The 57671-nt window shown below is 45.2% G+C and carries 55 protein-coding genes, 3 tRNA genes, 1 other RNA gene and 2 other annotated features (2 of these 61 running past the window's edge); of the genes, 29 read left to right on the forward strand and 30 right to left on the reverse strand.

Annotated elements, in window-relative coordinates; translation table 11 throughout:
- Together serA and BLQ53_RS05820 are read right to left on the reverse strand one after the other, a co-directional pair.
- Window positions 1–1235, reverse strand: the 5' portion of a protein-coding gene (gene serA, locus BLQ53_RS05815; protein WP_093726325.1) for a phosphoglycerate dehydrogenase. It extends 349 nt beyond the left edge of the window; only the first 1235 of its 1584 coding nucleotides appear in the window; the start codon lies at window positions 1233–1235; its stop codon lies beyond the left edge, outside the window.
- 1 nt (window position 1236) lies between these two features.
- A complete protein-coding gene (locus tag BLQ53_RS05820) occupies window positions 1237–2394 on the reverse strand; it encodes a pyridoxal-phosphate-dependent aminotransferase family protein (protein WP_093726326.1) in 1158 nt (385 codons plus the stop codon).
- Window positions 2395–2481: 87 nt separating this feature from the next.
- Window positions 2482–2716 (reverse strand) — a binding site (T-box leader).
- Between the two features lie 164 nt (window positions 2717–2880).
- Between BLQ53_RS05820 and BLQ53_RS05825 the strand changes: the two genes are divergently transcribed.
- A complete protein-coding gene (locus BLQ53_RS05825) occupies window positions 2881–3600 on the forward strand; it encodes an NAD-dependent protein deacylase (protein ID WP_093726327.1) in 720 nt (239 codons plus the stop codon).
- 27 nt (window positions 3601–3627) lie between these two features.
- Here BLQ53_RS05825 and BLQ53_RS05830 read toward each other — a convergent pair whose 3' ends face one another.
- From BLQ53_RS05830 to BLQ53_RS05865, 8 genes are all read right to left on the reverse strand, one after another.
- A complete protein-coding gene (locus BLQ53_RS05830; protein WP_093726328.1) occupies window positions 3628–5058 on the reverse strand; it encodes an MDR family MFS transporter in 1431 nt (476 codons plus the stop codon).
- A gap of 229 nt (window positions 5059–5287) precedes the next feature.
- Window positions 5288–5518 (reverse strand): 30S ribosomal protein S18, encoded by a 231-nt coding sequence (gene rpsR / locus BLQ53_RS05835; protein ID WP_038562624.1) that lies wholly within the window; start codon window positions 5516–5518, stop codon window positions 5288–5290.
- 20 nt (window positions 5519–5538) lie between these two features.
- Window positions 5539–6039, reverse strand: coding sequence for a single-stranded DNA-binding protein (gene ssb, locus BLQ53_RS05840; RefSeq protein WP_093726329.1), 501 nt, complete (start codon window positions 6037–6039; stop codon window positions 5539–5541).
- 12 nt (window positions 6040–6051) lie between these two features.
- Window positions 6052–6342 (reverse strand): 30S ribosomal protein S6, encoded by a 291-nt coding sequence (gene rpsF / locus BLQ53_RS05845; protein ID WP_093726330.1) that lies wholly within the window; start codon window positions 6340–6342, stop codon window positions 6052–6054.
- Between the two features lie 154 nt (window positions 6343–6496).
- Window positions 6497–7597 carry a redox-regulated ATPase YchF gene (gene ychF / locus BLQ53_RS05850; RefSeq protein ID WP_093726331.1) on the reverse strand — a complete coding sequence of 367 codons (1101 nt, stop codon included), beginning with the start codon at window positions 7595–7597 and terminating at the stop codon, window positions 6497–6499.
- A gap of 327 nt (window positions 7598–7924) precedes the next feature.
- Complete coding sequence (locus BLQ53_RS05855) at window positions 7925–8131, reverse strand: DUF951 domain-containing protein (RefSeq protein ID WP_093726332.1); 207 nt, start codon at window positions 8129–8131, stop codon at window positions 7925–7927.
- Window positions 8124–9044 carry a mechanosensitive ion channel family protein gene (locus BLQ53_RS05860; protein ID WP_093726333.1) on the reverse strand — a complete coding sequence of 307 codons (921 nt, stop codon included), beginning with the start codon at window positions 9042–9044 and terminating at the stop codon, window positions 8124–8126. Before BLQ53_RS05860 ends, BLQ53_RS05855 begins: the two co-directional genes overlap by 8 nt.
- 50 nt (window positions 9045–9094) lie before the next feature.
- The gene (locus BLQ53_RS05865) at window positions 9095–10114 is read right to left on the reverse strand and encodes a YkvI family membrane protein (protein ID WP_093726334.1); all 1020 of its coding nucleotides are present in this window, start codon (window positions 10112–10114) and stop codon (window positions 9095–9097) included.
- An 86-nt stretch (window positions 10115–10200) separates the two neighbouring features.
- Here BLQ53_RS05865 and yyaC point away from each other — a divergent pair, with 86 nt between their 5' ends.
- Window positions 10201–10794 (forward strand): spore protease YyaC, encoded by a 594-nt coding sequence (gene yyaC, locus BLQ53_RS05870; protein ID WP_093726335.1) that lies wholly within the window; start codon window positions 10201–10203, stop codon window positions 10792–10794.
- A gap of 57 nt (window positions 10795–10851) precedes the next feature.
- On the opposite strand, the gene BLQ53_RS05875 is transcribed toward yyaC, so the two are convergent.
- From BLQ53_RS05875 to rpmH, 10 genes are all read right to left on the reverse strand, one after another.
- Window positions 10852–11691, reverse strand: coding sequence for a ParB/RepB/Spo0J family partition protein (locus BLQ53_RS05875; RefSeq protein ID WP_093726336.1), 840 nt, complete (start codon window positions 11689–11691; stop codon window positions 10852–10854).
- Window positions 11663–12445: a ParA family protein gene (locus BLQ53_RS05880; RefSeq protein ID WP_038562607.1), complete on the reverse strand. Its 783-nt coding sequence runs from the start codon at window positions 12443–12445 to the stop codon at window positions 11663–11665. The genes BLQ53_RS05875 and BLQ53_RS05880 overlap by 29 nt, the downstream gene beginning before the upstream one ends.
- Before the next feature lie 147 nt (window positions 12446–12592).
- Window positions 12593–13444: a nucleoid occlusion protein gene (gene noc / locus BLQ53_RS05885; RefSeq protein WP_093726337.1), complete on the reverse strand. Its 852-nt coding sequence runs from the start codon at window positions 13442–13444 to the stop codon at window positions 12593–12595.
- 219 nt (window positions 13445–13663) lie between these two features.
- A complete protein-coding gene (rsmG, locus tag BLQ53_RS05890) occupies window positions 13664–14380 on the reverse strand; it encodes a 16S rRNA (guanine(527)-N(7))-methyltransferase RsmG (RefSeq protein WP_093726338.1) in 717 nt (238 codons plus the stop codon).
- 21 nt (window positions 14381–14401) lie between these two features.
- Window positions 14402–16288, reverse strand: a complete 1887-nt coding sequence (gene mnmG, locus BLQ53_RS05895; RefSeq protein WP_093726339.1) for a tRNA uridine-5-carboxymethylaminomethyl(34) synthesis enzyme MnmG — start codon at window positions 16286–16288, stop codon at window positions 14402–14404.
- A 16-nt stretch (window positions 16289–16304) separates the two neighbouring features.
- Window positions 16305–17681: a tRNA uridine-5-carboxymethylaminomethyl(34) synthesis GTPase MnmE gene (mnmE, locus tag BLQ53_RS05900; protein ID WP_093726340.1), complete on the reverse strand. Its 1377-nt coding sequence runs from the start codon at window positions 17679–17681 to the stop codon at window positions 16305–16307.
- A 193-nt stretch (window positions 17682–17874) separates the two neighbouring features.
- A complete protein-coding gene (gene jag / locus BLQ53_RS05905) occupies window positions 17875–18516 on the reverse strand; it encodes an RNA-binding cell elongation regulator Jag/EloR (protein WP_093726341.1) in 642 nt (213 codons plus the stop codon).
- Window positions 18516–19292, reverse strand: coding sequence for a YidC family membrane integrase SpoIIIJ (gene spoIIIJ / locus BLQ53_RS05910; protein ID WP_093726417.1), 777 nt, complete (start codon window positions 19290–19292; stop codon window positions 18516–18518). Before spoIIIJ ends, jag begins: the two co-directional genes overlap by 1 nt.
- Window positions 19293–19329: 37 nt before the next feature.
- The gene (rnpA, locus tag BLQ53_RS05915; protein ID WP_093726342.1) at window positions 19330–19701 is read right to left on the reverse strand and encodes a ribonuclease P protein component; all 372 of its coding nucleotides are present in this window, start codon (window positions 19699–19701) and stop codon (window positions 19330–19332) included.
- A 188-nt stretch (window positions 19702–19889) separates the two neighbouring features.
- Window positions 19890–20024 (reverse strand): 50S ribosomal protein L34, encoded by a 135-nt coding sequence (gene rpmH, locus BLQ53_RS05920; RefSeq protein ID WP_093726343.1) that lies wholly within the window; start codon window positions 20022–20024, stop codon window positions 19890–19892.
- Window positions 20025–20628: 604 nt separating this feature from the next.
- Here rpmH and dnaA point away from each other — a divergent pair.
- From dnaA to BLQ53_RS05960, 8 genes are all read left to right on the forward strand, one after another.
- A complete protein-coding gene (gene dnaA / locus BLQ53_RS05925; RefSeq protein ID WP_093726344.1) occupies window positions 20629–21978 on the forward strand; it encodes a chromosomal replication initiator protein DnaA in 1350 nt (449 codons plus the stop codon).
- A 187-nt stretch (window positions 21979–22165) separates the two neighbouring features.
- Window positions 22166–23308: a DNA polymerase III subunit beta gene (gene dnaN, locus BLQ53_RS05930; protein ID WP_093726345.1), complete on the forward strand. Its 1143-nt coding sequence runs from the start codon at window positions 22166–22168 to the stop codon at window positions 23306–23308.
- Between the two features lie 157 nt (window positions 23309–23465).
- A complete protein-coding gene (gene yaaA / locus BLQ53_RS05935; protein ID WP_093726346.1) occupies window positions 23466–23687 on the forward strand; it encodes a S4 domain-containing protein YaaA in 222 nt (73 codons plus the stop codon).
- A 31-nt stretch (window positions 23688–23718) separates the two neighbouring features.
- Window positions 23719–24843, forward strand: coding sequence for a DNA replication/repair protein RecF (gene recF, locus BLQ53_RS05940; RefSeq protein ID WP_093726347.1), 1125 nt, complete (start codon window positions 23719–23721; stop codon window positions 24841–24843).
- Window positions 24843–25088, forward strand: a complete 246-nt coding sequence (remB, locus tag BLQ53_RS05945) for an extracellular matrix regulator RemB (RefSeq protein WP_093726348.1) — start codon at window positions 24843–24845, stop codon at window positions 25086–25088. Before recF ends, remB begins: the two co-directional genes overlap by 1 nt.
- A gap of 19 nt (window positions 25089–25107) precedes the next feature.
- Window positions 25108–27036, forward strand: coding sequence for a DNA topoisomerase (ATP-hydrolyzing) subunit B (gene gyrB / locus BLQ53_RS05950; protein WP_093726349.1), 1929 nt, complete (start codon window positions 25108–25110; stop codon window positions 27034–27036).
- Between the two features lie 40 nt (window positions 27037–27076).
- Window positions 27077–29593 carry a DNA gyrase subunit A gene (gene gyrA, locus BLQ53_RS05955; RefSeq protein WP_093726350.1) on the forward strand — a complete coding sequence of 839 codons (2517 nt, stop codon included), beginning with the start codon at window positions 27077–27079 and terminating at the stop codon, window positions 29591–29593.
- 74 nt (window positions 29594–29667) lie between these two features.
- On the forward strand, window positions 29668–30744 hold the full coding sequence (locus tag BLQ53_RS05960) for an HD-GYP domain-containing protein (protein WP_170829591.1): 1077 nt from the start codon (window positions 29668–29670) through the stop codon (window positions 30742–30744).
- A 10-nt stretch (window positions 30745–30754) separates the two neighbouring features.
- Here the strand turns inward: BLQ53_RS05960 and BLQ53_RS05965 are convergent, their stop codons facing one another.
- The gene (locus BLQ53_RS05965) at window positions 30755–31711 is read right to left on the reverse strand and encodes a YaaC family protein (protein ID WP_170829592.1); all 957 of its coding nucleotides are present in this window, start codon (window positions 31709–31711) and stop codon (window positions 30755–30757) included.
- A 135-nt stretch (window positions 31712–31846) separates the two neighbouring features.
- Between BLQ53_RS05965 and guaB the strand changes: the two genes are divergently transcribed.
- The 10 genes from guaB (at window position 31847) to proC (ending at window position 42656) form a co-directional block, all read left to right on the forward strand.
- On the forward strand, window positions 31847–33322 hold the full coding sequence (gene guaB / locus BLQ53_RS05970) for an IMP dehydrogenase (protein ID WP_093726353.1): 1476 nt from the start codon (window positions 31847–31849) through the stop codon (window positions 33320–33322).
- Window positions 33323–33483: 161 nt separating this feature from the next.
- On the forward strand, window positions 33484–34476 hold the full coding sequence (locus BLQ53_RS05975) for a TAXI family TRAP transporter solute-binding subunit (protein WP_093726354.1): 993 nt from the start codon (window positions 33484–33486) through the stop codon (window positions 34474–34476).
- A gap of 72 nt (window positions 34477–34548) precedes the next feature.
- The gene (locus BLQ53_RS05980; protein ID WP_093726355.1) at window positions 34549–35076 is read left to right on the forward strand and encodes a DUF1850 domain-containing protein; all 528 of its coding nucleotides are present in this window, start codon (window positions 34549–34551) and stop codon (window positions 35074–35076) included.
- On the forward strand, window positions 35069–37177 hold the full coding sequence (locus BLQ53_RS05985) for a TRAP transporter permease (RefSeq protein WP_093726356.1): 2109 nt from the start codon (window positions 35069–35071) through the stop codon (window positions 37175–37177). Before BLQ53_RS05980 ends, BLQ53_RS05985 begins: the two co-directional genes overlap by 8 nt.
- A 69-nt stretch (window positions 37178–37246) precedes the next feature.
- Window positions 37247–37927, forward strand: coding sequence for a uracil-DNA glycosylase (locus BLQ53_RS05990; protein WP_093726357.1), 681 nt, complete (start codon window positions 37247–37249; stop codon window positions 37925–37927).
- A 107-nt stretch (window positions 37928–38034) separates the two neighbouring features.
- The gene (locus tag BLQ53_RS05995; RefSeq protein ID WP_244499267.1) at window positions 38035–39363 is read left to right on the forward strand and encodes a serine hydrolase; all 1329 of its coding nucleotides are present in this window, start codon (window positions 38035–38037) and stop codon (window positions 39361–39363) included.
- A gap of 505 nt (window positions 39364–39868) precedes the next feature.
- Window positions 39869–40070 (forward strand) — a binding site (T-box leader).
- A 49-nt stretch (window positions 40071–40119) separates the two neighbouring features.
- Window positions 40120–41394, forward strand: a complete 1275-nt coding sequence (serS, locus tag BLQ53_RS06005) for a serine--tRNA ligase (protein ID WP_093726359.1) — start codon at window positions 40120–40122, stop codon at window positions 41392–41394.
- Window positions 41395–41454: 60 nt separating this feature from the next.
- A tRNA-Ser gene (locus BLQ53_RS06010) sits at window positions 41455–41550 on the forward strand.
- Between the two features lie 58 nt (window positions 41551–41608).
- Window positions 41609–41701: transfer RNA gene (locus BLQ53_RS06015), tRNA-Ser, on the forward strand.
- Between the two features lie 133 nt (window positions 41702–41834).
- The gene (gene proC, locus BLQ53_RS06020; protein ID WP_093726360.1) at window positions 41835–42656 is read left to right on the forward strand and encodes a pyrroline-5-carboxylate reductase; all 822 of its coding nucleotides are present in this window, start codon (window positions 41835–41837) and stop codon (window positions 42654–42656) included.
- Between the two features lie 27 nt (window positions 42657–42683).
- Here proC and BLQ53_RS06025 read toward each other — a convergent pair whose 3' ends face one another.
- Both BLQ53_RS06025 and BLQ53_RS06030 read right to left on the reverse strand, forming a co-directional pair.
- On the reverse strand, window positions 42684–43367 hold the full coding sequence (locus BLQ53_RS06025; protein ID WP_093726361.1) for a deoxynucleoside kinase: 684 nt from the start codon (window positions 43365–43367) through the stop codon (window positions 42684–42686).
- Entirely contained in the window at window positions 43364–44005 is a 642-nt protein-coding gene (locus BLQ53_RS06030) for a deoxynucleoside kinase (protein WP_093726362.1), read from the reverse strand. The genes BLQ53_RS06025 and BLQ53_RS06030 overlap by 4 nt, the downstream gene beginning before the upstream one ends.
- A gap of 151 nt (window positions 44006–44156) precedes the next feature.
- On the opposite strand from BLQ53_RS06030, the gene BLQ53_RS06035 reads away from it, so the two are divergent.
- Window positions 44157–44229, forward strand: a tRNA-Arg gene (locus BLQ53_RS06035).
- Window positions 44230–44277: 48 nt separating this feature from the next.
- Here BLQ53_RS06035 and BLQ53_RS18895 read toward each other — a convergent pair.
- Genes BLQ53_RS18895 through BLQ53_RS06050 form a run of 4 tightly spaced genes read right to left on the reverse strand, consistent with a single transcriptional unit; the run spans window position 44278 to window position 48264 of the window.
- Window positions 44278–44439, reverse strand: a complete 162-nt coding sequence (locus BLQ53_RS18895; protein ID WP_170829593.1) for a hypothetical protein — start codon at window positions 44437–44439, stop codon at window positions 44278–44280.
- Window positions 44440–45684, reverse strand: coding sequence for a Ger(x)C family spore germination protein (locus BLQ53_RS06040; protein ID WP_093726363.1), 1245 nt, complete (start codon window positions 45682–45684; stop codon window positions 44440–44442).
- Window positions 45681–46772, reverse strand: coding sequence for a GerAB/ArcD/ProY family transporter (locus BLQ53_RS06045; protein ID WP_093726364.1), 1092 nt, complete (start codon window positions 46770–46772; stop codon window positions 45681–45683). Before BLQ53_RS06045 ends, BLQ53_RS06040 begins: the two co-directional genes overlap by 4 nt.
- 13 nt (window positions 46773–46785) lie before the next feature.
- Window positions 46786–48264 carry a spore germination protein gene (locus BLQ53_RS06050; protein WP_093726365.1) on the reverse strand — a complete coding sequence of 493 codons (1479 nt, stop codon included), beginning with the start codon at window positions 48262–48264 and terminating at the stop codon, window positions 46786–46788.
- 186 nt (window positions 48265–48450) lie between these two features.
- On the opposite strand from BLQ53_RS06050, the gene BLQ53_RS06055 reads away from it, so the two are divergent.
- Complete coding sequence (locus tag BLQ53_RS06055; RefSeq protein WP_093726366.1) at window positions 48451–49206, forward strand: N-acetylmuramoyl-L-alanine amidase; 756 nt, start codon at window positions 48451–48453, stop codon at window positions 49204–49206.
- A 163-nt stretch (window positions 49207–49369) separates the two neighbouring features.
- On the opposite strand, the gene BLQ53_RS06060 is transcribed toward BLQ53_RS06055, so the two are convergent.
- The gene (locus BLQ53_RS06060) at window positions 49370–49561 is read right to left on the reverse strand and encodes a CsbD family protein (RefSeq protein WP_093726367.1); all 192 of its coding nucleotides are present in this window, start codon (window positions 49559–49561) and stop codon (window positions 49370–49372) included.
- Between the two features lie 242 nt (window positions 49562–49803).
- Between BLQ53_RS06060 and aldA the strand changes: the two genes are divergently transcribed.
- The 4 genes from aldA to BLQ53_RS06080 all read left to right on the forward strand — a co-directional run bounded on the left by aldA (window position 49804) and on the right by BLQ53_RS06080 (window position 54473).
- Window positions 49804–51246 carry an aldehyde dehydrogenase gene (gene aldA, locus BLQ53_RS06065; protein WP_093726368.1) on the forward strand — a complete coding sequence of 481 codons (1443 nt, stop codon included), beginning with the start codon at window positions 49804–49806 and terminating at the stop codon, window positions 51244–51246.
- A 171-nt stretch (window positions 51247–51417) separates the two neighbouring features.
- Complete coding sequence (gene acsA, locus BLQ53_RS06070; protein WP_093726369.1) at window positions 51418–53121, forward strand: acetate--CoA ligase; 1704 nt, start codon at window positions 51418–51420, stop codon at window positions 53119–53121.
- Window positions 53122–53188: 67 nt separating this feature from the next.
- Window positions 53189–53701, forward strand: coding sequence for a type 1 glutamine amidotransferase domain-containing protein (locus tag BLQ53_RS06075; RefSeq protein ID WP_093726370.1), 513 nt, complete (start codon window positions 53189–53191; stop codon window positions 53699–53701).
- Window positions 53702–53756: 55 nt separating this feature from the next.
- Window positions 53757–54473 (forward strand): DUF3891 family protein, encoded by a 717-nt coding sequence (locus BLQ53_RS06080; protein WP_093726371.1) that lies wholly within the window; start codon window positions 53757–53759, stop codon window positions 54471–54473.
- Window positions 54474–54498: 25 nt separating this feature from the next.
- Here the strand turns inward: BLQ53_RS06080 and BLQ53_RS06085 are convergent, their stop codons facing one another.
- Both BLQ53_RS06085 and BLQ53_RS06090 read right to left on the reverse strand, forming a co-directional pair.
- Window positions 54499–55785 carry a glycoside hydrolase family 18 protein gene (locus BLQ53_RS06085; RefSeq protein WP_093726372.1) on the reverse strand — a complete coding sequence of 429 codons (1287 nt, stop codon included), beginning with the start codon at window positions 55783–55785 and terminating at the stop codon, window positions 54499–54501.
- Window positions 55786–55845: 60 nt separating this feature from the next.
- Window positions 55846–56370: a cysteine hydrolase family protein gene (locus BLQ53_RS06090; RefSeq protein WP_093726373.1), complete on the reverse strand. Its 525-nt coding sequence runs from the start codon at window positions 56368–56370 to the stop codon at window positions 55846–55848.
- A gap of 93 nt (window positions 56371–56463) precedes the next feature.
- On the opposite strand from BLQ53_RS06090, the gene tadA reads away from it, so the two are divergent.
- From tadA to dnaX, 3 genes are all read left to right on the forward strand, one after another.
- Window positions 56464–56949 carry a tRNA adenosine(34) deaminase TadA gene (gene tadA, locus BLQ53_RS06095; protein WP_425288286.1) on the forward strand — a complete coding sequence of 162 codons (486 nt, stop codon included), beginning with the start codon at window positions 56464–56466 and terminating at the stop codon, window positions 56947–56949.
- Window positions 56950–57017: 68 nt separating this feature from the next.
- Window positions 57018–57283: signal recognition particle sRNA large type (gene ffs / locus BLQ53_RS06100), an RNA gene on the forward strand.
- 119 nt (window positions 57284–57402) lie between these two features.
- A protein-coding gene (dnaX, locus tag BLQ53_RS06105) for a DNA polymerase III subunit gamma/tau (protein WP_093726375.1) crosses the window boundary here: on the forward strand, window positions 57403–57671 show its beginning. Its footprint extends 1408 nt past the window's final position; the window shows 269 of its 1677 coding nt (coding positions 1–269); the start codon lies at window positions 57403–57405; the stop codon falls past the right edge of the window.

Here is a 57671-nt window from a genome sequence, read left to right on the forward strand (position 1 = left end):
CTGGTGAAGCCTCTTGTCGTGGAAGTCTTTTGTTCATTGATCGTAATTCCTCGTTTTTTGGCAAGATGCGTCGCATTCACTTCATTCACGTTTCCTAAATAACGCTGCAGCAAGCCTTTTACTGTGTTCCGTGTCAGCGGGGCCACCTCTTGGTCTGCCAAGTTGCCCGCGTAATAAACAGTCACTTCTTCGATGGCATCCGGCATTGTCCTGGCCAAGAAGGCTCCAAGCTTTTCCGCAAGATCAAAATACGGCTGGATTTTCCGCATGACTTCCGGGGATATGGAGGAGAAGTTGACCGGATGGATAGCCTGACCGCCTTTGAGAATCTGCATCACGTCTTTACTGACATCGATTGCGACATTTTCCTGCGCTTCCACTGTGCTTGCACCCAAATGCGGTGTGGCAATCACTTGCGGCAGCTCCAGCAACTTATGGTGAACAGCCGGTTCTTCCTCGAAAACATCCAATGCCGCCCCAGCTACTTTCCCACTGACGATTGCATCATACAGCGCCTCCTCATCGATGATTCCGCCTCTGGCACAGTTCAGGATCTGAACGCCATCCTTCATCTGGGCAAACGCCTCGGTGGAAATCATATGCCTTGTCTCTTTCAGCAATGGGGTATGGACGGTCAGGAAGTCACTTGCAGCAAAAACCTCCTCCAATGTCCCATAGCCGATTCCCATCTTGTCTGCACGATCCTTGGTCAGGAACGGATCATACGCAATCACATCCATACGCTGTCCCTTCGCCCGATAAGCAACCTCCGCCCCGATCCGGCCCATGCCGACGATACCAAGTGTCTTGCCTTTCAGTTCGACACCGATATGCTGTTTGCGTTCCCAGCGTTTTTCCTTCAACGCAAGGAATGCCTGCGGAATGTTGCGAGCTAGCGACATCATCATTGCCACTGTATGTTCAGCGGCCGAGTTTGTATTACCATCCGGGGCGTTGACAACGACAATCCCAAGCTCTGTTGCTGCTTCCAAATCGATATTATCGACGCCGACACCAGCACGTCCGATCACCTTGAGATTCGATGCGGCTTCCATGACTGCCCGCGTGACTGTCGTCTGGCTGCGGACTAGCAATGCATGATAGTCCCCCATCTTCTGGATGAGTTGTCCTTCATTCATTCCAGTATCGACTGTAACGTCAAAGTCATCTGCTTGTGTTAATGGTGCCATGCCTTCTTCACTTAACGGATCACTGATCAATACGCGATATGTCATGTCATTTCACTCCTTGTTCCAAGTAAATTTGCTGTGCTGCTGCCGTTCCTGCACCTAATGATATTTGTTTGCCAATCTTCACAAGGCCGATTTCGACTGCTCCGATTACCTGCAATACATCTGCCGGAGAGCAATATCCCATATGACCGATCCGGAAAATTTCACCCTTCATATGCTGCTGACCACCTGCAAATGCCAAGTTGAAGTCCTGCTTCACTTGCTTGCGCAGCAGCTCAGCATCAAAATCTGACGGTTTGATTGCCGTAACTGTCGGTGATGCATAAGCATCCTCTACTAGCAGCGGTATATCTAATGCACGGAAAGCAGCTCGTGTCATATCCCGCATCAGCCGATGCCTAGCATATACCTGCTTCAAACCTTCCTCCTCCAGCAATGTCAGCACTTGTTCCAACCCGAACAAAATGGATAAAGCAGGCGTAAAAGGTGTGCTGTCTTTTTCCAGCCCATCACGATACTTCGTCAAATCCAAGTAAAATCGCGGCTGCGGATTTGCTTCGATGACTCGCCATGCCCGTTCACTTACTACTGCGAAGAACATTCCGCCTGGAAGCATGAATGCTTTCTGAGTACCTGTCACCAGAATATCGATACCCCATTCATCGAATTCCGTCTCGACACCCGCCACACAGGATACGCCATCCACAATGACCAAGGCCTCCGATACGTCATGCACTGCATCAGCAATTTCTTTTATTGGGTTCAGCACCCCTGTGGATGTTTCACAATACGTGACAAAGACTGAGCTGATTTCCGGATATTCTTTCAAGTATTCACTAATATCCTCCGGATTTGCTGCTTCTCCCCATGTCACTTCCAAACGATGGACTTGAAGCTGATATGCTTGAGCTATCTTAACGAACCGATCGCCAAAAGCACCTACGACGACGACCAGCACTTCATCTCCCGGCTTAGACGTATTGGCTACTGCTGCTTCCAGTCCAGCAGTTCCGCTGCCAGTCACTAGCAGTACATCCTGTTCTGTCCCGAATACCGGCTTCAATTTCGGCTTGATCCGCTGCAGCAAAGCAGTTGTTTCCGCACCGCGATGGCCGATCATCGGCTGGCTCATGGCACGCTGTACACTTGGCGGAATTGGTGATGGTCCTGGAATCCGTAGTAAAAGCTGATCTGGTAACATAAATTCTTTTCCTCCTTGGATTGTAAGATATATTAACAGGTAAAAAAGCCCATAAGAAAAGCCTTCCGCTCCCTTACCTGATATTAAGTAAGGGGCGAAAAGCTTGAATCTACTCACGCGGTGCCACCCTTTTTCACTGTCTGCTTTCACCCTGACAGCCTTCATTGAAGCTATGCGTAACGGGCATATGCCGGACAAGCCTACTGGATTCAGCCTGCCTATTCAGAAGTGCTGCCCTTTGACGGATTATACTAGTTTACACCAGCCACTAGCTCTCTTGGATAAGCACGAACAAAGGTATGATCTTCATCAACATAGTTATGGTTTGGTTCAATTTTTTATTTATCATAGCAGACATACAGCTATTGTCAATACGTTTTCTAATAATTTTAGCAAATTGGATTGTTCGGATTTTGCTGTAATCTGCTTTATTCTGGCTTTTTTGCTATACTGAAAAAAATAATAAATTAGCTGGAGGTATGAAGCATGCAATTGAAAACAGCAGCCAAAATGATCGCAGATGTTTCATCCGTAGCGGTCTTGACTGGAGCTGGCGTATCGACTGCCAGCGGTATTCCTGATTTCCGCTCCACCACAGGTCTTTGGACCGCTGATGAAGCCCGGGAATACTATATCTCCAATTACTATTTTCATAAAGACCCCGTAGATTTCTGGGGGAAATATAAAGACATTTTCCGAGTCAAGCTGCTTAAGGATTATGGTCCGAACCATGTACATCGCTATCTCAAAGATTTAGAAATGCATGGAAAACAAATCACTGTCATCACGCAGAATGTCGACGGCCTCCATACACTTGCAGGCAGTGAACATGTCATCGAATACCACGGGACATTGAATAGTGCAACTTGTCCGAACTGCGGCAGGTCCTTTGACTTACCTTATCTATTGGAAACAGAAACTCCTATTTGTGAAAAATGCGGGCACGTGCTGAAACCTGACGTCGTCTTGTTTGGCGATCCCATCACAGAACATGACAGTGCAGAAAAGGCAATACAACAAAGTGAGCTGGTGCTCGTCCTTGGAACTTCCCTGCTCGTCAGTCCATTCAACATACTCCCTGAGTATGCGAATTCACTCGGCAAGCCATCTATTTTGATCAACCGGGAACCAACGGTCATGGATGAGCTCTTTGATGTCGTCATTCATGATGATCTTTCCAAAGTCGTACAGCAGCTGCAAAAATAGCGAGCTCCCTCGGGAACTCGCTATTTCTTATTCATATTGATAATGGTGGGCAGGTTTGGTTTGTTTGACAAGCAAGACGAATACAACTGCAGCTATTGCGAATACACCCGCAATAGTGAAAGCAAACTGCACACCGGCTGTCATGGCCTGACTAGTTCCCTGGGAGGCTACAGCTTGGCTCCCGCTGCTCATCAAAGTGATAAAAAGCGCCGGACCGATTGCCCCGGATATTTGATTGAAAGCATTCAAAGATGCACTCCCATGAGAATAAAGCTCCTCTGTCAGCTGATTGAGACCTAATGTCGTCATTGGAGTCAGAATCAACCCAATCGCAAAGGTAAAGCCAACGTACAGCAAAGTAAACTGCAGCATGGACGTATCAGTCGAAATCGTCGTCATCAAAGCGATCATAACCACTAACAGGACTGTTCCCGTGATGGCAAACGGCTTCGGCCCGAACCGATCAGACAGCCTGCCTGTGAGCAATGCCATCACAGCAATCATGATACCGCCCGGGAACAGCACGATTCCGGAATCAAAGGCACTGATCCCCAACGCATCCTGCATGAATACAGGCAAAAGAATCATCGCAGCGAAAAAGCACATCATGACTGTGATTGTCACCAAAATCGCCATCAAGAAGTTCTTATTCTTATATGGTCGCAAATCAAGCATCGGTGTCTCCAAGTTGAATTGGCGGTAAGCAAAATACGCAATGGCAATCAGACCAATACATAATGCACCTAGCACCAGCAGGCTCCCCCATCCCTGTGCACCAGCACTGCTGAAGCCAATCACAATCGAACCAAAACCGATCACCGCCAAAACAACAGACAGTATATCAATTTTCGTACGCTTCGTCTCCAGTACATTGCGAACATAATATGCAGCAAATCCAAGCAGCGCAAGCGTCAGCGGCAGCACACTAAGAAATACATAACGCCAAGAAGCCTGTTCCACAACAAGACCCGAAAACACAGGACCGATCGCTGGTGCAAACAAAATCACTACCATCAGCAATCCAAGCATCGAACCACGTTTTGCCAGCGGCGTGATCGTGATGATCACTGTCGTCACCAGCGGAATGATGATCCCCGAACCGGAGGCTTGAATCACACGTCCGAGCAATAATATAGCAAAGTTAGGAGCAATACCGGCAATCAGCGTTCCAACAAAGAAAAACGATAACGCAGTAAGCAGCAACTGGCGAGTCGTGAAACGCTGCATCAAGTACGCACTGATCGGAATGAGAATACCAATTGTCAGCATATAACCTGTAGATAGCCAATGAGCAGTCGTCGTTTGGATGCCAAGCGTTTCCTCTATATTGGGCAAAGCGACATTCATAACTGTTTCGTTTATCAGCGCAATGAAATTCCCCACCATCAAGACAATAATCAATGGAATGCGGTTTTCCACTTGCACATGTTTATCGATTGTTTGTGTAGTAGCAGCCATGTAAATGCTCCTTTCCTTCTGGTAGATTCATAATCAACTTTTTCCATTATAGAAGTTTTGAAATGAGATTCAAGCATCTTGTTCATAGTCCGGGGATATTATCAAATTAATTAATTTCTGAAAAATTGCCAACAAAAAAAGCCCCTGTTTCAGGGACTTTCCGTGCAATTTACGACTGTTTGAGATATATCAAAAAAGCACCATCCTGATGGATGGTGCTTTCCTTGCATTACTCGCTCACGTATGGCAATAGAGCCATTTGACGAGAACGTTTGATAGCGATAGTCAATTTACGCTGGTATTTTGCAGAAGTGCCAGTCACACGGCGAGGAAGAATTTTTCCACGCTCGGAGATGAAACGTCTAAGCAAATCAACGTCTTTGTAATCGATGTAAGTGATGCCATTTGCTGTGAAATAACATACTTTTCTGCGCTTCGCGCGACCACGACGTGCTGCCATGTCAGATTACCTCCCTTAAATTAGAATGGTAGATCATCATCGGAAATATCGATCGGTTCACCTTTATCACGGAAAGGATCTTGGTCGTTATTTCGATTATAGTTATTGTTGTTGTTGCTATTGAAGTTATTATTATTGTTGTTGAAGTTCGAGTTCTGATTTTGGTATCCAGAAGAACCTTGTCCGCCTCCTTGAGAGCTGCCTTTGGTCTCGAGGAATTGCACGCTGTCCGCAACGATTTCCGTTACGTACACACGATTGCCCTCTTGATTATCAAAGCTTCTCGTTTGGACACGGCCATCGACGCCAACCAGACTTCCTTTGCTCATGAAGTTCGCCAGATTTTCAGCCGGACGTCTCCATACAACACAGTTAATGAAATCTGCCTCACGTTCGCCTGACTGATTAGAGAAAGGACGGTTTACTGCTAAGGTAAAGTTGGCAACTGCCACTCCATTTGGTGTGTAACGCAGGTCCGGATCCTTGGTTAATCTGCCGACAAGTACGACACGATTTAACATCAGAACCCCTCCTTATTTCTCGTCTAGACGAATAGCCATCTGACGAATGATATCATCAGAGAACTTCGCTTGACGGTCGAATTCATTAATAGCGGCTTGTTCGCCGTTTAGATTAATGACGTAATAGTAGCCATCACGGTAGTCGTTGATTTCGTAAGCAAGACGTTTCTTGCCTTTCTCGTCAACTTTCACGATTTCCGCACCGTTATCAGTTAGGATTCCGTTGAAACGCTCAACTAGAGCAGTTTTAGCTTCTTCCTCGATATCTGGGCGGACGATGTACATGATTTCGTATTCTCTCATCCGTTTGCACCTCCTTTTGGACTTAACGGCTCTTATCTTTCATAAGAGCAAGGAGTAATCTGTAGAAACGTAATTACTCACAATGATGAATTATAGCAAATTATCTGCCGTTAAGCAAGTTTATTATGCATATTTGCAAGATGAGGATCCGACCTTACACGTTAAAACGGAAATGCATGACATCTCCGTCTTGCACCAAATATTCTTTACCTTCCAAACGCACTTTCCCGCGTTCTTTTGCAACACCCATGGAACCAGCATCCACAAGGTCATCATAGGATACGGTCTCTGCCCGGATGAATCCTTTCTCAAAATCAGTATGAATGATACCAGCAGCTTGTGGCGCTTTGATTCCCTTTTTGAAAGTCCAAGCCCGCACTTCCTGCTCTCCAGCTGTGAAATAAGTAGCCAAACCAAGCAAACTGTAAGAAGCCTTGATCAGCTGATCCAAGCCGGACTCTGGAATGCCCAACTCTTCGAGGAACATTTCTTTTTCCTCTCCTTCAAGCTCAGCAATTTCTGACTCGATCTTCGCACAAACAACAATAACCTGCGCACCTTCGTTTGCTGCAAACTCCCGTACTTTTGCAAGATTTTCATTGGCAGACGTATCCGCCACTTCTTCTTCACTCACATTGGCAGCATACAATACTGGTTTGCTTGTCAAAAGATGCAAGCCTTTGACAATTTTCTGCTGTTCATCCGTGAATTCCAGCGCACGAGCAGGCTGTTCATTTTCTAGCGCATCCTTGACCTTGGATAGAACTTCTTGTTCTGCGACAGCTTCTTTGTCTTTTTGGCGTGCAAGCTTTTCTACACGCTGCAGACGTTTATTAACAGAATCAAGATCTGCAAAAATCAGTTCCAGATTGATTGTTTCGATATCATCGATGGGATCGACTTTACCGGAAACATGTGTGATATTTTCATCATCGAAGCAGCGAACAACGTGAACGATTGCGTCAACTTGACGGATGTGTGATAGGAACTGGTTGCCAAGCCCCTCTCCCTTACTCGCACCTTTCACAATACCTGCGATATCCGTGAATTCGAATGCTGTCGGGATGGTTTTCTTTGGTTTGACCAGTTCAGTCAATTTATTTAAACGTGAATCCGGGACTTCTACAATGCCGACATTCGGATCGATCGTACAGAACGGATAATTGGCAGATTCCGCCCCCGCCTGCGTGATCGCATTGAACAATGTGGATTTACCGACGTTCGGTAATCCGACAATACCTGCTGTTAAAGCCATGTAATCTTCCACTCCTTAAGTGTCCTGGCCGCTTTTCATCGAACAGCGAACCAAAATAGATCTGCTTACTGAACAATCCGCCCAGGGGCAGGGAAGATAGGGCAGCACCGGTAACTGACTTACGCTAAGCATGCCAGTTTGCCCTTAATTTGTCCAAGTAAGCATACGTACTTCTAGAGTACACTATTCTGTATGAAACAGCAAAATAATGTAAGGATTTCGGTCTTTTATATACATGTTGATAGTAGTAAAACGTTTTTTGTAAAAAAAAGCCCGCACGATGACAACATCAGCCAGGCTTCTCTGTTTCACGTGAAACAATTCCTATTAATTTGTCGGTTCTTCTGCGTGCTCTAACACTTTTTTCATTTTTGTCTCGAATTTTTTTCGAGGAATGAGCACGCTATGACCACAGCCTTCACATTTAATCCGGATATCCATTCCCAACCGGATGATTTTCCAGCGATTTTCACCACATGGATGGGCCTTTTTCATTTGCACCACATCATTGAGCTGATAGACTTTGTCACTCACGAGCACTCCCCCTTATGGCACTTTCCTGCATGAGTTCTTCTGCTTCTTGTTTATTATACATGACCAACCTAGGAGCTGGAATACTGATATTGCGTTCCAGCAGTTTTGTTTTAATGCGGTTCCTTGCTTCCCTCGCCACACCAAAATGTTCCATTGGCAATGTTTCGATGATAGCACGCAAAACAATATGCGAAGTGGATAACGTCTCCACTCCCAACAACTGAGGAGTTGATTGAATTTCAGGGTATTCAGCTGGCATCTCCAATAACACCTGCATGATGACTTCTTCAGCCACTTGCAAATCAGCCTCATAGGGAACGTTGATATCCAACACCCCTAAACTATTATGCACGGAGAAGTTGGTCACTTGTGTGATGTTTCCATTCGGGATGATATGCAATTCGCCTGTCCAGTTCCGAATCTTACATGTCCGCAAGCCAATTTCTTCTACATCTCCCCTGACGCCGGCAGTCTGGATATTATCACCTACAGAAAATTGGTTCTCGAAAATGATGAAGAAACCGCTGATAACATCCTTGACTAAGTTCTGGGCACCGAAACCGATTGCTAAACCGGCCACACCTGCACTTGCAATCAATGCTCCAATATTCAATCCAAGCTGAGATAAAACCATTACAACTGCTATGAAATATACTACATACGTAATTATATTTTGAATCAGTTTTTTCAATGTATTCTCTCGTCGCTCAGACACTATCGGGGATTTTATTTTTGCCTTTTCCCTAAAAGAATTATTGAAAGTTCTCTCCACAATGTTATTAGCTACACGCACAACAACCATGGACAATATAATGATCATGACAATTTTCAAGACTGCCACACCAATTGTGGTCCAAAGCTCCGCGCTCGTCAAATAATCGTAAATACCGGTCCACTGCTCCTCTACATTCATGATTTCCGAATCCCCTCGTCCGTTTGTTTTCTTTATATAGTATCAAATTTCTATTTCATTTTGTAACGATTTAGTAATGGATATACGAGGATTGCCGAAAGAATATAGAGATTAGCAAAGCCAAAAAGCGGGTACATCAAAGCTATCAAGTCTGTAAAGCCCAGCTGTGTCAGTGGCAGCATAAGCGTAATAAGAACAGCAGCTTGCAGCCAGAGCGGCCCCTTCCACTTTGTTTGGAATCTTGAAACGATGCCCAGCACACCGGAAACAGCCGACGTATAGATGGCGAGCCATAATACGATACTGATTCCAATTAAAACGATAGAGGGATAATTCTTCAGAATGTAGAATAGCGGGATATCATAGTTTGGGATTGCATGACTTATATGCATAAGGTCATTATTGTACAAATACGTCAGTGCACCAATGATGAGTCCGCTGCCGATACTGGCAATCCATAACTCCCCCTTCCCTTTCATTTGTTTGCCGATTGCTCCAATGACAGCAACGACGGGAAGGATATTCAATGCAGTGAATGGAAATGCAGCCTGCCAATTCGCTTGTTTCCGCCAATCTAGAAACAAATCAATCTGTTCATGTCTTGTATAGACTAAAAGTACGATGACAAGACCGCCTACTAAAATAGGAAGGATATAACTATTCATCGAAACGACGCCTTCAACATTCGAGATGAAGATCAGGACAATCATAAGCGAGATGAAGAGGATGCCGAGCCAATTGGGAATATGATACATCATGCCAGTGGCACCTCCAGCAGCAATCATGACAACTGTCACGGTAAACAAATAAAAAACGATCAGCACATCATAGAGAGCCGCCAATCTTTTGCCAACAAGCCTCTCCAACACTGGAAAGTAATGCGCACTCTTCTCGGTAAAACTGATATGCAGGATAACATAGCTGCATATTGAAAATAATACAGTGAAAATGACGATAGCCAGTCCACTTTCATAGCCAAAAAATTGCCAGATCTCTCTTCCTGACGCATATCCAGCTCCTATTAATGTCGCCAATATCAAAAACATCCATTTCATCCCAGCAGCCCACATCACAGTCCCTCCAATTTCATATGAACACGTATAGAAAAAGTAGAAAAGCTATATACTATTACCAATATGTGTATGGAGGATAAGCTATGAGCCTGAAGAGAATATTTACGAAAAAAAAGGAGTTCCGCTGTGACTACCAAGATCCCCTTCTTATGAGTAAAGCTTATGAAACAATCAGCTCATGGATTCCTGATGACCGGGAGATTGTTGTTCTTTGCATCGGTACGGATCGTTCGACTGGAGATGCATTGGGACCGATCATTGGTTCATTCCTGACAGAAAAGCCATTGAATAGGCTCCAAGTCTATGGAACACTAGAATCTCCCGTCCATGCCGTTAATCTGGTGGAACGTCTGCAAATGATTACGGAGAAGCATCCAAATGCTTATATAATAGCCATTGACGCTTGCTTGGGCAGAACAACTTCCATAGGTTCCATCATTGCGTCTCCTACACCTCTGCGACCAGGGGCTGCATTGAAAAAGAACCTTCCTGCCGTAGGTGATGCCCAAATAACCGGTATCGTTAATGCCAGTGGGGAAATGGAATATTTTGTACTGCAAAATACGCGTTTGCACCTTGTCATGCAGCTTGCATACAAGATCAGTGCACTTTTACTTGCTATAGATCGTAAACAAGTACCCCTTTTATCGCCCGACACAACTGCCGCCGAAAATTGATATGTTTCACGTGAAACAAACAAAAAAAGCCAAAAGAAGCACGAGCTCCTATTGGCTTTATTTATTTAACACATTTAAGATGCGTTCTAAATCCTCGTCGGAGAAGAACTGAATTTCAATCTTCCCTTTTCGTTTGCCGCGGTGAATGGTTACGTCCGTTCCAAATTGGTTCCGCAACTGTGACTCAGTCTGGACAAGAAAAATATCCTTTACAGGTTTCTTCTTTTCCGGTTCCGGCAGATTTTTGTTCATTTTGATGATGAGCTGCTCCACCTGACGGACATTCAGTGACTCATTCTGGATTTTTTCTACTAGCGGTTGTAGTTTCTTTTTATCTTTCAATCCTAACAAGGCACGTCCATGACCCATGGAAAGTTCACCCTGGTTGATAAGGTCGCTTATTTCAGTCGGGAGGGTCAAAAGACGAATGAGATTCGCTATGTGCGACCGGCTCTTCCCTAACCGTCTGGATAGGATTTCTTGTGTAATATCCAATTCTTTCATCAGATTGGAATAAGCCTGTGCTTCTTCGATCGGCGTGAGGTCTTCCCTTTGCAAGTTTTCTAACAAAGCAAGTTCCATCATCTTCTCATCATCCAGTGTTTTGACGATGACAGGCACTTTTTTCAGACCCGCAGCTTTTGCGGCACGGAATCTTCTTTCTCCTGCTACTATCTCGTAACCCTTGATGCTTTTACGGACAATGAGTGGCTGCAGGATACCATATTCCTGGATGGATTGCTTCAATTCCTCAATGGCATCAGCAGAGAAGACTTTACGCGGTTGATATGGATTCGCTCGGCATTCTTTGATTGCAATTTCCTGAATCTGATCTTCTTCCTTCATTTCCAATTCCGGAAAGAAAGCATTAAGACCTTTCCCCAACCCTTTGGCCATGCGCCATCACTTCCTTTGCTAAGTCTAAATAAACTTCTGCACCACGCGACTTCGGATCATAAATAATGATCGGCTGACCATAACTCGGTGCTTCTCCCAGCCGCACATTTCTTGGAATGATTGACTGATACACCTTATCCTGGAAATATTTCTTCACTTCTTCAATGACTTGGATACCTAGATTTGTACGAGCATCCAGCATTGTCAATAATACGCCTTCAATCATCAAATGCTTGTTCAAATGTTTCTGGACAAGGCGAATGGTATTTAATAGCTGACTCAATCCTTCTAGTGCATAATATTCACATTGTACCGGGATGAGGACAGTATCTGCCGCTGTCAGCGAATTCAAAGTCAGCAATCCTAAGGAAGGTGGACAATCAATGATGACGTAATCATAATTGTCTTTCACACTATCAATCGCCTTCTTTAGACGGACTTCTCTTGAGATCGTCGGTACCAGCTCGATCTCGGCCCCTGCAAGCTGAATAGTGGCCGGTATGACGTCCAAATTATCAACTGCAGTTGATACAAGGACTTTTTCGGCCTCCATATCCTCGACTAGGACGTTGTATACACAATTTTCGACATCTGCTTTGTTCACACCAACACCGCTTGTAGCATTTCCTTGCGGGTCAATGTCTACAAGCAACACTTTATTTCCTAAAAAAGCCAGGCAAGCACTCAAATTGACGCTGGAGGTTGTCTTTCCTACCCCGCCCTTTTGATTTGCGATTGCGATTACTTTGCCCATGGTGTCACCTACCTCAAACTCAATACATTTATTCTATCATTTTTTCAGAGAGACCGACGGATAAATTCAAGATTTCGAAAAGTTAGCACCCTTTTCCTATATAAAAATCCCATCTTGTTGAAAGATGGGGATACTACAGGAGTTTATTTATGACTTTTTCGGTATTTTAATTGTGATTTGGTAATAATCATCCAAATCTTCTTCTTCTGTTTCTAAGTTGATGCCTGTGTCGGAAACCATGGACAATGATTGGCGAATCGTGTTCATGGCAATACGCATATCCTTGTTGACACCCTTTAGCTTGGGACGTTTCTTTTTCGGTTGAGCATTCATGATACGGGCGATGCGTGCCTCTGTTTCTTTTACATTCAATTCTTTATCGATGATTTCCTGCAAAATCAATTCTTGTTTTTCTGCATCTTTTAACACAATCAGCGCACGAGCATGCCGCTCTGTAATTTTCTTTTCCAATAAAGCTTGCTGTACAGATTCCGGCAGCTTTAATAATCGCATCTTATTGGCGATGGTAGATTGACTTTTGCCTAGACGCTGCGCCAATGCTTCCTGAGTCAAAGAGTGCAGCTCCAACAAGCGCTCGTATGCGAGTGCTTCTTCGATGACCGTCAGCTCTTCCCGCTGCAGATTTTCTATCAGTGCTACAGAAGCAGTCTCTGTATCCGACATGTCCCGAATGATGGCAGGCACTGTTTCCCATTCCAAAGACTGGACTGCACGCCAACGACGCTCACCTGCAATCAATTCATAGCTGCCTTCCGTATTTTTCCGGACAACAATTGGCTGGATGATGCCATGCGTACGGATCGTCTGAGCCAGTTCTTTGATTTTTTCTTCTTGGAAAACGGTCCTTGGTTGGTATTGGTTCGGGACAATATCCTGAACCCGAAGGTTTACTACTTCGTCCTGATGCGCATCGTTTTCCGTTTCTGCTGAATCCGATTTATCACCTAGCCCAAATATGCGGCTGAATGGGTGTAACATCCTCAGACACCACCTTTTTTTACAATCCTAATCTAGCAAGCAGGTACATAAGGAATAGTAAATGTTTCACGTGAAACATGTATAAAAAGGCGCAGCAGTTCTACTGTAGAAGCTGCTGCGCTTAACATAAGCCGAGCCAGTTCCTTATCTACTATTTTATCATAGATTGGGTGAGAATGGTAAGCTTGTGTGGCACTTCATCCACTAATTTTCTGTTGTTTAAACAATTGGCTCACGATTGGGAACCCCTGCTTTACGCGGGTATTTCTTCGGTGTCTTGCGGCGTTTGGCAATGATGGCGATATTTCGCTCGCCGCCTTCTTCCGGCAGATCGAATGTGTAGCTCTCCACCAATTCGCCCCCCAGTACCTCAATCGCCGGTTCCGCTTCACGTAGTTCGGTTTCCAGGCTAGGTCCTTTCATGGCGATAAAATGACCTTTCGTCCGGCAAAGCGGCAGACAAAGCTCTGACAGGACGGACATACGTGCTACAGCCCTTGCCGTGACCAAATCGAATGATTCGCGAAAAGCGTCATTTTTCCCGAAATTCTCTGCTCGGTCATGATAAAAAGCGACATCGGACAAGCCAAGCTTCGATGCAAGCTCATTAAGAAAGGTGATTCTTTTTTTCAGCGAGTCGACAATGGTCACCTTCAGTTCCGGAAAGACGATCTTTAGCGGAATGGATGGAAATCCTGCTCCCGCTCCGACATCACAGATACTTTCATCCCCTTTGAAATTGTAGAAGAAAGCAGCGGAAATTGAGTCATAGAAGTGCTTTAAATACACTTCTTCCTTGTCTGTGATAGCTGTCAAATTCATCTTTTCATTCCATTCGACCAACAGATGGAAATAATCCTCCAGCTGTTTTTGTTGCTTTTCCGACAACATGATACCTTGCTGATCCAATTGTTGTAGAAAATCTGCTTGGTTCATTCTGTACCTCTTTTCGACAGATTATTGATTCGCTGCTTTCACGTGACCACCTTGTTCGATATATACAAGCAGGATGGAAACATCAGCAGGGTTTACCCCTGAAATCCGGGAAGCCTGGCCGACAGACAGCGGACGTACTTTCTTCAATTTTTCACGGGCTTCCGTTGCAATACCACTGACATCATCATAATTGATAGTATCCGGTATCTTCTTATCTTCCATGCGTTTCATACGCTCTACTTGCTGCATGGATTTCGTGATATACCCTTCATACTTTGTCTGGATTTCAACTTGTTCTTTTACATCGGCAGGAAGGTCTTTGTCTGCAGGAACGATTTTTTCGATCAAGCTGTATTTGATTTCAGGACGTTTCAATAGATCAGATGCGCGCTGTGCTTCTTTCATGACAGATCCGACTTCATCCATCATCTCCAACACATGCGGTTCTGTCTTAATGATGATTCCTTCCAACCGTTTCCGCTCCTCTTGGATCAGACGTTTTTTCTCCTGGAAGCGAGCGTAACGTTCTTCACTGATCATCCCGATTTCATATCCGATCTCGGTCAGACGCATATCCGCATTATCATGACGAAGCAATAAACGGTATTCCGCACGTGATGTCAGCAAACGATAAGGTTCATTTGTTCCTTTGGTTACCAAATCATCGATCATGACACCGATGTAAGCTTGGGAACGGTCCAGAATAACCGGATCTTTGCCAAGTGCTTTGGCCGCGGCGTTGATTCCAGCCATGATTCCTTGGCCGGATGCTTCTTCATAGCCCGATGTTCCATTGATTTGACCTGCTGTAAAAAGACCAGGGATCTTTTTCGTTTCCAAAGTCGGCCATAGCTGGGTCGGAACCATTGCATCATACTCGATGGCATAGCCGGCGCGCATGATTTCCGCTTTTTCCAAACCAGGAATTGTTTGCAGCATTTCTTTTTGGACATATTCCGGCAAAGAAGTCGACAGTCCTTGGACATATACTTCCTCCGTGTTGCGTCCTTCAGGTTCCAAGAAGATCTGGTGGCGCGGTTTGTCATTGAAACGGACAACTTTATCCTCGATGGATGGACAGTAGCGTGGTCCTGTTCCTTTGATCATACCGGAATACATGGCAGACAGCCCTAGGTTTTCATTGATGATATTGTGTGTGAATTCATTCGTGTACGTCAGCCAGCAAGGGATCTGATCCGTAATGAATTCAGTTGTTTCATAAGAGAACGCAAGCGGTTCTTCATCGCCCGGCTGAATCTCCGTTTTGGAATAGTCGATGGAACGGCTGTTCACACGCGGCGGTGTACCCGTTTTGAATCGGACCATTTCCAAACCAAGTTCTTCAAGATGCTCTGACAATGTCACAGATGCACGCTGGTTGTTCGGACCGCTTTCGTAGGAAATGTCCCCGATGATGACACGTCCGCGCATGAACGTCCCCGTCGTAATGACGACAGTTTTAGCGTAGTATGCCGCTTTCGTTTCTGTGATGACACCTTTGCAGACGCCATCTTCAATGATTAAACGGTCTACCATACCTTGACGCATTGTCAGGTTTTCTTGGCTTTCCAATGTTTTTTTCATTTCTGTAATATATAGCGGTTTATCCGCTTGAGCTCGCAATGCACGAACGGCAGGACCTTTTCCTGTGTTGAGCATGCGCATTTGGATATACGTTTTATCGATTACTTTCCCCATCACACCGCCGAGTGCATCGATTTCGCGCACCACGACACCTTTTGCAGGGCCGCCGACAGATGGATTACATGGCATGAATCCTGTCATGTCAAGGTTCATGGACAGCATTAGCGTATTGGCACCCATTTTTGCTGCCGCCACGCCTGCTTCACAGCCGGCATGTCCTGCACCTATGACAATGACATCATAATGCCCAGCATCGTATGTCATGTTTAATCTCTCCTTTTTATTTTCCTAAGCAAAACTGTGAAAACAGTTGATCAATTAAGCTTTCATGCACGGTATCTCCGATGATTTCACCGAGCAATTCCCACGTTCTTGTCACATCTATCTGGACGATATCCATTGGCATTTGCATTTCGATGCCATTCATCGCTTCCCGAAGCGATGATAGTGCCTGCTTCAAAAGCTGGATATGCCGTACATTTGATATATAACTTAAATCGCCGCCATCGATTTCCCCTGCAAAGAAGGTATCTTTGATGGCAAGCTCCAATTCGTCGATTCCTTTTTCTTCGATCAATGCTGTCGTGATCACTGGACGATCACCCGCAAGCTTCCGGACTTCTTCCAAATCAATTTGCTGGGAAAGATCCGTTTTGTTGACAATGACGATGACATCAAGACCCGCAACAGCTTCAAATAATTGCCGATCCTCGTCAGACAAGGCTTCTCCATAGTTCAATACAAGCAAAATAAGGTCACTTTGCTTCAAAACCTGACGGGAACGCTCCACACCGATTCGTTCCACGATATCCTCTGTTTCACGGATCCCGGCTGTATCAACTAACTTCAATGGTACGCCGCGTACATTGACGTATTCTTCAATGACATCCCGTGTCGTACCTGCTATTTCCGTAACAATCGCCTTATTCTCATGCACAAGCGCGTTCATCAAGGATGATTTTCCGACGTTCGGGCGTCCGATGATGGCTGTAGCCAAACCTTCTCGCAATATCTTTCCTTGCTTGGCCATCTCCAGCAGTTTTTCGATCTCTTCATACACATATTGCGTTTTCTCGATCATCATATTGTGGGACATCTCTTCCACATCATCATACTCTGGATAATCGATATTCACCTCAACATGCGCTACCGTTTCCAATAATTCCTGACGGAGCTTTTGGATCAGACGGGATAGTCTGCCATCCATCTGCTTAAGGGCAACATTCATCGCTCGATCAGTCTTTGCACGAATAAGATCCATAACAGCCTCTGCCTGTGATAAATCAATCCGGCCGTTAAGGAATGCCCGCTTGGTGAATTCACCCGGCTCCGCCAGCCGTGCACCTTCCTGCAACGCAAGCTCCAGTACGCGATTGACAGAAACGAGACCGCCGTGACAGTTGATTTCGACAACATCTTCACGTGTGAATGTTTTCGGCGCCTTCATAACCGATACCATCACTTCCTCTGCAACTTCGCCAGTTGCTGGATCAATCAGCTTTCCGTAATGCATCGTGTGACTTGGCACGTCAGTCAGCTTCTTTCCATCAAATAGCTTGGCTGCAATGGCAACTGCTTCCGCACCACTTAGCCGGACAATGGCAATAGCACCTTCCCCGACGGGAGTCGATATCGCTGCTATTGTATCATTTTGCATCTGCTTCACCTCTTTCTAGCTCTTTCTATCTATTTATCCACAGCATATCGCTATGATTAAGTTTGTACTCACTAACTTATAAGAATAGCACGCTGGCAATCAAAAAGAAAGATATCCACATGAAAAAATAGCACCTGCTGCTAGAGGTGTAGTTATCCACATGTGAATAGAAGGCACAAAAAAAGCCCTGGCGTCATTGCCAAGACTTTTCCTTTACTGGTTGGATGACGATATAACGATTCGGTTCCTTGCCTTTCGAATCCGTTTCAACACCCTTTTGTTTCTGAACTGCTGCATGAACGATTTTCCGTTCGCTAGCCGGCATTGGATCCAGAGGAATCGCTTTATGCAGCGCCAATGCCTTGCTGGCTGCTTGGACAGCTAGCATTTCAAGCGTTTCCCGTCTTTTTGACCGATATCCTTCCGCATCGACGGTAACGGTAAAGTGATATGCTTTTTGCTGATGAAAGAATTGTTCGACAAGCACTTCCAGCGCATTTAACGTCTGTCCTCTTTTTCCAATCAACATGCCGAGATTATCTCCGCTAATCGCAAACACCACATGCTTTTTTTTACGGGATGTGATCTCCACCTTTGCACCGGGATGCAAATGATGGATGACACTTTCCAAATATTCCTTAGCTGCTTGTACAATATCTGCCTGCTTTACTGACACTCTGACAACTGCCGGTTTGGCACCGAACAGATTGAGGAAACCTTTGCTTCCTTCATCAATGACAGCTACTTCGACTTTTTCCTTAGAAACGCGCAACTGCTGTAATGCCGATTGAATCGCATCTTCTACGGTTTTACCACGAGCAGTCAGCTGCTTCATTATTTCTTACTGTCTGCTTGTGCTTTGTTCTTCGCCATCATCGGCTTATTGATGAGCAATGTCTGCGCCACCATGAAGACGTTTCCGACTACCCAGTACAATGCCAAAGCTGATGGCAAGAATAGTGCGAATACAGTGATCATGACTGGCATGATGTACAGCATCATTGTCATTTGCGGATTCGCAGCCATTGTCTGGTTTCCTGCCATCATCAGCTTTTGCTGCAGGAATGTTGCCAAACCTGCTACGAGCGGCAGGATGAAGTATGGATCCGGATTCCCAAGCTGTACCCAAAGGAAATTATGTTCCTTGATGGCTTCCGTACGACTGATCGCCTGATAGAATGCAAGCAAGATCGGCATCTGCACGATGATCGGCAGACATCCTGCCAGCGGGTTTACACCGTGACGCTGGAAGAGCTGCATTGTTTCCTGCTGCAGCTTTTGCTGCGTATTTGCATCTTTTGAGCTGTATTTTTGCTGTAATGCTTTTAGTTCTGGCTGAATTTCCTGCATTGCTTTCGAACTTCTCAGCTGCTTGATGTTCAATGGCAGCAAAATCAAACGGATGATCACTGTTACGATGATGATCCCAAGACCGAAGTTTTCTCCAGTCAAGTTAGAGAAATACGTGATCAGCCAAGATAGCGGGTAAATGAAGTATTCATTCCAGAACCCGGTACTTTCAGAAGTGATTGGATCGGTGTTCGGCGCACAACCTGCCAAGGCAGCGACGAGCAGCACGAGTGCCAATACTAATAGACCTTTTTTACGCACCATGTTTCCTCCTTAACTTCCTTGCATAAGACTTTCCCTATTGCTTCTCTTTATTTTTTCTACTTGGCTGTTTCAGCAGATGTGATTTCCAAAGCACGTGGATCAAGCTCTTTTTCAGTTCCTGATATGCCATGTCCTTAGCCGGCTGCCTGGCGATGACGATAAAATCATATCCTCTGACCACCTGCTCATCCAGTTCATGGAAGGCTTGTCTCAAATAGCGCTTTATCTTATTCCGCATTACAGCGTTTCCAAGTTTCTTGCTGACGGACAAACCGATGCGAAAATGTGCATCCGCTGTTTCCTGCTTCTTATAATATAGAACGAGCTGACGGTTAGCAAAAGAGCTCCCCTTCTGGAACACTTCCTGAAAAGCTTCATTCTTTTTGATTCGATATTCTTTCTTCATGGAGGGTCCCCTCGAGCATGCCTATTTGCGAGAATAGTGTTCAATTTGAAAGAAGGAGAATAAACGCGGCATTTAAGCTTGTAGTTTATTCTCCTTCTCCACACTTTGTAAAAGCACAGCTATTAAGCTGCGTCTGTTCCACAGATCAGTATATAAAGTCAAAAAGACCACTACATACGTAAGTGGCCTTATGCAGACAATACTTTTCTTCCTTTACGACGACGACGAGCTAGAACTTTACGTCCGTTTTTCGTGCTCATACGCTCACGGAAGCCGTGTACTTTTTTTCTTTTACGGTTATTAGGTTGGAATGTACGTTTCATATATAAAACACCTCCCTCGAGGATATATAAAAATATAGCGAAAGGTCATAGACAGTCTTGAACATTATACGTAAAAATGAGCAGACATGTCAACCTATCATTTTTCTATATAGTATCTTCCTTTTATCCACACCCCATGTTAATCTAGTAAACCTGTGCATAACTTTTTCCACACAAGTTTTCGACAACTTACACACATAATCGCATGCTGTGGATATTTTTTGTCTACAATCGCCCGTATTTGTGGATAAGTGTCGATTGAGCATTGCAAGACTAGGATTATTCTGTTATCATATCTGTGTTTTACTAATTGGATAAACCTACTGCAAAAATCCATTATCCACAGATTGTGGATAAACTGTGGACATCTATTCACAGACTTGTAGATGCAGTTATCAACAGATGAGTGGACAACTGAAAAAGTCGCTTCATCACCTATATTATGCGGATTCATTATCCACATCCATATAATTATGTGCACGGCCTTTTTGCATGCTTACATTTTTTTCGCATGTTCCGAAAAGGCCTTTTAATACCTATCATGATGCAGTTTCTTGATTGAAAGTGACTGCTTCTTTCATTTTTACAGAAAGGGGGATGCCTGTTGGACAACATTCAAGATTTATGGAAAAAAACCTTACAAGCAATCGAAAAGCGTATCAGTAAGCCGAGCTTCGATACTTGGCTGAAAAATACCCAAGCCTTTGCACTCGAAGAAGATACATTAATAATCAAAGCACCCAACGAATTTGCCAGGGATTGGCTGGAGAGCAGCTACTCCTCCTTGATCGGGGATACACTCTACGAAGTAACCGGCAATCGGCTGCAGACAAAGTTCATCATTCCGGAATTTCAGCAAGAAGAAGAAGTCATCCGCCAGCCGAAGCCTCCGAAATCCGCTGCGCATGATACGCTCACGGAATCACCAAAAAGCATGCTGAATAGCAAGTACACGTTTGATACATTCGTGATCGGCTCGGGTAACAGGTTTGCGCATGCTGCTTCCCTAGCTGTTGCAGAAGCACCTGCCAAAGCATATAACCCATTATTTATCTATGGAGGCGTTGGGCTTGGCAAAACACACCTGATGCATGGAATCGGCCATTATGTATCGGATCACAATCCAAATGCAAAGGTAGTTTACTTATCTTCCGAAAAGTTCACCAACGAATTCATCAATGCTATCAGGGATAACAAAACAGCGGAATTTCGGGCAAAATACCGTAATATCGACGTCCTGCTCATTGATGATATTCAATTCCTAGCCGGAAAAGAACAAACGCAGGAGGAATTCTTCCATACATTCAATGCGCTGCACGAAGAAAATAAGCAAATCATCATATCCAGTGACCGCCCGCCCAAGGAAATTCCGACACTGGAAGATCGTCTGCGTTCCCGTTTTGAATGGGGTTTGATCACCGATATCACTCCTCCGGATCTGGAAACACGGATAGCCATCCTCCGTAAAAAAGCCAAGGCGGAAGGTTTGGATATACCGAACGAGGTCATGCTGTACATTGCCAATCAAATAGATACCAATATCCGAGAGCTGGAAGGTGCCCTTATACGTGTTGTTGCTTATTCATCTCTTATCAACTCGGATATTGACGCTTCCCTAGCAGCAGATGCACTCAAAAATATCATTCCAAGCTCAAAGCCGAAAGTGATTACCATTCATGCGATCCAGGAACAAGTCGGTGAGCGCTACAATGTCCGCTTGGAAGAATTCAGTGCGAAGAAACGAACGAAGGCAATTGCTTTCCCTCGTCAAATCGCCATGTTCCTCTCCAGGGAACTGACTGATTTTTCCTTACCGAAAATTGGTGAGGAATTCGGCGGCAGAGACCATACAACCGTTATCCACGCACATGAGAAAATCTCCAAACTGCTAAGTCAGGATGAAGAATTGCAGCGTGATATCGATGAGATAAAAGAGAGACTCAAATCTTTCTGACGATCGGACCCTGTTGATAATCGTGCATAAATGCTTTTTTTATTCACAAATTATCCACAGGGTATTTTTGTTGTCATAACTGGGCTTTTTCATACTTATCCACATAATCACAAGCCCTATTACTGCTACTGTATTTTTATAAATAATAATTAATAAGAAGAACCCCCATAGGAGGAACGCAATTATCATGAAATTTGTCATACAACGTGATCGGCTCTTAGCAAGTATTCAGGATGTTGTCAAAGCAATCTCATCCAGAACAGCAATTCCGATTTTGACAGGAATGAAGATTGAAGCAAAAGAAGATGGAATTACGCTGACAGGAAGTGATTCGGATATTTCCATCGAATCGTTCATACCAAAAGAAGAAGACGGCATTGTTTATGTAGAACAGATCGAACCAGGAAGTATCGTATTGCAAGCCAAATATTTTCCTGAAATCGTCCGTAAAGTACCGATGAATGCAGTGGAAATCGAATCTGATACACAATTGAATGTAACCATTCGTTCCGGTAGTGCTGAATTCAAATTAAACGGGCAGGATGCCGATGAATATCCACAGCTGCCAAAGCTTCATAGTGAAGACAGCTTTGAACTTCCGGCTGATTTACTGAAAAATGTCATCAAAGAAACGGTATTTGCTGTTTCGACGCAAGAAACGCGACCGCTCTTAACTGGAGTAAATGTTCGTGTTCAGGATGACCAACTGCATTTTGTTGCGACAGACAGCCATCGTTTGGCATCCCGTCAGATCCCCGTTTCGACAAATGAAGCTGCATTAGGATTCCAAAATGTTGTCATTCCAGGAAAAAGTTTAACGGAATTGAACAAAATCCTGGATGAAAATCAGGATCCTGTCGAAATTCGGATCACCAACAACCAAATCTTGTTCCGTACGAAGCATTTATATTTCCTATCTCGTTTGCTGGAAGGAAACTATCCGGATACATCCCGTTTAATTCCAACTGAAAGCAAGACCTCGCTCCGAATCGACACGAAGGAATTGCTTCGTTCCATCGACCGGGCGTCCCTTTTGGCAAAGGAAAACAGAAATAATGTCGTGAAACTAATAACCCAGGATTCCGGTCAGCTGGAAATCAGTTCGAACTCCCCTGAAGTTGGAAGAGTTGTGGAAGAAGTGACTGTGCAGGAAATCTCGGGTGAAGAGTTGCGCATCAGTTTCAGTGCGAAATATATGATGGATGCACTGAAGGTCATCGAAAGCGAACAAGTGAAAATAGAATTCACAGGTGCCATGCGTCCATTCCTTATCCGTCCTACAGACGATGAAGACTTGATGCAGTTGATCACGCCTGTTCGGACATACTGAGTTATGCACATGTGGATAAAGGCACTGCCTGACGGCGGTGCTTTTTTCTGTGTGTAACATGAAGGCTTGACCTGTTGGGCATAATGAATTTAACTTTCAAAGTTGTGGATACTTTAGTAAACTAATAAGAAGGCAACATAAAGTAAGGAGAGCGGAAATGAACGAAGAAATTCTAATCAACACGGAATATATCCAGCTTGGGAAATTCCTGAAGTTAGTGAATGCTGTCGAAAGCGGCGGAATGGTCAAACTGTATCTGGCTGATCACCCGGTGCTGGTAAATGGCGAGGTAGAAAACAGACGCGGCAGAAAGCTTTATCCAGATGATCGTGTCGAGCTGCCGGCGACATCAGAGGCATTCGTTGTCAAAAAGGCATAGCTAGCTTGCCGGATACAGAAAGGACCTGAGCATGCATATCCAAGAGCTAACGCTTACGCATTATCGGAATTACGATAAGCTGCAGCTGCAATTCGACGATAAAGTGAACGTGATCATCGGGGAAAATGCACAGGGCAAGACAAATTTGATGGAGGCCATCTATGTGCTTGCCTTTTCCAAATCGCATCGGACACCCAAAGATAAAGAACTTATCCAATGGGACCAAGATTATGCTAAAATAGAAGGGAACATCCTGAAGCGAAAACAGCGATTTCCGCTCGAAATCGTTTTATCGTCCAAGGGGAAGAAAGCAAAACTGAATCATCTGGAACAAAAACGCCTAAGTGATTATATCGGGGCGCTCAATGTCGTCATGTTCGCTCCTGAGGATCTGAACTTGGTGAAAGGCAGTCCGCAGATTCGCAGGCGTTTTATTGATATGGAGATCGGCCAGATTCAGCCAGTCTACATCCATCATCTTGGACAATATCAAAAAGTATTGAAGCAGCGGAATCATTTGCTGAAGCTTCTCCAGCGGCGCCAAGCTGATCCGACCATGCTTGATGTGCTGACGGAGCAGCTGATTGAGCATGCTGCCATCATTTTAGAGAAACGTTTCCTCTTCCTCGGATTGCTCCGCAAATGGGCACAGCCCATCCATAAGGGGATCACGACGGGACTGGAGACGCTTGATATAGAATATCTTTCCAATCTGCACGTATCAGAAGAATCCGATAAGGAAAAGCTGAGAATAGCTTATGAGGAGAAATTCTCAGAATTACGGACGCGTGAAGTGGAAAGAGGGACAACACTAGCAGGCCCCCATCGCGATGACCTGTCTTTTTACGTGAATGGGAAAGATGTTCAGGCCTTTGGTTCACAAGGGCAGCAACGTACGACGGCATTGTCGCTAAAGCTTGCCGAAATCGAGTTGATCTACAGTGAAGTCGGAGATTATCCGATTCTTTTGCTGGATGATGTCTTGAGTGAACTCGATGACAACAGACAGTCCCACCTGCTCGAGACGATACAAGGAAAAGTCCAGACTTTTGTCTCGACGACGAATGTATCAGGGATACAGCATGAAACATTGAAACAGGCAGAACTGTTCACGATAAAATCAGGAAAGCTTGTGAGTGAATCAGGAGGAGTCTGATGTTCATTTCGATCGGTTGGAATAATATCGTCAGGGCTGAAGATGTCGTGGCTATCCTGGAATATGGACAGGCGGCTAAAACAGTCGATCCCAATCTGGCAGAAAACGATGAAGCGGAAGATGCATCGGCTAAATCTATCATTGTCACCACTGATCTGATCTATTCCAGTCCGTTATCAGTGCAAACATTGAAGAAAAGGGCAGATACATCGGTTCCGAGAATGATAGAAGAAGATAACCTATAAAGAAATGCAGGTGATTGAAATGGCAATGGAAGATAAAATGCCTGAAGAACAGTTGTATGATGCAGATCAGATACAAGTACTCGAAGGACTGGAAGCGGTTCGTAAACGTCCTGGGATGTATATCGGGTCTACAAGTGAACGCGGTTTGCACCACCTTGTATGGGAGATTGTAGATAATAGTATCGATGAGGCACTTGCAGGGTATTGTGACCATATCAAAGTGATCATCGAAGAAGATAACAGCATCACTGTGGAAGATAATGGACGCGGTATCCCGGTAGGTACCCATGAGAAGACCGGCCGACCGGCTGTGGAGGTCATTATGACCGTCCTGCACGCCGGCGGTAAGTTCGGCGGCGGGGGCTATAAGGTATCCGGTGGTTTGCATGGAGTAGGTGCGTCAGTCGTGAACGCCTTGTCCACAAATCTCGATGTGACAGTCCACCGTGATGGCAAGATCCACGAACAGAGCTTTGAGCGAGGCGTCCCGCAAGGAGATCTCAAAGTTACTGGTGAATCCGACAGAACAGGTACGATTACACATTTCAAGCCGGATCCGGAGATTTTCACGGAAACGACTGCATATAACAAAGAGACTTTGCTAGTCCGTATCCGAGAGCTTGCCTTCCTGAACAAAGGGCTTGCAATCAGTCTTGAAGATAAGCGTGATGAGGAATCAGAGACTATCACCTTCCATTACGAAGGCGGTATCCGTTCTTATGTGGAGCATCTCAATCGTTCCAAAGAAGTATTGCACGAACCATTTTATGCAGAGAATACAGACTCGGAAATCACTGTAGAAATCGCTTTGCAATACAATGACGGGTACACAAGCAGTATCTACTCTTTTGCAAATAATATCCACACGTATGAAGGCGGAACGCATGAAGCTGGTTTCAAATCCGGCCTGACACGTGTGATCAACGATTATGCCCGCAAGAACAATATGTTCAAAGAAAACGATCCGAACCTCTCCGGGGATGATGTACGGGAAGGTTTGACTGCTATCATATCCATCAAGCATCCGGATCCGCAGTTCGAAGGGCAGACGAAAACAAAACTCGGTAACAGCGAAGCCCGTCAAGTAACGGATGCTGCCTTTACAGAGCTATTTTCCAAATTCTTATTCGAGAATCCAGATACAGCCCGGATCGTCGTTGAAAAAGGGCTGATGGCATCCCGGGCCCGGATCGCGGCTAAACGTGCGCGTGAACTGACACGGCGTAAAGGTGCGCTGGAAGTGAGCAGCTTGCCGGGTAAACTGGCTGACTGTTCTTCCAAGGACGCTTCCATCAGTGAATTGTACGTCGTAGAGGGAGACTCTGCCGGTGGTTCAGCGAAACAGGGACGAGACCGGCATTTCCAAGCCATCTTGCCTTTACGCGGAAAGATCATCAACGTGGAAAAAGCGAGATTGGACAAGATTTTGGCCAATAACGAAATCCGTGCCATGATCACAGCACTTGGAACGGGGATCGGAGAGGACTTCGACATTTCCAAGGCACGCTATCATAAGCTGGTCATCATGACGGATGCGGATGTTGACGGTGCCCATATCCGGACATTGCTGCTGACGTTCTTCTATCGTTACATGCGTCCGTTGATCGAGAATGGCTTTGTTTACATTGCGCAGCCACCACTCTACAAAGTACAGCAAGGGAAATCAGCTTATTACGCTTATAATGATCGGGAACTAGAGCGTGTGATGAGTGAGATTCCTAAAGTACCAAAACCAGGCCTCCAGCGTTATAAAGGTCTTGGGGAGATGAACGCAGCACAGCTTTGGGAAACGACGATGGATCCTGAGAATCGGACATTGCTTCAAGTAAGTTTGGCTGATGCGATCGATGCAGACCAAATTTTTGATGTCCTGATGGGTGACAAAGTCGAACCGAGACGGAATTTCATACAAGAAAATGCACAGAACGTGCAGAATTTAGATATTTGACCAATAGAGTCGTTCCGGCAATTTGACAGGAGGTTTTCGCATGGCGGATGAATTACGTCCAAGTGTGCAAGAAAGAGATATAAGTCAGGAAATGCGTACGTCCTTCCTTGACTATGCAATGAGCGTTATCGTAGCGCGTGCCTTGCCAGATGCGCGAGACGGCTTGAAGCCGGTTCATCGTAGAATCCTTTATGCATTGCATGATCTGGGGATGCATGCTGATAAGGCATATAAGAAATCGGCCCGTATCGTCGGGGAAGTAATCGGTAAGTACCACCCGCACGGAGATTCCGCTGTGTATGAAGCGATGGTTCGTATGGCACAGGATTTCAGTTATCGCTATATGCTCGTGGACGGCCACGGGAACTTCGGTTCTGTGGACGGCGACTCAGCGGCAGCAATGCGATATACAGAAGCACGGATGTCCAAGATTTCCATGGAACTGTTGCGCGATATCAACAAGGATACAATCGACTATGGCGATAACTATGACGGCTCCGAGAAGCAGCCGCTTGTATTGCCAGCCCGTTTCCCGAACCTGCTCGTAAATGGCGCTTCCGGTATCGCAGTCGGTATGGCGACAAATATTCCGCCGCATAACCTGAACGAAACAATTGACGCGGTTTTGGCCCTTAGTAAAAATCCGGATATCACAATCGAGGAATTGATGGATGATTATATCTTCGGACCGGACTTCCCTACTGCAGCGCAGATATTGGGCCGAAGTGGTATCCGCAAGGCTTATGAAACAGGCCGCGGATCGATTACGATCCGTGCAAAGACAGAAATCATCGAGCATGATAACGGCAAGTCAACCATCCTCGTGAAGGAACTTCCTTATCAAGTGAACAAAGCACGGCTTGTCGAGAAGATTGCCGAGCTTGTCCGTGATAAGCGTATCGAGGGAATTACGGATTTGCGGGATGAATCCGACCGTAACGGTATGCGTGTCGTGATTGAAGTCCGCCGGGATGCGAACCCGAATGTCATCCTGAATAATTTGTACAAGCATACAGCTCTGCAGACATCTTTCGGGATCAATATTCTTGCCCTTGTGGATGATAAACCGCAGATCCTCAACTTGAAACAGACATTGAAACATTATTTGGACCACCAGCAAGTCGTCATCCGTCGCAGGACGGAATTCGAATTACGCAAAGCGGAAGCCAGGGCGCATATCCTGGAAGGATTGCGAATTGCACTTGATAACCTGGATGAGATCATCAGCCTGATACGTGGTTCTCAAACAACGGATATTGCCCGTGAGGCTTTGATGGAACGATTCGAGCTTTCTGATAAGCAAGCACAAGCAATTCTTGATATGCGACTGCAGCGCTTGACTGGCTTGGAGCGCGACAAAATCGAAGATGAGTATCAAGAGCTGGTTAAGCTTATTGCCGAGCTAAAAGCCATTCTTGCCGATGAAGAAAAAGTACTTGAAATCATTCGTGAGGAATTGACTGAAATCAAAGAACGCTTCGGTGATGAACGCCGTACCGAAATCGTTATCGGCGGTACCGACTTCATTGAGGATGAGGCACTCATCCCGGAAGAAAATGTCGTCATTACATTGACGCACCAAGGATACATCAAGCGTTTGCCTTCCTCCACTTACCGAAGTCAAGGACGCGGCGGCCGAGGTATCCAAGGCATGGGGACGAATGAAGATGACTTCGTTGAGCATCTGATCTCCACCAGCACGCATGATACGATTCTGTTCTTCACGAACAAAGGGAAAGTTTATCGTGCCAAAGGGTATGAAGTACCTGAATTCAGTCGCACGGCAAAAGGAATTCCGATCATCAATATGCTGGAAATCGAAAAAGGCGAATGGATCAATGCTTTGATTCCAGTGAAGGAATTTGCTGACGATTGGTTCTTGGTGTTCACCACAAAACAGGGTATATCCAAGCGGACGACGCTTTCTCAATTCGCCAATATCCGTAAGGGCGGTCTTATCGCATTGAACTTGCGTGAGGATGACGAGTTGATTTCCGTTCGGATGACAGATGGTCATAAACATATCATGATCGCGACGAAGAATGGTTATCTGATCCGCTTCCCAGAGGAGCAAATTCGACCAATGGGCCGTACAGCTGCCGGTGTCAAAGGGATAACCTTGCGTGGGGATGATGATTCCGTTGTATCGATGGATATCATCGATGAAGGCGTGGATATCCTCAATGTTACCGAAAAGGGCTTCGGAAAACGGACGCCTGAATCGGAATATCGCATTACGAATCGAGGCGGTAAAGGGATCCTAACATCTAAAATCACAGATAAAACTGGTCAGATAGTTGCAGCTAAACCAGTTACTGGTGAAGAAGATATTATGATCATCACCGTTTCCGGTGTGTTGATTCGGTTGCCTGTTTCCAGTATTTCTATCACCGGTCGGAATACACAAGGTGTCATCCTGATTCGTATTCAGGAAAATGAAGCAGTAGCAACTGTTGCCCGGATTGATAAGGAACAAGAGGAAGAAATCGAAGCTGTTTCTGATGAGATGCTGGAAGAACCAGTGGAAACAGAGACAGACGATCCGGAACAAGTTTGATAGAAAGCATTCCCGCTCCCATAGTGGTGGGAATGCTTTTTTTACATAACTTTTTGGATGAAAGGATGCGGAATATGATTGTCTCAGCCAACCAGCTCGTCGCTGGCTGTATCGTAACAGCCGATGTAATGGGCAAAAGCGGCACGCCACTCATAAAAAGTAAGAAAATACTGACTGATAAGGATATTTTCTATTTGCAAAAGCTGCTCGTGAAGGAAGTGACGGTTGCCAGTCACTTGTCTGATGGCAATGCGTTTAATCCTGAGAATAAGCCTATTGTAAGCAATCCACATACGATAACAAAAGTACATTTCCTTGCTTCCTATGAAAAAGCGGTTAAAGGCTATCAAAAGCACATCAATATATGGAAGTACAGCAGTACTCTAGATGTACCGCTGCATCGACAGCAAATTCTTCCTGTCTTGGAGCAGATCAGCGAATGGGAAGGCAATGTTTTCAATCTGCCTGCATACAGGAAGCAGTCTGACTACCTGCCAGAGCACGCGGCAGGCACAGCTGTTCTTGTGGCGACGGTTTTGCAAAGAGCGAATTTCCCTGAAGCTGACATCAAGCAAATCGGCCTGGCTGCATTCCTGGCTGATTGCGGTATGTCCAAACTAAAACAGCCGTACCATACCCAGAAACATCGTCTTAATGACATGGATACAATCGATGTACAACAGCATCCAACTTTGTCTTATCGCATGGTTGAGCAGGCGTCCATCCTTTCTGCCAAAGCGAAGCTTGCCATCCTCCAGCATCATGAACGGGCAGACGGAGCTGGTTATCCGCTGCGATTGCCGAAGGAGAAGATACATCCATTTGCCAGTCTCCTGTCCATATGCGATACATATCACGCGCTGATTTCCGATCGTCCTTATCAAGCTGCCGTATCGCCGTATGAAGCGGTCGAAATCATCCTGGAAGAACAATTCAAGCGTTTCGATCCAGCAATGACCCAGCATTTTGTCCAGGCATTTGTGGATGCCCAGCAAAATACGCATGTCAGATTATCTTCTGGGGAGATCGCAGAGGTCGTCTTCACGGATACCAATCACCCGACAAGGCCAATGGTTCGCGAACAGCAGAACGGGCAAGTCAAAGCTTTGAAAGATATGCCGCATATACGCATCAAAGAAATCATTTCATGAAGCACGCTGACTAGCGTGCCTTTTTTATATCCTGAAAATGTTTGAACATATACGATCCTATCAATGTAGGGAATTTATCTGCAGTGACTTCCAGAAAACGCATAATGAGCGGATACTCATTCCGCCGATTGATATGCAACAGATCCGTCCACCATTCCGCCTCATAGCGGCATATCATGCTTAAATTGTAAGAAAGTGCATAATGAGCCATACACTCATGAAAGCCGCTCCAATGGCTTTGCTGCACAAAATAGTATTGCTGGCTTATCGGATTGAAAAAAAGCGGACCAGCTGTTTGCCAGAGGGTATCTGGCAGCTGAATGGCAAGCTGGGATTGACCTGTTACTTGGTAGGAGTAAGATTGCAGGTACTCCAAAAAGCGACGTCTTGTATATTGGAATTCGTCGAGTAAGAGATCCGGCAGCAGGATAGTATCTTTCTCCCTGCTTACTTCGATCAAGCTCTGTTTTTCCTGTTGCAATGTTAGAAGATCCTGCAGTTCAGGAATGAGCCGTAGCATATCTCCCATGGATACCTTTTTGACAGTGGGGAACGCCCGTCTGCACACATAGCGGGAGAAGTATGGGAATAAGCCACGCTGCTGCAGCATAACCTCATCCAAGCTGAACTGATAGTCACGTTTCTTTCGTTTTCTGGTGGAGAGTCCATGCGCCAAATCTGCTGTGGACTCAGGATAAGCAGGGCGCGTCAGGAGCAAACTTGCTTTCATAAAATGAGTCATTCCGTAAAATAATAAGACAGGTTTCATCAATAACGGGGCTTTTTTTCCATAGGAATAATAGGACTTGCCGTGTTCCAGATAGGCTAGGAAAGCGGATATATTCTGATAGCTCCGTGTTTCTGCGCCTGGAATATCAAGATATTGGTAGCTGTTTTGCAAAAAGGAAAGGGCTGCATCTTCTGCTTCGAGATAAGAAAAGAAGGTGGATACGTTTTCATCATGCATACAGAATCCTCCAGTGATTTTTACGTGCTCATATAGTTGAAAAACCACGCATCTTGGCGTATTGTAAGTAGAAATAGGTTTTAATAGCAGTATTTTAACCATATATAAACATTTCATGATAAAAGGAGGATACACATGCGGGAAGATAAGTTTACAAAAGAGGGTTTGACTTTTGATGATGTCTTGCTTGTACCGGCAAAATCAGAAGTGCTGCCACGTGATGTGAAGTTCCAAACAAAATTGACGAAAAATATCACTTTGAACATCCCATTGATCAGTGCTGGAATGGACACTGTAACAGAGGCAAGCATGGCGATTGCCATGGCTAGACAGGGTGGTCTTGGTATCATCCACAAAAACATGTCCATCGAAGAGCAAGCTGAGCAGGTGGATCGCGTCAAACGTTCGGAAAGTGGCGTTATCACGGACCCATTCTTCTTATGCCCGGAAAACCAAGTATTCGATGCAGAACATTTGATGGGCAAATTCCGCATTTCAGGAGTGCCAATCGTGAACAACAGAGAAGAGCAGAAGCTGATCGGTATCCTGACAAATCGCGATCTTCGTTTCGTACAGGATTACTCCATCGCGATCTCCGATGTCATGACGAAGGAAGACTTGGTGACAGCACCTGTTGGCACTACGTTGGATGAAGCTGAGAAGATCCTTCAAAAGCATAAAATCGAAAAGCTTCCGCTTGTCGATGGAAATGGTGTACTGAAGGGTCTGATCACGATTAAAGATATCGAGAAAGTGATTGAATTCCCTAATTCTGCCAAAGATAAACATGGCCGCCTATTAGTCGGGGCTGCTGTGGGGGTTACTGGTGACGCAATGACGCGTATCAGCAAATTGGTCGAAGCTGGCGTTGACGTACTTGTTGTGGATACTGCTCATGGTCATTCCAAAGGCGTTTTGGAGCAGGTGAAAGCAATCAAGGAGAAATTCCCAGAGGTTGATTTAATCGCAGGTAATGTAGCAACTGCGGAAGGTACTCGTGCTTTGATCGAGGCTGGGGCCGATGTAGTCAAAGTCGGTATCGGACCAGGATCCATCTGTACAACGCGTGTCGTAGCTGGTGTCGGTGTACCGCAAATCACTGCTGTTAATGATTGTGCAGTTGAAGCTGACAAGCATGGTGTCTCCATCATTGCTGATGGCGGAATCAAGTACTCTGGCGATATTGCCAAAGCGATTGCTGCAGGCGGACATGCTGTCATGCTCGGAAGTATGTTTGCAGGCACGACGGAAAGCCCAGGGGAAACGGAAATCTTCCAAGGCCGTCAATATAAAGTGTACCGCGGAATGGGTTCTGTCGGTGCCATGAAGTCCGGCTCCAAAGACCGCTACTTCCAAGGTGAAACAGAAGAAGCGAAAAAATTGGTACCAGAAGGCATCGAAGGACGTGTCGCATACAAAGGCTCCCTTTCTGATACAGTCCATCAGCTGCTTGGCGGTTTGCGTGCGAGCATGGGCTACTGTGGAGCCCCTGACCTTGTATACTTCCGTGAGAATGCACAGTTCATCCGTATGTCTGGTGCAGGATTGCGCGAAAGCCACCCGCATGATATCCAAATTACAAAAGAAGCACCGAACTATTCTATTAACTAATTATCCTGAACGACGTGCTTAAGCACGTCGTTTTTCTTTATGTAGCATTCACTATACTAAAATGACTGATAATTATCAATAAAAATAAAATTGAAATAACGGGAAGGGTTTGCTACATTTATAAAGAATTATATCTATAAAATTATAGGGGGGAAGCATACATGAGAAGAAAAAAGAAATCATTTATCGTACTCAGTATGATAGCAGCACTTACGGTGATTCTGGCAGCCTGTGGTGGAGGGACGAGTGACAGCTCCTCTTCTGATGGTGGTCCGCAATTCATCGATTTGCTGACAGGCGGAACGGAAGGTACATACTATCCGCTTGGTGGAAGCTTGGCTGAAATTATTAATTCAAACGTGGACAATGTAGAAGCACGTGCAACATCCACAGGTGCTTCGGTGGAGAATATGAATACGATGAGTGAGGGCAATGATGATATCATTGCCTTTACCCAGACAGATATTGCTGCTTATGCTTCAGAAGGGACACTGATGTTTGATGGTGAGGCAATCGATAACATCCAGGCTATCGGTTCCTTGTACCCAGAAACGATCCAAATCGTAGCGACAGAGACCAGCGGTATCCAAACGGTAGAAGATTTGAAAGGAAAAACGGTATCGATTGGTGCGCCTGGTTCCGGTACAAATGCAAGTGCAGAAGACATCCTTGGTATATATGGTATGACAGTGGATGATATCGAGGTGCAGAATCTTGATTTCGGTGAATCCACGACTGGTATGCAGGATGGAACGATTGATGCTGCATTCATTACAGCTGGTACACCTACAGGAGCAGTAGAAAGTCTTTCTGCTACAACACCAATCACGATTGTCGGCTTGGAAGAAGATAAGGTGGATCAGTTAATTGAAGAAAAGCCTTATTATGCTCCTTACACAATTGAAGAAGGAACATACAGCTTAGAGGAGTCTGTTGAGACAGTATCTGTAAATGCAATGCTGGCGACGACAGAGGGCATGGATGAAGATCTTGTATATAACATCACCAAAGCAATCTATGAGCACACAGATGAAATCGGTCATCAGAAAGCTGAATTCATCAAGCCAGAGAGTGCTGTTGAGGGTGTAAGCATCGATTTCCATCCAGGTGCACTACGTTACTTTGAAGAAGCAGGCGTAGAAGTACCACAATAAAAAGCTGCAAGTGAGCATCGCCGGTATCCCTCGGTTACCGGCGATTTTTTGGGATTGAAAGGATGTTAGGATATGAATCGGTTCCGTATGCCAAAGAAGAAACGATGGCTGCTGGCTGCAACGGTTATGGCTTTGCTCCTTTGGTATGCTGGCTACCCATCTCAACAAATCCTTGCTTTCGAAGATCCCGATAATGGGAAACTGCTAAGCTATTTGCCTGTAGCGGATGGAGATTATTTTCAAATCAAGTATACCCACTCCATCCACTTATCGGATGTATACGAAGAGTACATGATTCAGGATGATCGCTTATTTCCAAGTCGATTGATTTATGAGGATACAGCAGTAGGGATGCCAGCAAATGCAGAAGCAGGTCAAACATTCACAATGGAAGATGGAAAATACATATTATCCGATCTCCAAGGTTCAACAGACAAGCTATATCTTACGATTGGAGCTGTGAGAGCCAATCATCAAATTATCTATAAGGACACAGCATATAGCTTACAGGATAACATCGGTCCAGGTGAGACCATTGCAATCGTAAGCCGTCATATGAATCACTGGACGCTTTGGAAAGGAGAAAAATTACATGAGTGACAAGCTAGCCCAAGCAGAGAGGCTGACGGAAGAACAACAGCAGCAGCTGATTGAGAAATACGATTCTGAATCGAATTTCCGGCGACTGGCTGGAATCATGAGTATTATCGTTTTTTATGGTTTACTAGCTTTCTCGATTTATCAGCTATATACGGCAACTTACGGGAATATCCCGACACAGATTCATCGTTCCATTCACTTAGGATTCGGGCTCGTTTTGATATTCCTTCTCTTTCCTGCTTCTAAAAAGAGCAGCAGGACAAGGATTGCTTGGTATGATTACATACTAGCTATTCTCGGATTTGTTGTCGGTGCTTATTGGCCGGTTATGTACAATGATATCATTGCGCAAGCTGGACAAATTACCACATTAGACTTCATTGTCGGCTCAATTGCTATAATTTTGGTGCTTGAAGCAACTCGTCGGACTGTAGGTCTGCCGATTGTCATTATCGCTGTCGCGTTCCTGGCCTATGCCTATTGGGGCAGACAAATGCCAGGATTCCTCATTCATCCAGGGGTCAACGTCGATACACTTGTCCAGTCATTGTTCTTTACGACACAAGGAATATTAGGTACTCCTATTGGTGTATCTGCAACCTATATTTTCCTGTTTCTGCTTTTCGGGGCTTTCCTCGTCAAAACAGGTGTCGGCCAGTACTTTAATGATTTGGCCTTGGTCGTTGCCGGAAGAAGAATTGGCGGACCAGCTAAGGTAGCAATCTTCTCCAGTGCCTTGCAGGGAACAGTGAGCGGGAGTTCGGTGGCCAATGTGGTAACATCCGGTTCCTTTACAATCCCAATGATGAAACGTCTGGGATATTCGAAAAATTTTGCTGGTGCAGTAGAAGCATCCTCCTCTACTGGAGGTCAGATCATGCCTCCGATTATGGGAGCAGCTGCCTTCTTGATGGTCGAGTTCATCGGGGTCAGCTATTGGACGATTGCAAAAGCAGCTATCATTCCGGCTATTCTTTATTTCTCCGGTATTTGGATTATGACCCATTTCCAGGCTAAGCGGACCGGACTGCGAGGTTTGCAGAAGGAAGAAATGCCAAATAAGAAGGAAGTTCTTCAGAATTTGTATCTGCTGCTTCCGATCCTGGCAATGGTATTTTATTTGAGTTCCGGACTAAGTATCATGCGTGCAGCCATCTATGGTATTATCACGTGTATTTTGGTCGGACTTCTGCGTAAGGAACGGTATCGTCATCTTTATCCAATTGTTTTTGCAGCTGCGTTTGTCGCATATATCATATACGGAGCTGTTACAAGCGGAATTTCAATTGAGACAGCTTTGATTGTCGCAGCACTTGTTACCGTGATCGTAAGTTATTTCTTTGATGAGAACTTCATTGATACAATTCAGGCATTGGTGGAAGGAGCACGTACAGCCCTTAGTGTTATTGCTGCAACTGCTGCAGCCGGTATCATCGTAGCGGTTGTGACGAAAACAGGGCTTGGACTGAGCTTGGCGAACAGTCTCGTCGATTTGGCGAATGAAAAACTGCTGCTTACATTGTTCTTCACAATGATAGCTTCCTTGATTCTCGGAATGGGAGCACCGACGACTGCCAACTACATCATCACATCAACTATTGCAGCACCAGCAATTATTCTGCTTGGTGTAAATGATCTATCTGCGCATATGTTTGTCTTTTATTTCGGAATCATGGCAGATATTACACCGCCTGTGGCCCTTGCAGCTTTTGCAGCAGCAGGTATGTCTGGCGGACGGCCGATTGCTACGGGTGTGAATGCAGCCAAACTAGCAATTGCGGCGTTTATCATTCCATACATGTTCGTGCTGGAACCAAGGCTCTTGCTTTATGACATAGATGGCAACTATCTGCATGTCGTTTGGATATTCATCACAGCCTTTCTCGGCATGATCAGTATCGGAGCAGGAATCATCGGCTACTGGTACCGCAAGCTGTATATTGTGGAGCGCTTGCTGGCTGTAGCAGGAGGACTAGTGCTCATTTATCCGGAAGTTTGGTCCGGTATAACTGGTATTATCATCTTTGCAGCACTGATTGCTATCCAATACTTCGTGAAACGTTCCGAATGGAATGTACCTGTTAAAAAGCCATCTTCCTAAGGGGAGGTGGCTTTTCCTATGGTTGAATTCGGGTATAGGTCTGATACAATGTCCAGGAGGTGGAAGGCAATGACGAAACAAATTATTGAGAATGACTGGCAGGATATTCTGCAGGATGAATTTGAAAAAGATTATTACAAGGAACTGCGAAGTTTTTTGAAGGAGGCATATCAAGAGCGGACAATCTATCCGGATATGCAGCATATTTATGAAGCACTGCGAGTAACATCGTTTGCCGATACAAAAGTAGTCATCTTAGGACAGGATCCTTATCATGGACCAAATCAGGCACATGGTCTTAGTTTTTCCGTGCAGCCTGAGGTAGCTATCCCGAGATCACTGATCAATATCTACAAAGAGCTTGCAGATGATATTGGCTGTCCGATTCCGACACATGGTTATCTGAAGCGTTGGGCTGAACAAGGTGTGCTCCTTTTGAATACGGCTTTGACAGTAGAAGCTCACCAAGCAGCATCGCACCGTGGCAAAGGCTGGGAGCGCTTCACGGACAGGGTCATTGCATCATTGAATGAGAAGCAGGATCCCGTTGTGTTCATTCTTTGGGGCAAACATGCTCAGGAGAAACAAAAGCTGATTGATACAGCGAAACACTATACGCTTACTTCTGTCCATCCAAGTCCGTTATCGGCAAGGCGTGGTTTCTTCGGAAGCAAGCCATTTTCCAAGACAAATGAAATACTAGAAAATAATGGATTGAAGCCAATTGACTGGTGTATTCCAGAGCTGTGAACAAAATGTAGAATCGGTATAAAGTACGTTCCCCTCTGCCTATCGTCTATGGTAAAATAGCGGGGATGCACAGTATCGATTCTATTTTTTGTGGAGGTAGGAAGACTTTGAAACATCTTTTGAAAGCATCGATGATCGGTTTGCTCGCGATGCTGATTACGTTTAACACTTTTCTAGCAAAGCCACTAGACACACAAGCTGCGGAAGGCTTGGATATTGAAGCGGAATCCGCAATTCTAATAGACGCCAACTCTGGTGAAATATTATATGCGAAGCAGGCAGATCTCACTTTACCTCCAGCAAGCATGACGAAGATGATGTCGGAATATCTTATCCTTGACGCTATCGAAGCAGGAGATATTTCCTGGGATACGACAACGCAAGTAAGCGATTATCCGTACAGCATTTCCTCGAATACAGACTTCTCTGGTACAGGACTTACACAGGATAAAGATTACACAGTTCGTGATTTGTACAACGCGATGGCAATTTACTCCGATAACGCCGCTACAATCGTTTTGGCTGAACTTGTTGCCGGCAGTGAGACAGAATTCGTCAAGAAGATGAATGAAAAAGCGGAAGAAATCGGCATGAAGGATTATAAATTCGTCAACTCTTCCGGTCTTTCCAACTCAGACTTAGGCGATGACCGTCCAAAAGGTACAAATGCCAATGATGAAAACCTGATGACAGCAAAATCGACCGGTATCCTGGCATACAACTTGATCAAGGATCATCCAGAAGCGCTTGAAGTCTCCAGCGTGACACAGACTGATTTTGACGGTAAGAAAATCACGAACTGGAACTGGATGCTCCCAGACATGCCTGGCTATTTGAAAGCATACGGCTATGAAGGCATGGACGGTTTGAAAACCGGTCATACAGACGTAGCAGGATACTGCTTCACAGGGACAGCGGAAAGAGATGGACAGCGTTATATAACAGTTGTCATGAAGACAGCAAGTGAAGAAGCACGCTTCCAGGAAACAGCTAAATTGCTTGATTACGGCTTCAACCAGTTCGAGCAGACGGAACTTTACAAAGCAGGTTCCGAAATCAAGGAACATGCTTCTGTCCCAGTAGCAAAAGGAAAAGAAGATAGTGTAGCTATCTCGACAAAAGATGCTGTCGCTACTTCTGTAAAGAACGGTGAAGAAGATAAATACCACTTGGAATACAAAGTCGACAAGGACAAGCTGAATGCCGACGGTGAATTGGTTGCTCCAGTGAAAAAGGGCGATAAAGTCGGAACAGCAACACTTGTTTATGATGGAGATGACCAAGGCAATATCAATGGCGGCTCCTACACAGTTGATGTCGTAGCATCCGAGGATGTAGAGAAATCCAACTGGTTCATGCTCTCCTTAGGAGCAATCGGTGACTTCTTCGCCGGCATCTTCACCAGCGTCGCTGATACAGTCAAAGGCTGGTTTTAATACGAAAAGCGGAAAAGAACGCTTAGAAACGGAGGGATAGGAGAGAGAGCCCGGAATGAGGTGCTTTTCCTCAAGCAGGGATTTATCGCCTATACCGCAGTTTCTGTTCTTTGGAACTAGACAATACGAAAAGCGGAGAAAGCCGTTTAGGAACGTAAGGATAAGCAAGGGAGCCTGGAGTGGTGTCTTTCCCACGCAGGGATTCCTTGCTTATCTTCTAGTTCCTGGCTTTCGCAGCTAGACAAAAAGAAAAGCGGAAGAAACCGTTTAGAAACGGAGAAATAAGTGAGAAGGCCCGGAGGAAGGTGTTCTTCCTTCAGCAGGGACTTATCGCTTATGGCGGAGTTTCTGGTTTCTGCAGCTGGACATCAACGAAAAGCGGAAAAGACCACGGTCTTTTCTGCTTTTTTGCATATTTTCATGCTGAAAAGTAAAGCCTAAAGCTGGAATTGCATATCATACTTGCATAATTAACTGGAATTAGCTATTCTGTAGGAAGAATAACAACAACGTGATGATAGGAACTAGTAGCTGGCAGCATGCTTATAGAGAGTCGATGGCTGGTGGAAATCGATGCAGAGCTGTGAGTGAATCCATCCTGGAATGGTATGGAGACATACCCGGTATAAACCGTTATCTTGCCGAGCCGGAAGACTTCATTGTCTTCAAACAGGGTGGTATCGCGGGTGAAACATCTCGTCCCTTTTCTATAGGGATGAGATGTTTTTTTGTTCAAGAATAAAGGAGGAAGCATAAATGCTGGATATGAAATATCTTCGTTCAAACTTTGATGAAGTAAAACTGAAACTCACAAATCGCGGTGAAGATTTGACTGACCTTGATAAATTTGGGGATTTGGATGAACGTCGCCGTAAGCTTATCAATGAAACGGAAGAACTGAAAGCGAAACGCAATGAGGTATCGAAACAGATTGCGGTCCTTAAAAAAGAGAAGCAGGATGCAGAGGCCCAAATCAAAGAAATGCGTGAAGTAGGCGATCAAATAAAAGCATACGATGAGGAGCTGAGAGACGTCGAAAGCGAGCTTGAAATACTATTGCTCTCCATCCCGAATATTCCGCATGAGAGCGTCCCTGTGGGCGAATCTGAGGATGATAATGTGGAAGCGCGCAAATGGGGAGAAGTGCAGCAGAAAGACTTCGAAGAAAAGGCGCATTGGGATCTTGCTGCTGATTTGGAGATCCTTGATTTTGAACGCGCTGCAAAAGTGACGGGAAGCCGTTTTGTGTTCTATAAAGGTTTAGGAGCCCGTCTGGAGCGTGCTTTGATCAACTTCATGATGGATCTACATGCCGATGAGCATGGTTATCAAGAGATGCTGCCACCATATATGGTGAACAGAACGAGCATGACTGGTACCGGACAGTTGCCAAAATTCGAAGAGGATGCCTTCAAGCTGGATGGCTGGGATTACTTCCTTGTACCGACAGCGGAAGTTCCGGTTACAAACTACTACCGTGAAGAGATCCTCAAAGGTGATCAGCTGCCGCAGAAATTTGCTGCATTCAGTGCGTCCTTCCGTTCTGAAGCAGGTTCTGCCGGCCGTGACACCCGCGGTTTGATCCGTCAGCATCAGTTCAATAAAGTGGAGCTGGTACAGTTTGTGAAACCGGAGAATTCTTATGAAGTACTGGAAGAGATAACAGGTCATGCTGAGAAAGTATTGCAGCTGCTAGGGCTTCCATACCGTGTCATGAGCATGTGTACAGGTGATCTTGGCTTCACGGCAGCGAAGAAATACGACCTTGAAGTTTGGCTGCCGAGCAGCGATACGTATCGCGAAATTTCTTCTGTATCGAATTTTGAGGACTTCCAAGCACGTCGTGCAGGTATCCGTTTCAAGCGTGACGATAAGAGCAAGCCGGAATTTGTCCACACGTTGAATGGTTCTGGTTTGGCACTGGGGCGGACGGTGGCTGCCGTTTTGGAAAACTACCAGCAAGCAGATGGTTCCGTGAAAGTTCCGGAAGTTTTGGTACCTTATATGGGTGGCAAGTCGGAAATCCGTTAAGCGCAGACCTTGACAGGAATGATGAAAATATGGTGAGATAGCTTTTGGAGACAAAAGCATGGAGGGGTACCCAAGTCCGGCTGAAGGGATCGGTCTCGAAAACCGACAGGGGCCTGTTTAAGGCCCGCGGGGGTTCAAATCCCCCCTCCTCCGCCATTTTTCATATTTTATTGACATACAGCTTTCCAATATGGTATATTATTCTTTGTCTTACGGAGGAATACCCAAGTTTGGCTGAAGGGATCGGTCTTGAAAACCGACAGGGGCTTAACGGCTCGCGGGGGTTCGAATCCCTCTTCCTCCGCCATTTTTTATTAACGCATAAAATTGGAGATATAAAATCGTTACGTTACTCGTAACGGTTTTTTTTATATATTGACTTTATATACGGAAGCGTCAGATAATACACCAAACTTGTTTCACGTGGAACGGAGGCACTTATGAAGAAAATTGCATTTATAGGCGCTGGTGCAATGGCAGAAGCGCTCGTTAAAGGATTAATCGCAGCGGAGCAGCTGCCGGCAGAAGCCATCTGGCTGACAAATCACGCTAATGAGGCTCGATTACAGGAATTGCATAGTGAATATGGAGTGTCAATTACAAGGAGTCGTACAGAACTCCTGAGAGATGCAGCGGTCATTATCTTATCAATGAAGCCAAAAGATGCGGAAGCTGCAATGCTGTACTTGAAAGAAGCGAAGCTTAAGCCGGGACAAATTGTCGTATCCGTACTGGCTGGGATTCACACCTCGTTTCTGGAAAAGTACCTGCCAGAAGGGCAGCCTGTAGTTCGGGTGATGCCAAACACGTCTGCTACGATTTTGGAGGCTGCAACGGCTGTAGCTGCAGGAGTTGCAGCAGGCAGCTATGAGATGCGGTTAGTAAGCAGTCTGTTCGAAACTGTTGGGACAGCGGTACAGGTAGAGGAAGAGGCGATGGATGCGGTCACAGCCATCTCCGGCAGTGGTCCAGCGTATCTGTATTACATGATGGAGGCTTTAGAGGAAGCAAGTATCCAGGTCGGCTTGGATGCGTTCATTGGCAAACAGCTGCTGATCCAGACATTTAAAGGGGTGGCGAAGATGCTCGAGCAATCCGATCTCACGCCAGCTCAGCTGCGTGCGAATATCACCAGTGCAGGCGGTACGACAGCAGCGGGGATTGGTGTATTGGAGGAGCAAGGTGTGAAGGCTGCAGTTCAAGCTTGTGTCCACGCTGCAGCTACCCGTTCCAAGGAAATGGGACAAGCTTTTACAAAATGAAAAAAACCGCCATTGCTGGCGGATTCTTTATTTCGAAGGCTGGCGTGATGTCCATTTGCGAGAGTGCTGAATGAAATGGCCGACCTTTTCTAAAATCGGTTCGATGGATGTATTCGGATTAAAGAGATCATAGTCTGCTATATTGACTCGCAGTACCGGACAAGCATTGAAATCATTTATCCATTTTTCATAGCGGCTGAACATCTCTTCCCAATAGCTTATTGGTGTTTGCTGTTCCATTTCCCGGCCTCGCTGCTTAATCCTGCTGATGATATGATCGAAGGACCCTTCCAAGTAGATCAGTAGGTCGGGATGCGGAAAGTATGGCGTCATGACCATGGCATCAAAGAGGGAACGGTATGTTTCATAGTCTACCTTGGACATATTACCTTCTTCATGCGCCATCCGTGCAAAGATGCCAGTATCTTCATAGATGGAACGGTCTTGGATGAACCCGCCGCCATATTCGAAGATTCTTTTTTGTTCTTTGAAGCGCTCCGCTAAGAAATAAACTTGGAGATGGAAGCTCCAGCGTTCAAAATCCGCGTAATATTTATCCAAATAAGGATTACCGTCCACTTTCTCGAAACTTGTACGGAAGTCCAGTGCCTCGGCCAAAGCTTGTGTCATTGTCGATTTTCCGACACCGACTGTACCTGCAATAGTGATGACACTGTCAGCGGGAATATTGTATTTCTCTCTAAGGTTCATGATGATGCTACTCCTTTATCCAAGTGAGAGGAGATCCTGTCACAGATATACTTCCAATCCTGTTCATTCTTCACGAAATCCAATTTATCCCCATTTAAACGAAGTACAGGTATATGCGGATTCTCTTTTTCGAATCGATCCATGAATGCCCGGTAATCAGAAGCTAATTGCTTCAGGTAATCCGGCTGGATATTTTGTTCTGCTTCCCTTGCACGCTTTTCAATCCGTGCCAGCAGCGTCTCCAGACTGCCATCCAAGTAAATAACCATGTTAGGCAATGCGATATCTTCTGTTAAAATAGAGAAAATCTTGCTGTATTTATCAAACTCCGATGCAGCGAGTGTACGCTGGGCAAAGATCATATTTTTAGCAATATGATAGTCTGCAACCACCGGCTGATTCTGGGAAAGATAGTCCTTGCGAATGTCATTCAGCTGTTTGTATCGATTTGTCAAAAAGAACATTTCCAGCTGAAAGCTCCATTCTTCGATGTTCTCGTAGAACTTACCGAGAAACGGATTTTCTTCCACGATTTCCTTCAGCAGTTCATACTGAAAATGATCTGCGATTCTTTTAGCCAATGATGTCTTTCCGACACCGATTGGTCCTTCCACTGCAATAAATGGCAGCTCGTGCATGCTGTATCCTCCAAACTCAAAACGTTGTATGGCAAATAAATATATTTTATCATAGAAGGGCGTATGCTTCGACAAAGTGAAGGAAGAAATCAGTGGAAAAAGCGACAGACTTTGCAAGCTTCGATGATTCAGGTATAATATAATTTGTCGTGGCTCCGTAGCTCAGGGGATAGAGCATCGGTTTCCTAAACCGTGTGTCGCAAGTTCGAATCTTGCCGGGGCCGTTCACAAAAACAGTCACGCCCTATCTTAGGGTGTGACTGTTTTTGTGTTTACTTCATTGACAGGAGGAAAGGACTGATGATAACAGCTAGTATGAGTAAAATCACCGCTGTCATGCCCGGTTTGTTCTTTTCTTTGTAGAGTGAATAAGCAAATAGAGACGTATAGGCTGTGATGAACAAAGTTAGGACCATCAAGAAAAAAATGAACATTTAATCTCGCACCTCTTCAATGTCAGTTTCACGCAGCATCTTTCCAAATTCGAGACCTTCTAGATTAAAATGAAGCCTAACTTGAGCGTTCGGATAAATTTTGTTCATCCAGTCGGCTTTTTCGTATTGCTTGATATCCAGAAATTTATGCCGAATATGAAGGGACCAATAAAAAGGTTCTGCTTTGAACTTCTCCTGTGTTTTATTTATAAATCGCTCTCCCCGATTCTTAATTTGTTTCTCAATCGAATTCTTGAGTATTCTCTGTTTTTCCAAACTCTGAATATAGTCCACCGTACTAGGAATGGCATGAATATTTATATTGAAATCGACAAATACATTAATGGTCGTTTGCTTCTCTTTCTTATAATCGACTTTGACTTTTACATTATTTATATCAAGGCGTCCAGCAACTTGATATTCTTTCATTAGGGGATCGTTGAAGGAGATAAGAATGTCCTTTTGAGCGAGTGTACTGTCAAACATAAGACAAAAGCGATTTTCTTCTCCGGTGAGCGTACTTATCATCTGCCCTTCCCTGAATACTGCTGAACCCATGAACTGTGTTTGACTCTCCCCTTTTACAGGTATCTCTCCTGCTTTATAATGGTCTTCTTCTCCAATTTCCGTTTCATCATCCCTTATTGTTGTGGCGTAGGGAGCAATGAACAGGTCTGCATCTCCTTCCGTTATTTGAAAGAAACGAACCAGTGGCGCATCAGGAATGATCCCTGTCTCTTTCGCTCTGTCTAACATGTATTGATAATACTTATGGGGGCGGGATTCTAATCTGGGTTTATTATTACGAATAAATGTTTCTGCATTTTCCTTTGAAACAACAAGTTGGGCATTCAATTTCAAGTCCACTGTACTGGGAGCAGACTGCATCAAGTGAATGAATTCCTTGGAACGCGCCAATTTCTCGGAGATAATCACGACTCTGGCTTGATTCAGTGTGATTTCTTTAGCCACTGTGGCGTTAGCTGCATTTGTTGCTGTAAGAAAATCCGACCCGAGGACGCTGATCACTGCTTGGGCGGGCTCTTTTGTACTGGTACCAGTAGCAGAACTGCCCACCTCTGGGTTTGCAATCTGAAAGGAAAAGCGAAAAACTCCTCTTGTATCAGTTTTGTCGACACCAATACTGACTACGAATGCTTGCTCCTCTAACTCTTTTTGATCAAAACATCCACCTAATAGTGCAGGCAGGAAGATGAGAAAGAGAATAACTATTATTTTTTTCATAGCTTCCTCCTTTCTCTCCACAGAGAAGCAGCCAGAAGCAGGAAAGGAAAACATAGATAAATTGGTGAAATCCAATGAAAACTTGTCTTTCGGACAATCATTTCGTTCGTAATAAAATTGGGTGGAATCATAGATAAAATCATGGCTAGAAAGCTTATTGGCATAAGTAAACCTTCGAATCGTTTGATTTGAAAAAGCGCCCCATATAACCAGCAGATAATATATAGGAAAATAGTGAACCTCAGGAAATTGGAGAGTAACCAACCTACCATGAAAAAGGTACTGATATTTGTGAAAAAATGACCCAAGGGGACGATTTCTGTTGATTCTTGATATAGATAGGCGATATTATCCACTGTATTGTAGTCGAACACCATGGTATAGATCATATAAAATAAGACGATTAACAGGACAGATAAGATGCTGCCGGTATACATACCGATTCGGAATTGCTTTGTGTCATGAAAAGCTTGATAAGCTATGGTTAATAGAAAAAACTCCAGGAAAACGGATGATAGCGAAAAACCATCTCTTATTACAATACTTGCTCCGCCGCCAAGTATAGGGAATATTCGCTGCCATACAGTAGCTTGAAAATCAACGAACATTACGGAAATGATGGTCAGCACAATAACTGGCAGGACGGCCCAAGCTAGACTGCCGATTGATTCGAGACCTTTGTTTGCAACAAACAAACAAATTACAATGAATATGAGGTAAATGATGATGGTAGGGGAATTGGGAAAGTAAAGATAATTTATCTCTTCCACTATATTCCTCATATCGGCGGCCATTGATATAAAGGCACCCACAAACAAAAAAATGCCTATTATGGTGCCTAATTTTGTTCCAAGCAGATGATGAAGAAGCTCAGCCAAATTTCTTGTTTGATATTTTTTGAGAAGGTACATGAGCGTGATAAAGGGTGGGAGAATGACAACAAATGAAACAATAGGAGCGATCCATAAAGCGTTTTGTGCCTCGTCGGCAAATAATGACGGAGTCGTATCGCCGCCTTTAATCCCAATTAACATAAAAATCATTGCGATCAATTCACGGGCACGCATTGGTTTTTTTAGCAGCTCCATTTATCTCACCCTTTCATTTTTTATCCACATCTTTTGGCTTAAGAAATACAGGTCTCCATTTGATATTTTTTAACAGCTTGCGGAAGTAAGTATCATCGCTTGATTTTGTATGTGGTGTTGCTGGGGAAAAATAAGGAACACCGAATGAATTAAGCGAAACTGCATAGGCAAGCCATATGATAATGGCCCCTAACAAGCTGAGAGCTCCCATCAGGCTTGCTGCTAGAATGAATATAAATCTGGAAATGCGCAATGTATGATTGATACTGTAATTTGCTGCAGTAAAGGAAGACAAGCCGCTCAGTGCCACAAGGATGACGACTATGGGACTGACGATATTTGCCTCGACAGCTGCTTGGCCGAGGATGAGTGCACCAACGATTCCAATTGTAGGTCCTAACGGGGAAGGTATCCGAACTCCTGCTTCACGTATCAGTTCAAACGCGAGTTCCATCAGCAGTACCTCATATGTGATGGGAAGAGGAACCCTCTCCCTGCTTGATGCAACGGCTAGAAGCAAATCGATTGGAACTAGCTGGACATGGTAATTGGTTATGGCTACGTATGTTGCCGAAACGAAAAGGGTGATTAAATAAGCAACTGCCCGAATCAACCGGCTGAAGTTTCCAAACGCCCATCTTAGGTAGATATCCTCTGGAGAATGGAAAAACCCCCAAATAGTAATCGGGGCAATCAGGCAGGAAGAAGAGTTATCCATCATGATGGCAATGAAGCCCTCGGACACATAGTTGGCAGCATTATCCGGACGTTCGGTATAAAGCATGGTTGGGAAAAGTGATCTTGGGCGTTCTTCCAGAAACTGTTCCAGCACTTCGACATTCCGTATATTATCGACTGTAATCGATTGGATGCGTTTTTTTATGTTTTCCAGTACGTCATTATTCACCAAATCTCTCACATAAACCAAGGTGACTGGATCGGCAGGTCTGACACCGACTTCTATACTTTCCGCGATTAAATCCTTCGAAGGCATCTTCTTCCTGATCATTGAAATATTAGTCGTCAAGGATTCAGTCAGGGAATCCTTAGGGCCTTTAACGGTTCTTTCATTGTCTGCTTTCTCTATGGAACGATGCTTGAAGTCTTGAATGTTGGCTTCAAATGCTTCTGGTGATCCTTCTTTGAAAATGATGACACTGCCAGCAGTCAAACCTTTCTCTGCCCCATTCATACTTTCGATAGATGCAAGACTCGGAACCGTTAGAATGCGGGAAATGGGAATGTCTTTTTTTGCCTCCAATAAAGGACTGATGATATGGTCACTGAGCTGTTGTGTATCAATTGTTGTAGAGTAAAAAAACAAATGATATCTGCTTGCTGGGCTGACTATTTCCTGGGAAACGAAGTCAAAATTTATACCGTAGGAAAACTGCTCTTCTATATAAGCAACATTCGATTTTAAATTTCTGGATATTTTTCTTTCTTTCCGTTTTTGAACCGCTGCTGTTTTCTGTTTCTGCCATGGAAACATGCCGATCACCTCTTCTGTCGTTCCCTTAGTGTGGCTAACTTGCCAACTTTTATAACACGAATCAACCCTATCTTTCGATACTAAATACAGAATGGGTTGTGAAATTGTGACACCAACCGCTTTTATCTAGTACAAGGCTGCATAAGGTACCACATGGCAGTCAAAAAAAGAAAGGGAGATGGTCGAATGGTGAAAATTTATGTAGATCCAGGGCACGGAGGATCAGATCCAGGGGCGGTAGCGAACGGGATTCAGGAGAAGAATGTGGTTTTGGCAATCGGCACATCGATCCGGGATATCTTGCAGCTGGAATACGAGAACGCGGAAGTTCGTATGTCACGAACAGGGGATACATTCCCGTCGCTTAGTCAGCGTACGAATGATGCCAATGCTTGGGGCGCTGATTTCTTCCTCAGCATTCATGTCAATGCTGGCGGAGGAACCGGTTATGAGGACTATATTTATACGACACTATCAGACAGCTCTGCAACGGGGGTAATGCGTGCGCGGATTCATGAGGAAGTGATGAAGCTGAATGGGATGTCTGACCGCGGCAGGAAAAAAGCGAACTTTCATGTGCTTCGGGAAACGGCAATGCCTGCTGTGTTGACGGAAAATGGTTTCATCGACAACAGTGCCGATGCAGCGAAGATGAAATCCAATTCGTGGATCCAGGATGTAGCAAGAGGGCATGTAAATGGCCTGGAAAGAGCACTAGGTCTGCGGAAGAAATCCGGTTCGGGTTCCACGTTCCTCATTCGAGTGAAAGTCGCTTCTTTGTACTATTACGATGCGCCGGATTGGAATGCGCGTGCTGGTACAGTGAGTCAAGGAGAAGTATTCACCGTGGTGGAGACGCTTACCGTCAATGGATCGACCATGTACAGACTGAAGAGCGGGAATTATATAACAGCGAACCCGCAATATGTAGAAATCATTTAACACAAAAATGGCTGCCTGATGGCAGCCATTTTGCGTTAGAAATTTAGGGGAAATCTTATGAGATAAGTGTAGCACGAAAATTGCCGAAAAAGGGCATTCTTCTGACTTTCCCAAGTACCTCTGACAACCTGTTACTTTATTGGAAGGTTGGACAGACACTTTCTTATCGGCGGTCAGAATTCTCCTTCAGTTTACCCGCTGTATCCTGCAGGCTTCCTTTTGCTTTGTCCTTTTTGCCGTCTGCCTGCATTCCTTTATCGTTTTTTGCATTCCCGATTTGATCTTTTGCTTCCCCTTTTGCTTTTGATACCGCACCTTTTACTTTATCGCCTAGACTTTGTTTGTTTTCAGCCATTTGTAATTCACTCCTTTTTGAAATGTATAGGAAACTGTTCCCGCTGAAAAAAATAATAAACTTTTTCATGGTTAGGTGTTTAGAATCTGTAGGGAAGGGTATAGTGTTATCAGGTATCCCCCATACCACTAATCTGCTAAGTGTAAGAAAAGGTCCGTTCTTTCATAGAGCGGACCTTTTTGCGTTTGCATCCTCCTATATGGTGGAAAACTGCCATTAGGAATAAAAAGAGGAGGATGAAAGTGGAGACACATCAGCTTTTTATCAATGGACGTTTTGTTGCCTCAGAGTCAGAAGAGATGATCGATATCCTTAATCCATCCACTGAAGAAGTCATCTCAAAGATTCCCAAAGCGACAGAAGAAGAAGTGAACCAGGCTGTGGAAGGGGCTGCTTCGGCCCAGAAGGAGTGGGAGCAGATGCCGGCGGTTGAACGGGCAAAAATCGTACGCCGGCTAGGCGATGAACTGGAAAATCGGAAGGACACTTTTGTTTCATTGCTGCAGCAGGAACAAGGGAAGAACTACGAGCTTGCTAATGGCGAAGTGGATATGGCAATCGATTTCTTCCGCTACACTTCCGAATGGGCTCGCCGGATCGAAGGCGATATCGTCCCGAGTGATCGACCGAATGAAAATATCCTGATTTACAAGAAACCAATCGGAGTTGTAGCTGGTATCGTGCCATGGAATTTCCCGGTGTTTATTTTGGCACGTAAGGTTGCTCAAGCCTTGACGACAGGCTGTACGCTTGTACTGAAACCAAGTCAGCAAACGCCGAATACAGCTTATGAATTTACGAAGATGGTGGATGAATTGGACTTTGTGCCAGACGGCGTGTATCAGTATGTGACAGGCACTGGATCCGCATTGGGAAATCAACTCGCTTCTCATCCGAAAGTGGACATGATTTCGATCACGGGCAGTGTGACAGCAGGAACGAAGGTAATGGAAGCCGCTGCCCAGAATATCACCAAGGTCAATCTTGAGCTTGGCGGCAAAGCACCTGCCATCGTGACGGCGAATGCTGACTTAGATTTGGCAGTGGAGCAGATCAAAGCTTCCCGTCTGCTGAACAATGGCCAGACGTGCACGAACGCAGAGCGCGTCTATGTGCAGGAAAGTGTTGCGGAAGAATTCACGGAGAAACTAAAAACAGCATTTGAAGGAGTATCACATGGAAATCCCGCCGAGGACCATGATGTAGAAATGGGACCGCTTGTGAGTCAAAGTCGACTTGAAACGGTGGAAGAGATGGTGGTTGCCGCAATAGAGGAAGGTGCCGATTGTATCATTGGTGGTAAAAGAGCAGAGTCAGCCAACGGCTATTTTTATGAGCCGACCATCCTGACAAATGTTCAGCATGACTCCGATATCATCAAAAATGAAATTTTCGGGCCGGTCGTTCCAATCGTAACTTTCACCGACTTGGAAGAGGCAATTGAAATGGGTAATGATACCGACTATGGCCTTTCCTCTTCTGTTTATACAGAGGATATTCATGAAACGATGAAAGTGATCAATGAACTCAAGTTCGGCGAAACGTATGTAAACCGCGAAAACATGGAAGCCATCCAAGGGTATCATGCTGGTATTCGTAAATCTGGTCTCGGTGGTACCGATGGCAAGCATGGTATCGAGGACTTCCTCATCACGCAGGCTGTGTACATGCAATATAAGAAATAAATCAGGGGCACCTGCGTTAGGAGCGGGTGCTCTTTTTTATGTTTTCGCTTTGTTTGGTAAAGAAAACAAGGTACAATGGAAATAACCTACTTGCTTTGCTGATGCAGACAGAGGCTTTTTTATTCGTGTTTATTGTAAACGCTTACAAATTATAGGGAAGGATGTCGAATCATGAAAATGTTAGCACCTCTCGCTGGAAAGCACAATGTAACGGATTTTGAAGCACTACGTCGGTCGTTTGAATGGAGTCAGATGGAGCGGAATTTCTCCTGGTTTAACACGGGCAAATTGAATGCCGCTTATGAGGCTGTTGATCGCCATGCAGAGAATCCGGCAAAAGCAGATCAGCTTGCCTTGATTTATCAAGATGGAGGAACAGAGGAGAAGTGGACGTTCAAACAAATGAAAGAACGCAGCAACCAGGCAGCTAATATGCTGAAAGCCCTCGGTGTCACAAAAGGTGATCGAGTTTTTTTATTCATGCCGCGCTGTCCTGATTTTTACGCAAGTTTTTTTGGCATTCTCAAAAATGGTGCTGTAGCTGGTCCTTTGTTTGAGGCTTTCATGGAACAGGCGGTAGAAGATCGGTTGAAGGACAGCGGGGCCAGTGTTTTGATTACCACTGCTGAATTGCTGCCGCGTGTGAACAGAGCTAATCTTCCTGATTTGAAGGAAGTCGTTGTGCTCGGCTGTGAATCATCTGACATGCTGCATGACTACACCGAACTGATGGATAAGGCATCGACTGAATTCGAGCCTGTTTGGCTGGATAAAGAAGATGGCATGTTGCTGCATTATACCTCTGGCTCCACCGGAAAGCCCAAAGGTGTCTTTCATGCACATCGAGCGATGATCCAGCATTATGCTACTGGTAAATGGGTTCTTGATTTGCAGCAGGACGATATATACTGGTGTACAGCGGATCCGGGTTGGGTGACAGGAACGAGTTATGGCATATTCGCACCTTGGCTAAATGGGGCAACGAATGTCATTGCTGGAGGACGATTCACGCCTGAGGCTTGGTATAGTATCATCGAAAAACATAAGGTGACGGTTTGGTATACAGCTCCGACTGCATTGCGTAAGCTGGCAGCAGCAGGTGATGAGGTTGCCCATTCACATGATTTGTCCTCTCTTCGTCATGTCCTCAGTGTCGGGGAACCTCTCAACCCGGAAATCATTTATTGGGCGGAGGAAGTGTACGGCAAACGCATCCATGATACATGGTGGATGACAGAAACAGGCGCGATGCTTATCGTCAATCATCCGACGCTGCCGATAAAGCCGGGAGCAATGGGGAAACCCATACCTGGCATCGAGGCTGCCGTCATTGATGATGCAGGGAATGTACTGCCGCCGTATACAAGCGGAAATCTGGCAGTGAAGGCTGGCTGGCCATCGATGATGAAAACAATCTGGGGCAATCAGGAAAAGTTTGATAGTTATTTCATCAATGGCTGGTATGTATCAGGTGATAGCGCCAAGGTGGATGAAGAAGGTTATTTCTGGTTCGAAGGGCGTTTAGATGATGTCATCAATACATCCGGGAAATTGGTCGGTCCCTTTGAAGTGGAAAGCAAGCTGATCGAGCATCCGGCAGTCACGGAGGCTGCGGTGATCGGAAAGCCGGATGAAGAACGCGGGGAAATCATCAAGGCATTCATCACATTGGATAAGGGACATAAGGACTCCGTGGAGCTGCGAGAAGAACTCCGGTTGTTCATCAAAAAAGGGCTGAGTGCACATGCTGCTCCGAGGGAAATCGAAATTGTCACTTCCATTCCGAAGACAAGAAGCGGCAAGATCATGCGCCGGCTATTGCGGGCGAAAGAACTGGGTCTGCCGCTTGGAGATACATCCACGTTGGAGGAATAATAGGTTTAATCGACAGCTCACGTGGAATCATACATTGTGTGATACTTTTAAAAAGGAGTGTTGGACAATGGCTAAAATTGCTACAGTGATTACCGATTCTTTTGAAGATGTCGAATACACTGATCCAGCAAAGGCGTTCAAGGAAGCTGGGCATGAAGTGACAACGATCGAGTTTGAAGCGGGTAAAAGTGTGACAGGTAAGCAAGGGGAAGCGACGGTATCCATCGATAAAGGTATCGATGACGTCAAACCAGAAAATTTCGACGCCCTTTTCATTCCGGGAGGCGGTTCACCTGATAATCTGCGTGCAGATGATCGGTTTGTGAATTTTGCGAAGCACTTCATGGCGGAGAAAAAGCCGGTATTGGCAATCTGTCATGGCCCGCAGCTTTTGATCACTGCTAAGACACTTGAAGGCCGCAAAGCGACAGGTTATAAATCCATTCAGGTTGATATGGAATATGCCGGCGCAACTGTGGAAGATAAGGAAGTTGTCGTTTGTCAGGATCAGCTGGTTACAAGCAGACAGCCGGATGATATTCCAGCATTCATCGACGAATCCTTGAAGTTAATGAAATAAGAGCGGATAAAGACTCCCGGCGAAATTGCCGGGAGTTTTTCATAGGAGGGAGAATATGATCGTTCGAGACGACGAAGGGAAGACGGTATTAATACCACAGCATGCACATGCAGCTATTTCCGGGGAAATAGCCAGGCATTGGCGAAAGGACGATCCCGAATCCCCGGTTCTGCGTCCAGAGGCAATCATGGCAATCGAACAGCATGATAGAGCTTGGATTCCTTTAGATGAAGTACCAAAACAAAAACCTGATGGAAGTGGGTATTACAGTTTTATTGATTATCCTTTGACGGATAAACTGCGTGCATATCAGCAGGGTGTTATGGAAGTACGTGAACAATCCCGTTATGCGGCTATTTTATGCAGCCGGCATTATTGTTCCTTCTTTTCTGGGGATACAGATGATGAAAGGATCAAGGCATTCATTGATCGGGAAGAAGGATTGCAGCAAGCTGACAGACAGACCCTCACGTCAGCTGAACAAGCTACATTGGATATCGATCAAAAATTGCTTTCCTTTTGTGATGATGTTTCCCTTTACCTGTGTATGAATAAGCCAGGAGCGGCGAAGCAAAATGAAGTGAACTGGTTCCGGGATGGATTCAAGGAACAATTCTCTTTTGCTGATAAGATCACGGGGGAATGGGTATCAACCGATGAGGTCCGGCTGATACCGTCTCCGCTTGAAGCACCCGTGCGAATCGTCATGCCGCAAATCATAGTGGAAGGAAATGATTACAGGAAAGAGAAGCTTTGGATAACGGTGGCATAAAAAAGAGCAGTTTTGATACTGCTCTTTACAGTTTCCTGATAATGAAGTTATCGGTAAGCAATAGCCAATTTTGTGGAAAGGACAGACCAAGCTTCCAATAAGCGATGCCGCGTAAATTCAACTCCTTGGTCAAGTCGAATTTAGCTTGGATGGAACGGGCATCTTCGAACCATACTTCATGCTGCGCACCATCTGCATCGGTATAATTGAAGAAGGGTGCTTGTGCTGTTGTGTCGTATTGAATCGCAGCATTATTTTCGCGGGCGATGGCAATGGCCCGCTGGGGACTGACAGCTTTGGCATAGTCTCCCCCTGGCTCATAAGGAAGCGTCCAATCATAACCGTATAAATTTTGACCCATCACGATCTTGTCGGCTGGCATTTCAGTTAGAGCATATTCTACTACATCCCGTACATTCGGTAATGGAGAAACCGCTAATGGCGGCCCGCCGCTATAACCCCATTCATAAGTCATCAAAATGACGAAATCGACAATTTCTCCATGTGCAGCATAATCATGTGCTTCATACCATTGCCCTTGCTGTGTCGCGCTCGTTTTTGGGGCAACTGCTGTCGAAACGCGGAGCCCCTCAGGTCGAAGTCTGGCAACAGCACGCCTGAGAAAGCTATTATAGTCTTCCCGATTTTCCGCAGGCAGGAATTCAATATCAAAATGCACCTCGCGGAAGCCAACATCCCTGGCCGTATTGATGATATTTGTAAATAAGCGATCCTGGACAGAAGTGACAGTGACAATACGGGTTCCCAGCTCAGCACTGAATTGTCCATTTTCAATCGTTGAGATAGCTAAGCTTAGGGTGGTGTTGTTATTTTGCGCTATCGTGGCAAAATCATTTAATGGCGGGGCAGTGAGGTTTCCTTCTCGATCTACTCGGTAGCTGAACGGCATCAGATAAGTGAGATAAGGAGCGCGTTGTCTTGCTGCAGTCTCCAAAGTCTGGGATACAGTATTTCCAGTTGGCTCGATGTAGGCATTCGACTCAATCTGTCTTTTTGGTTTGGCGGGCAAATAAAGACGCTGTCCTGGCTGCAAGACCGCTGATGGTGAGATACTATTGATACGGGCAAGCTCCGCAACTGATAAGTTATTTCTGCCGGCAATGGCGTAAAGACTGTCTCCTGCTTGGACATAATAGAATGAGCCGATGATCGGAATCACCATCGCTTGACCAACGACAAGATCATTAGGCGCTTCCAATTCGTTTGCGGTAATCAATTCCTGACTTGTTGTACCATAACGGCTTGCGATGCCGGCCAATGTATCACCAGCCTGCACTGTGTATATTTGCAAAACGACCCCTCCTTATAAAAGCCTCTGTAGAAAGGCTATGCCCGGAGGAGCCGTCATATGTCAAATGTGATCTATGTTTGCATTTAGAGTTGTTTCAATGACACGCAGAGCATCATCATTTTGTTCTTTTGTATTGGATGCAACACAGTTTCTGGGCACATCCAGCTTAAATTCCCGCATATGGGCATCATTGGCTGAGAAAATGATGCAGATATTACCGGCAACACCAGCCAGAATGACGTGATTGCAACCAAGCTCTTTCAATAAAGATGGGAGCGATGTCTGGAAGAATGCAGAGTGCTTCGGCTTCAAAAGAAAATAATCATCTTCATTTGGCATCATGGAATCGATGATCTCTTTATTGGCTTCTTTCCTACAATAATTTGCTATTTTTTTGAAGTTATCCTGCCAGATGCCATAGTGATCATTCACGAAGATGACAGGCCAGTCATTCTCTTTTGCTTTCTGCCGCAGCTTCTCCCAGTTAGGGAGGATTTTCTTTGTATTCTCCAGCAGCTTATCACCGCTGGGGAAATCGAAATTGTTGAACACATCTATAAACAAGACAGCTTTATGGTCACTCATGATAATTCCCCTTTACTTCGTAGTAGGAAGCTTCTTATACTTATACATTATCAACTTTACGTAATTTGAAACCTTTGGATAGAAATGTGGGAGATAACTATGACGACTGATGCTTATTGGATGGAGCAAGCGATAAAAGAAGCAAAACGTGCCGAGCATCTCGGAGAAGTACCGATCGGGGCGATAATCGTGAAGGACGGGGAAATCATTGCTTCAGGATTCAATCTCAGGGAGACGACCCAGCAGGCACATTCCCACGCGGAAATGCATGCCATCCAAGCTGCCAATGAAAAAATAGGAAGCTGGCGGCTGGAAGATTGTGATCTGTATGTAACACTTGAGCCGTGCCCAATGTGTGCAGGAGCCATCATCCAATCGCGGATCCGCCGCGTCATATTCGGTGCTTATGATCCAAAAGCAGGCTGTGCAGGCACTTTATATAATTTACTGGAAGACGATCGTTTCAATCATCAAACAGAAGTGACAGGCGGTGTACTGCAGGAAGAATGCGGCGGGCTGCTGACGTCATTCTTCCGGGATTTGCGCAAACGGAAATCTGCAAAAAACAGCCGGGATTGATTTTTTTTCATAAACAAGCTATACTATAAAGTGCGCTATCGAAGCGCCTAACTTTATTCACAACTTAGCCGTGCTAAGCGGGGAGGTAGCGGTGCCCTGTACTCGCAATCCGCTGTAGCGAGGCCGAATTCCCACCCGAGGTAATGCGGCTTTAAGGTCTGCCATAAGGAATTGGTGTTGACACCCGGGTCCTGCGCAACAGGAACCTGTGAACCCTGTCAGGTCCGGAAGGAAGCAGCAGTAAGCAGTCTCTCCTGTGTGCCGCGGGGAAGCCTGGGTCGAGCCATGAACTTATGTAACGCTTAGATCCGTATTATCGACGGTGGGTGCACGGCGCTTAACCAATAAACAATCAGAGTCCTTGCCATTTGGTAAGGGCTCTTTTTATACATGTAGTATCCATAACTTAATTCCGTTATAATGAAGGAAGAATGAAAAAAGGAGCGCGGCGTGATGAGTTATCAAGCGTTATACCGTGTCTGGAGGCCGAGGACATTTGCTGATGTCGTAGGCCAGGAGCCGATCATCCGGACGTTGAAGAATGCGATTATGCAGGATAAATTCTCGCATGCCTACTTGTTTTCCGGTCCGCGTGGTACCGGGAAGACAAGTGCGGCCAAGATCTTTGCCAAGACCATCAACTGTGAGCATGCACCGATAGAAGAAGCATGCAACGAGTGTGCTGCCTGCAGAGGTATTCAGGATGGTTCGATTGCAGATGT

The sequence above is a fragment of the Terribacillus halophilus genome (assembly GCF_900101385.1).
Classification (GTDB): domain Bacteria; phylum Bacillota; class Bacilli; order Bacillales; family Amphibacillaceae; genus Terribacillus; species Terribacillus halophilus.

Bases quoted from the DNA above. Each gene is read 5' to 3' on its own strand.
- BLQ53_RS05820 (WP_093726326.1), bottom strand. From the start codon at position 2,394: ATGTTACCAGATCAGCTTTTACTACGGATTCCAGGACCATCACCAATT.
- BLQ53_RS05825 (WP_093726327.1), top strand. From the start codon at position 2,881: ATGCAATTGAAAACAGCAGCCAAAATGATCGCAGATGTTTCATCCGTA.
- BLQ53_RS05830 (WP_093726328.1), bottom strand. From the start codon at position 5,058: ATGGCTGCTACTACACAAACAATCGATAAACATGTGCAAGTGGAAAAC.
- rpsR (WP_038562624.1), bottom strand. From the start codon at position 5,518: ATGGCAGCACGTCGTGGTCGCGCGAAGCGCAGAAAAGTATGTTATTTC.
- ssb (WP_093726329.1), bottom strand. From the start codon at position 6,039: ATGTTAAATCGTGTCGTACTTGTCGGCAGATTAACCAAGGATCCGGAC.
- rpsF (WP_093726330.1), bottom strand. From the start codon at position 6,342: ATGAGAGAATACGAAATCATGTACATCGTCCGCCCAGATATCGAGGAA.
- ychF (WP_093726331.1), bottom strand. From the start codon at position 7,597: ATGGCTTTAACAGCAGGTATTGTCGGATTACCGAACGTCGGTAAATCC.
- BLQ53_RS05860 (WP_093726333.1), bottom strand. From the start codon at position 9,044: ATGAATGTAGAGGAGCAGTGGACCGGTATTTACGATTATTTGACGAGC.
- BLQ53_RS05865 (WP_093726334.1), bottom strand. From the start codon at position 10,114: ATGTGGGCTGCTGGGATGAAATGGATGTTTTTGATATTGGCGACATTA.
- yyaC (WP_093726335.1), top strand. From the start codon at position 10,201: ATGAGCCTGAAGAGAATATTTACGAAAAAAAAGGAGTTCCGCTGTGAC.
- BLQ53_RS05875 (WP_093726336.1), bottom strand. From the start codon at position 11,691: ATGGCCAAAGGGTTGGGGAAAGGTCTTAATGCTTTCTTTCCGGAATTG.
- BLQ53_RS05880 (WP_038562607.1), bottom strand. From the start codon at position 12,445: ATGGGCAAAGTAATCGCAATCGCAAATCAAAAGGGCGGGGTAGGAAAG.
- noc (WP_093726337.1), bottom strand. From the start codon at position 13,444: ATGTTACACCCATTCAGCCGCATATTTGGGCTAGGTGATAAATCGGAT.
- rsmG (WP_093726338.1), bottom strand. From the start codon at position 14,380: ATGAACCAAGCAGATTTTCTACAACAATTGGATCAGCAAGGTATCATG.
- mnmG (WP_093726339.1), bottom strand. From the start codon at position 16,288: ATGACATACGATGCTGGGCATTATGATGTCATTGTCATAGGTGCAGGA.
- mnmE (WP_093726340.1), bottom strand. From the start codon at position 17,681: ATGCAAAATGATACAATAGCAGCGATATCGACTCCCGTCGGGGAAGGT.
- jag (WP_093726341.1), bottom strand. From the start codon at position 18,516: ATGAAGCAGCTGACTGCTCGTGGTAAAACCGTAGAAGATGCGATTCAA.
- rnpA (WP_093726342.1), bottom strand. From the start codon at position 19,701: ATGAAGAAAGAATATCGAATCAAAAAGAATGAAGCTTTTCAGGAAGTG.
- rpmH (WP_093726343.1), bottom strand. From the start codon at position 20,024: ATGAAACGTACATTCCAACCTAATAACCGTAAAAGAAAAAAAGTACAC.
- dnaN (WP_093726345.1), top strand. From the start codon at position 22,166: ATGAAATTTGTCATACAACGTGATCGGCTCTTAGCAAGTATTCAGGAT.
- yaaA (WP_093726346.1), top strand. From the start codon at position 23,466: ATGAACGAAGAAATTCTAATCAACACGGAATATATCCAGCTTGGGAAA.
- recF (WP_093726347.1), top strand. From the start codon at position 23,719: ATGCATATCCAAGAGCTAACGCTTACGCATTATCGGAATTACGATAAG.
- remB (WP_093726348.1), top strand. From the start codon at position 24,843: ATGTTCATTTCGATCGGTTGGAATAATATCGTCAGGGCTGAAGATGTC.
- gyrB (WP_093726349.1), top strand. From the start codon at position 25,108: ATGGCAATGGAAGATAAAATGCCTGAAGAACAGTTGTATGATGCAGAT.
- gyrA (WP_093726350.1), top strand. From the start codon at position 27,077: ATGGCGGATGAATTACGTCCAAGTGTGCAAGAAAGAGATATAAGTCAG.
- BLQ53_RS05960 (WP_170829591.1), top strand. From the start codon at position 29,668: ATGATTGTCTCAGCCAACCAGCTCGTCGCTGGCTGTATCGTAACAGCC.
- BLQ53_RS05965 (WP_170829592.1), bottom strand. From the start codon at position 31,711: ATGCATGATGAAAACGTATCCACCTTCTTTTCTTATCTCGAAGCAGAA.
- guaB (WP_093726353.1), top strand. From the start codon at position 31,847: ATGCGGGAAGATAAGTTTACAAAAGAGGGTTTGACTTTTGATGATGTC.
- BLQ53_RS05975 (WP_093726354.1), top strand. From the start codon at position 33,484: ATGAGAAGAAAAAAGAAATCATTTATCGTACTCAGTATGATAGCAGCA.
- BLQ53_RS05980 (WP_093726355.1), top strand. From the start codon at position 34,549: ATGAATCGGTTCCGTATGCCAAAGAAGAAACGATGGCTGCTGGCTGCA.
- BLQ53_RS05985 (WP_093726356.1), top strand. From the start codon at position 35,069: ATGAGTGACAAGCTAGCCCAAGCAGAGAGGCTGACGGAAGAACAACAG.
- BLQ53_RS05990 (WP_093726357.1), top strand. From the start codon at position 37,247: ATGACGAAACAAATTATTGAGAATGACTGGCAGGATATTCTGCAGGAT.
- serS (WP_093726359.1), top strand. From the start codon at position 40,120: ATGCTGGATATGAAATATCTTCGTTCAAACTTTGATGAAGTAAAACTG.
- proC (WP_093726360.1), top strand. From the start codon at position 41,835: ATGAAGAAAATTGCATTTATAGGCGCTGGTGCAATGGCAGAAGCGCTC.
- BLQ53_RS06025 (WP_093726361.1), bottom strand. From the start codon at position 43,367: ATGAACCTTAGAGAGAAATACAATATTCCCGCTGACAGTGTCATCACT.
- BLQ53_RS06030 (WP_093726362.1), bottom strand. From the start codon at position 44,005: ATGCACGAGCTGCCATTTATTGCAGTGGAAGGACCAATCGGTGTCGGA.
- BLQ53_RS18895 (WP_170829593.1), bottom strand. From the start codon at position 44,439: ATGTTCATTTTTTTCTTGATGGTCCTAACTTTGTTCATCACAGCCTAT.
- BLQ53_RS06040 (WP_093726363.1), bottom strand. From the start codon at position 45,684: ATGAAAAAAATAATAGTTATTCTCTTTCTCATCTTCCTGCCTGCACTA.
- BLQ53_RS06045 (WP_093726364.1), bottom strand. From the start codon at position 46,772: ATGGAGCTGCTAAAAAAACCAATGCGTGCCCGTGAATTGATCGCAATG.
- BLQ53_RS06050 (WP_093726365.1), bottom strand. From the start codon at position 48,264: ATGTTTCCATGGCAGAAACAGAAAACAGCAGCGGTTCAAAAACGGAAA.
- BLQ53_RS06055 (WP_093726366.1), top strand. From the start codon at position 48,451: ATGGTGAAAATTTATGTAGATCCAGGGCACGGAGGATCAGATCCAGGG.
- BLQ53_RS06060 (WP_093726367.1), bottom strand. From the start codon at position 49,561: ATGGCTGAAAACAAACAAAGTCTAGGCGATAAAGTAAAAGGTGCGGTA.
- acsA (WP_093726369.1), top strand. From the start codon at position 51,418: ATGAAAATGTTAGCACCTCTCGCTGGAAAGCACAATGTAACGGATTTT.
- BLQ53_RS06075 (WP_093726370.1), top strand. From the start codon at position 53,189: ATGGCTAAAATTGCTACAGTGATTACCGATTCTTTTGAAGATGTCGAA.
- BLQ53_RS06080 (WP_093726371.1), top strand. From the start codon at position 53,757: ATGATCGTTCGAGACGACGAAGGGAAGACGGTATTAATACCACAGCAT.
- BLQ53_RS06090 (WP_093726373.1), bottom strand. From the start codon at position 56,370: ATGAGTGACCATAAAGCTGTCTTGTTTATAGATGTGTTCAACAATTTC.